Raw genomic sequence first — 54242 nt, 5'->3', positions numbered from 1 at the left:
CTCCGGGTGGATCGACGGGCAGAAGCGCGGGTTCGACGAGGACACGTTCCTCCAGCGGTTCACGCCGCGGCGGCGGGCATCGCTGTGGTCGCAGCGGAACGTCGGACTCGTCACCGCACTGATCGAGGCCGGGCGGATGCGCCCCAGGGGCCGTGCGGAGATCGACCGGGCGAAGGCCGACGGCCGGTGGGACCGTGCGTACGCGGGTGCGGCGACCGCCGAGGTCCCGGACGACCTGCGGGCAGCGCTCGACGCCACACCGGCCGCCGCCGGACTGTTCGCGGAGCTCGACGCGACGAACCGCTACGCCGTGGTGCACCGGGTGGTCACCGCGCCGAGCCCGGGAGCGCGGGCGAACCGCGTGACCAAACTCGTCGGGATGCTGGAGCGCGGGGAGACGCCGTACCCCCGTCCCCGGGTGGACCCTCAGGACGGCCGAGCAGCCGGGGCGTAGACCGGGAGACATGACCACTGGCACTGACACCACGAACCGTCCGGCCGCATCGTCCGGCACCTTCCGCATCGGCGGGGACCTCGAGGTCAACCGCCTCGGCTACGGCACCATGCAGCTCACCGGCCCCGGCGTGTGGGGACCGCCGAAGGACCACGACGAGGCGATCCGCGTCCTCAAGCGCGCCGTCGAGCTGGGCGTGAACTTCTTCGACACCGCCGACTCGTACGGCCCCTACGTCGCCGAGGAGCTCCTCAAGGAGGCGCTGCACCCCTACGGGGACGACGTCGTCATCGCGACCAAGGCCGGCCTGACCCGCACCGGCCCGAACGAGTGGCCGCCGGTCGGCCGCCCCGAGTACCTGCGCCAGGAGGCCGAGATGAGCCTCCGCCGCCTCGGCCTCGAGCGCATCGACCTGTTCCAGTTGCACCGCATCGACCCGAAGGTCCCGCTCGAGGACCAGATCGGCGAGCTGAAGAAGCTGCAGGACGAGGGCAAGATCCGCCACATCGGGCTGTCCGAGGTCTCCGTCGACGACGTGAAGGCCGCGCAGGAGATCGCCACGATCGTCTCCGTGCAGAACCTCTACAACCTGACCGACCGGTCCGCCGAGGAGCTCCTCGACTGGTCGGAGGAGCAGGGCATCGGGTTCATCCCGTGGTTCCCGCTCGCGACCGGTGGCCTGACCGGCGAGGACTCGCCGCTGACGGAGCTGGCGAAGTCGAAGGACGCCACCCCGGCGCAGGTCGCCCTGGCCTGGCTGCTCAAGCGCTCCCCCGTGATGCTGCCGATCCCGGGGACGTCGAGCGTGGACCACCTCGAGGACAACCTCCAGGGCGCGACGATCGAGTTGAGCGACGAGGAGTTCCAGGAGCTGTCGAAGCTGCACAGCTGACGCACCGACTGCATGACGGGAGGCCCGTGGCGGGATCGCCATGGGCCTCCCGTCCGTCTGGAGAGACTCCTCGACGCGTTCGCGCTAGTCGGTGAGCCGGATGAGCAGGGGCAGGAACAGCCCGGCCAGCCAGGACAGGACGAGGACCGACGCGCCGACCGCGAGGATCCGTCGGCGCCGGCGCTGCCTGGGGGTCTCGTCGACGCCCCACACACCGGCGCGGACGAGGACGCGGTTCGCCTCGCCGACGAGGCGCCGGACCTCCGGGTCCTCCATGTCGAGGCGGCCGGCCTCGGCGTGGTCGGCGATCGCGGTGGCTTCGTCCACCGTCAGCGCGGTGTCACCGGTCGGCCGGTCCCTGCGTCGCATGCGCACCACGGTAGCCCGCCGGTGGGGTCGTCGACACCCCGGAACGGACACGGCACCACGCAGGTGCGCGGCGCCGTGTCCCTCGCGCGGTGTCGTGCACCGCGACCAGCTACTCGGGGAGCGGCTCCGCGTACGTGCGGAACTCGCCGCGCTCGGTGTGGATCGCCCAGAGGCGCTCGGCGATCGCGGCACCCGAGTGGTCGTCCTGGCCGTCGTCGATGCCGAACGGGATGATGAGCTGGCCGACGTGGACCTGCTCGTCCCGCACGGCGTCGTGGAGCAGCTGCGCGTATGCGCTCTCCCCGGCGAACGCGACCGAGGTGCCGGTGACACGGGCGCCCGGACGGACCGCGCTGCCGCCGTTGACGAAGAGGATCGTGCCGTGGCCGAGCGCGCGCATGCCGGGCAGGACCTGGCGCACGGCGTTCACCGAGCCGTAGACGGAGAACTCGATCGGGCCGACGAGGTCCTCGGCGGTCGTCTCGAGCACCGGCCGCATGTACTCCTTCGCCGGCAGCGGGCTGTACTGCAGGACCTCGATCGGGCCGAGCTGCTCGGTGGCCTGCTCGAGCGCGTGGCGGAGGGAGTCTCCGTCACGCACGTTCGCGGCGAACCCGGCGGCCTGGTGGCCCTGCTCGCGGAGCGCGGCGGCGAGTTCGTCGAGGCGGGCCTGGTTGCGGGAGATCAGTGCGACGGCGAAGCCCTCGCGGGCGAAACGCTCGGCGACGGCGAGCCCGAGGCCCTTGCCGGCGCCGACGATGGCGATGGTGGTCATGTGGTCCTCCAGGGACTGGTGGTGGTCGGTCCACTGAACCAGGCGGCCGCGTGCGGCAGTCAGGTCCGGTCTGGTCCGCACGCGTCAGCGGACACGAGGGCGTCGATGCGGGCGGGTCGTCGTCGGCCGGACAGGTAGTCGTCGAGCGTCTCCCGGCGTGCCCGGAGCCGCTCTTCCTGTCGGAGCAGGTCGTCCCGGACCTGCTCGACCCGGGCGAGGAGGTCCGCCGGCGGCGATCCTGCCCCGTCACCCGCGACGCAGGGCATGACGTCACGGAGGAGCCCCGACGAGAGCCCGGCCGCGAAGAGGTCCTGGATGAGCGCGACCATCTCGACCGCGTCCGGGTCGTAGTCCCGGTACCCGTTCGGGCGCCGTCTGCTCGTGATCAGCCCCTCGTGCTCGTAGTACCGCAGCGCCCGGGTGCTCACACCCGTCGCCTCGCTCAACTCGCCGATCCGCACGACCCCGCCGCCCTCCGCTTGACCTTGACGCTGACGTCAATGTCTACCGTACCGACATGACCACAGCAGCACAGATGCACGACCGCACCGCCCTCGTCACCGGCGGCTCCACCGGGATCGGGGCCGCCGTCGCCGGCGCACTCGCGCACGCGGGGGCACACCTCGTCCTCGTCGCCCGGGACGCCACCCGGCTCGAGCAGAGCGCCGACGGCATCCGCGACCGCCACGGCGTCACCGTCACGACCATCGCGCTCGACCTGGCGGAGGACGGAGCCGTCGCCCGGCTGCTCGACCGCCTGACCGACGACGGGACCGAGGTCGAACTGCTCGTCGCCAGCGCCGGCGCGGCCTCGCGGGGCCTCGTCGTCGAGAGCGACCCCGCGGCCCTCCGCCGCATGGTCGACCTCAACGCCGGAGCACTCACGGAACTCACCACGGCGGTGGTGACCCGGATGGTCGAGCGCGGGCACGGCTCCGTCGTCACGATCGCGAGCACCGGCGGGTTCGCCCCGGCACCGGTCCTGGCGGCCTACGCGGCCTCGAAGGCGTACGTCCTGTCGTTCACACAGGCGCTCTGGGCGGAGACGCGACGCAGCGGCGTGCGGGTCGTCACCGTCAGCCCCGGGCCGACCCGGACCCCGATGAACGCAGCCACCGGACGATGGGGTCGACGACCCGAGCAGGTCGCCGCGACCGTCCTCGCCGCGCTCGACGGGTCCGGACCGTCCGTCGTCGACGGGCGGGCGAACGCGCTCTTCTCGACCGTGCTGCGGCTGCTGCCGACCCGCGCCGTCACCGCGCTCGCCCTGCGGGTGCTGGCGCGGTAGCGGGTGTCCGGGCGGCTGCCGGTCGCGCCTGCCGGGCGCGGTCGCGGCTGCCGGCTGCGGGTCGCGGTCGCGGGTGGCGGTCGCGGTCGCGGTCCACCCAGCGGTTGCGCACCTCCGCGGGGTGCAATCGACGGACACCGCACCGGGAGGCACACCATGGCCAGGACACGTCGTACCGTCACGGCGACGAGCGTCACGCTCGTCGCCCTGGCCCTCACCGCCTGCACGGGTGCGGACCGACCCGACGCGGACCGGTCCGACCCGGACCGCGCGCCCCGGGCCTCCGCCCCGGCCGACCTGGCTGCCGGACAGTTGGCGCCGGACGGCGGGACGACGGACGTCGTCACCGGATTGGAGGCCCCCTGGTCCGTCGCGCGCACCGGCGATGGTCCCGACGCGCTCATCAGTCTGCGCGACTCCGCCCAGGTGCTCGAACTGACGGCCGACGGCGAGCGCCGCACGGTCGGCACGGTCCCCGGCGTCCGGCACGGCGGCGAGGGCGGCCTGCTCGGACTCGCCCTGCACGAGGACGACCTGTTCGTGTACTCCACCGGCGAAGACGGCAACCGCATCGAGCGCTACGACCTCGCCGGATCGGCCGGTTCGTACACGCTCGGGGACGCCACGACGCTCATCGACGACCTGCCCGCGAACACGTTCCACGACGGCGGGCGGATCGCCTTCGGCCCGGACGGCATGCTCTACGCCAGCGTCGGGGACGCCGGCGCGAGCGAGGACGCCCAGGACCGGGAATCGCTCGCGGGCAAGATCCTCCGCCTCACCCCGGACGGCGACGTGCCCGACGACAACCCCTTCCCCGGCTCCCCCGTGTGGAGCCTCGGCCACCGGAACGTGCAGGGCCTCGGGTGGAGCGCGGACGGGACGATGTTCGCGTCCGAGTTCGGGCAGGACGCCCGCGACGAGCTCAACGTCATCGAGCCGGGGAGCAACTACGGCTGGCCGGAGGTCGAGGGCACCGGCGGCGAGGACCAGGGGTTCGTCGACCCCGTCCAGCAGTGGTCGACCGACGACGCCAGTCCGAGCGGTCTCGCCGTGGTCGGGGACACCGTGTTCATCGCGAACCTGCAGGGCCGGGTGCTCCGCGGGGTCCCCGTCGACGACCCCGGGACGGCGCAGGAGTACTTCGCCGGTGAGTACGGCCGGATCCGCACGGTCTTGGCCGGGCCGGACGACACGCTGTGGTTCGTCACGAACAACACCGACGGGCGCGGCGACCCGGAGGAGGGCGACGACCGGATCGTGCAGGTGCCGCTGACCACGGGCTGACCGCCCGGCCGACCGATCGGCTGACGGTCGGCCCGTCGTCACGTCAGGGGACGAGCCGCTCCGCCCGGTACCGGTCGAACAGCCGGGTGAACGAGTCGATCGTCCGGTGGTGCTCGGTGAACCCGGCGAGCCGGCTCTTCGACATGTCGGTCATCACCTCGATGTCCCGCCCGAGGTCCGCGTCGGTGTGCCACCAGGACGCCAGGCGCTCCAGGTCCGGCTCGACCAGGCCGTGCTCGGCGACGATCTCGGCCCAGATCGGTGCGGCGTCGGCCATCTGCTCCTCGAAGGGGCGCGGCGCGGTGTTGAACTCCTCGGCCTCGACGCCGAGGTGCTCCGCGATCCGCGGCCACATCCAGCGCCAGCGGAAGACGTCGCCGTTCGCGGTGTTGAACGCCTCGTCCGCACCGGCGGGGTCGGTGGACGCCCACACCATCTGCGCGGCGAGCAGGTCGGCGTCGGTGACGTCGGTCAGGCCGTTCCACTGGGTCTCGCTGCCGGGGAAGACCAGCGGCCGGCCGGTGTGGCGGCTGATCGCGGCGGCCACGGCGATGGTGAGGCCCATGTTCATGGCGTTGCCGACCGCGTACCCGAGGACCGTGTGTGAGCGGTGCACCGACCAGGTGAAGCCGTGGCGTGCGGCGGCCGCGAAGAGCTCGTCCTCCTGCGCGTAGTAGAAGTTGTCGACGTTCAAGCGTGGCTCGTCCTCGTGGAACGGGGTGTCCGGCATCGCGCCCTGCCCGTACGCCTCGAACGGGCCGAGGTAGTGCTTCAGCCCGGTCATCAGCGCGACGTGCTGCACCGGAGCGTCGGCGAGCGCGGCGAGCAGGTCGCGGACCATGCCCCCGTTGACGGCGATGTTCTCGGCCTCGGTCGCCTGGCGCGACCACGCCGTGAAGAACACGTGGGTGGCCGGGACGTCCGCCAGGGTGGCGGCCAGCGACTCCGCGGAACGCAGGTCGGCGGAGCGCCAGGTGATGCCGGGCCGTTCAACTCCGGGGCGGCGGGACAGCGCGGTGACGGTCCACCCGTCGGCGACGAGGTGGTCGACGATCGCCGATCCGGCGATGCCGGTGGCGCCGACGACGAGGGCGTGCGGGGTCGCGGTCATGCGGGTCCTTCCGGTGGAGGGCGGTGGACCGGAGACAACACCTGTCGCCTGGACGTATTCCACCGCCCGGTCGGGAGGATCGACGGGACCGGCAGGACGGACGACCCGCGGCGTGAGACGCAGGCGCGACGTCGCGGTCCCCTGGTCGGTCCGGAGGCCAGCGGTGGACCGCTGGTCTGGAAGTGGCTATCGTGGTGGTGCGGACCCGCCCCACACTCGTGGACAGGCGGGTCTTGCTGTTCCGCCGAGCGGGATCAGATCAGACGCGCGCCTCCGTTCACGTCCTTCCGGTCCAAGTACTTCTCCCTCCAGTCCCAGGCGAAGGCGTTCCCCGGGTGACGGTTCAAGCTGACGAACGTCGTGTAGGCGACCAGATCGGCCATCTGGACGAGTTGTGACCGCTTCGAGTCGTGGAACATCGGGTCCTCGATGATGTGTCGGTCGTCGAGCGGGAGGGCTCGGTGGGCGTTGACGTAGTTCGGATCGGTACCGTTGCCGTCCATGCTGACGAACGCGTGACTGCCTGCTGCCCGGTGCCCGTCGTTCCAGAGCATGACGAGGTCGAGGTACACCCGACCCCGCTCTTCGTAGTAACCGCGCCCTCTGAGCGTCGTGGGGCGGTAGACGGCTCCGACCCTGATGTCCGGGCATCCGGCGATCGTCTCCAAACACCGGACGGCCACGGACCGGCCGAGGGTCTTCCATCCCTCGCAGTCACTGTCGCTAGCAGCCGTTGCGATCCGCGAGCGACCGTTGACGAACTTCGTGGCGTGCAATTCCTCGGCAGGTGGCACCTGGTGCTCGCGGTAGAGGCGCTTCCGGAGTTCGAGCAGTGCACGGAGCGCGTACCGCCATCGGACGGGATCACACTCGATCCATCCGTAGACGATCAGACCCGACGCCTCAGAGCCGGAGTCGTCGACGTAGACCATCCGGGAGATGGTCACAGGACTTCGGCTTCCTGCGTCAGAGCTGGCTTCATGATCTCCCTCGTCGCTGCTCGTGCCCGATCACGGAACGGCAAGGAGCAGTATTCCGCATTCCACTGGACGCACTGGAGTCCACACACGTGCGTGCCGTGCGCGGTGCAGCTGAGGCGGCGCCGCCGACGCAGGTCCTCAGCCCGGGGTCGACGTCCGGTAGCGCAGTTCGATCGCGCCGACCTCGAACACGGTCGTGCCGACGAGGTCGAGCGCACCCGTGTCGGACTCGACGGGCAGGAGCGACGTGCCGGCGCCGAGCGCGATCGGCATCACCGTGACGTGGAGCTCGTCGAGCAGCCCGGCCTGCTGGTACTGGGCGGCGAGCACACCACCACCGACGATCCAGAGGTCGCGGCCCGCGGCGGACGCCAGCACCTGTCCGTGGTGGCTTCGCACGTCACCGCTGACCACACGGACGTCCCCGTCCGCCGGGACCTCGAGGCTGCGCGACGAGAAGACCCAGGTCACCTTGTCCTGGTACGGCCACGTGTCGTCGTGCCCGCGGAGCCACTCGTACGTCGTGGCCCCCATCGCCAGGGCGCCGACACCGGCGGTGAAGCGGTCGTGGTGTTCCTGGAACGCGTCGAAGCCGAACTGCAGGAGCCAGTCGAGGTCGTCGTCGGGCCCGGCGACGAACCCGTCGAGGGACGCCGCGACGGAGTAGATCGTGCTCATGCCGGGACGGTACCGAACAGCACCGACAGCGCGTCCGACGGCCCGGCTCAGACGACCAGGGGCCGCGCGACCGCCACCTCGTCGTTGTCGACGAGCCACCGCACCGCGTCGAGCACCGTCTCCTCCGCGGTGTACCGCGGGGCGTAGCCGAGCAGCCGCCGCGCCTTGTCGATGCTGAACACGTGGCTCCGCGACAGGTGTTCCCAGCTCGCATCGGCGTGCTCGGCCGGTACCGCCTCGCGGAACCGGTCCCAGGTCACGGACTCGAGCCGGGCCTCCCGGCCGAACCAGGACGAGGCGAGCGCGGCGTACCCGCGTGCCGTGAGCGCGGTCGGGGCAACGACCGTGACGTCCTCGCCGGCGACCGCGTCCCGGTGCTCGACGGCACGTTCGAACGCCTGGGCGACGTCGTCGGCGTGCACGTGGTGCATCGACTCGGCCCCGAGTCCGGGCACGAGCAGGGGCTCGCCGGCGGACAGCGTATGCCAGACGGTGGGGTCGAGGTTGCCGACGGGACCGATCGGCGCCCAACCCGGACCGCTGATGTGGCCGGGGTGGAGCGACGTCGTCACGACACCCCCAGCGGCGGTTTCCTCCCTGAGCAGTCGGGCGATGGCGTCCTTCTGAATGCCGTATTCGCCGACCGGTGAGGTCGCGTTCTCCTCGGTCACGGGCAGCACCGCGGTCGGCCCCGCCCGCCAGATCGACCCGCAGTGGATCAGGTGGACGTCGGTGCCGCGGAGCACCGTGACCAGTGCCGCAGCGGACGCGACCGTGAAGCAGACGAGGTCGATGACGACGTCCGGCCGCAGCACCACGATCCGGTCGCCGAACGTGCCGTCGCGGTCCTCCTGCTCGCGGTCCGCCGTCACCTGCTCGACGTGCTGCCACTCGGGGGCGTCGACGTAGGCCGAGCGGGTGCCGCGGCTGATGGTCACGATGTCGTGTCCGGCACTCACCAGCCGCGGGACGAGGAAGGTGCCGATGTGGCCGGTCGCGCCGATGACGACGATGCGCTTGCTGCTCATGCCGTCACCGTACGCGCGGGCACCCCGCCGTCACGCCGCCCCCGGGGCACCACGCGGAGCGGATGAGGGCGCGGGGCCCTCGGCGGGCAGGGGCTACCGTCGGGGTCATGCAGCGACGCACCCTCGGCCGTACCGGCCGCGACGTATCCGTGATCGGTCTCGGCACCTGGCAGTTCGGCGGTGACTGGGGTCCGGTGGCGGCGGAGGACGCCTTCGCCGTTATGGACGCCTCCGCCGAGGCCGGCATCACCCTGTTCGACACCGCCGACGTGTACGGCGACGGCCGGAGCGAGCAGCTCATCGGCCGCTGGATCGCAGCGCACGGCGACGCCGGTGTCACGGTCGCGACGAAGATGGGCCGCCGGGTCGAGCAGGTCCCCTCGAACTACGTGGCCGAGAACTTCCGCCAGTGGGTGGACCGGTCGCGGGAGAACCTCGGTCAGGACACCCTGGACCTCGTCCAGCTGCACTGCCCGCCGACCGCGGTCTTCGAGGACGACGCCGTGTACGACGCCCTCGACGCACTGGTCGCCGACGGGTCGATCGCCGCGTACGGCGTCTCGGTCGAGACCGCCGACCAGGCCCTCACCGCGATCGCCCGACCGGGCGTCGCGAGCGTCCAGATCATCCTCAACGCGTTCCGCCTCAAGCCGCTCGACCGTGTGCTCCCCGCCGCGCAGGAGGCCGGGGTCGCGATCCTCGCCCGTGTCCCGCTGGCCTCGGGGCTGCTGTCCGGCAAGTACACGACGGACACCACCTTCGCGCCGGAGGACCACCGCACGTACAACCGCAACGGCGAGGCGTTCGACCAGGGCGAGACGTTCAGCGGGGTGCCGTTCGAGGACGGCGTCCGTGCCGCGCAGGAGTTCGCCGCTTCCCTGCCCGAGGGCGTCTCGGTCCCGCAGGCCGCGCTCGCGTGGGTGGTCGCGCAGGACGGCGTGACCGCCGCGATCCCGGGTGCGCGGAACGCCGAGCAGGCCCGGTCGAACGCGGCCGCCGGCTCGCTCGAGCTGCCCGCCGACCTCGACGCGACGGTTCACGACCTCTACGACCGCTGGTTCCGCGCCACGGTGCACGAGCGCTGGTAGCCGCCAACACGACGACGGACGGGAGGCCCGGCTCAGCAGGTGAGTCGGGCCTCCCGTCCGTCCGTTCGCGGGTCAGGCGCCGCGGACCACCGCACGCGAGCCGGCGATGACGGCGGCGTCCTCAGCGACGGCGACCACCGGGTCCGGCAGGACCGTGCCGACGGCCTTGCGGGCCGCCCAGGCGACGTAGGAGCCGACGAGCGCCCCGATCGCGCCGACGATGGCGCCCTCGATCCGCAGGTCCGACTTCCCGGACTTCGTGGTGGTCCCGAACGCCGCACCGACGAAGGCGCCGGCGCCGATGCGACCGAGCAGTGCGGGGAGGGCGATGCGGTTCGGGGTCTTCGGCATCTTGTCGCCGATGATCTCGCCCGCGGCACCCGCGACGAGTCCGGCGCGGCCGAGCGACGAGTCGAAGGTCTTCCACTTCTGCCAGTCGCCGGACAGGCGCTTGTCGCCCTGGTGCAGGCCGAGGACGGCGAGCGGGGTGGCCGAGCGGCCTCCGCTGAGGACCCCGAGCAGCAGGGCGCGCGTGAGGGTGCTGGTGGTCCGGCTCTTCTTGGACATGCGGGTGGTCTCCTTCGTTTCCCTGCCGGCGTCGTCGCGGTCCGGACGCCGCCGTGGTGCGGACGTCGGCACGGTGCGGACGTCGGCACGTGCCCGACGCTACTCAGCGCGGCTGGTGGCGGTCAGTGGTGGGCGGGCACGGCGACGGCCACGGCACCGCGAGCGTCGTCCGGGACCACCGCGGCGGCGTCGTCCATCGCGGCCGTCATCTCGGCGAAGAAGGCGCTCATCTCGGCGATCGTCGTCGGGGAGAGCCGGTCGGCGGCGGCGATCATCCGCGCGTGCACCGCGGTGAGGTTCGACCGCACCGTCTCGTCGCCCGAGTCGGTCGCGACGAGCAGGAACCCGCGGCCGTCGTCGGGGTCGGTCTGCCGGTCGACGTGTCCGGCTGCGACGAGTCGCTTCACGAGGGCCGTGGTCGAGGCGGTCGTGATGCCGAGGTGTGCGGCCAGTCCGGTCGGCTTCACCGCGGTGCCGCGCTGTCGGGCCTGCAGGAGGAACCGGACGGCGGCCATGTCGGTGGCGCCCAACTGCATGGTGTCGCGCGTGCGCTGGCGCATGGCGACCTCGGCGGACCGGTAGCGGCGCATGGCGTTGAGCAGCTCCACGCCGCTCTTCGCCGCACGGTCGGGGTACCAGTACCCGGACTCGTCGTAGGTCCTCGCGTCGACCATGGCGTCACCTCGTCCTCGGTTGCGGGCGCAGCCGATCCCCAAGGAGTACCAGGACCGGGCGGGCCGGACTCAGCCGGGTCGCAGCGGTGTCCCCCGGTACGGCCGGGCGGGGACGGCTGACGCATCGAGACACCCCCGTCAGCGAGCGACACCTCCATCGCCTCGAGACGCCGCCGGAAGTGACGGCGTCCCGGCCAGGCCGAGGCGTCTCGCAGGCACACCGGCGTTCCGCAGGGACGGGAATGTCCGCGGCGGCCCGCGTGTAGAGATGAACACCCCCGAACGAGAAGGAGTCCGCCGTGATCGACGACGACCGCACCCCTGGCCAGCGCGACGACCTCGCCCGCCACCCGCACCTCCACCTGCAGGACGACGACCACGCGGGCTTCGGCCGCTGGCTCGGCCTCATCAACGCCGGGGACTGATCCCGGGCCGGCACGCCGATGCCGGTACCGCAGTACCGGCGGACCCCTTCCAGGAGGCCCGTCACCCGTCCGTCGGACCGGTGACGGGCCTCCTGTGCGTTGCCCCCGGCGGGCAGCGGGAGGTCGGCCACCACGGGTACGGTCGGAGCGTGCACGAGGTCGGAGTGGTCGACGAAGCCGGGCGGCTCCGGCTGCTCGGTACCGCGGTGGCGGGTGCTGCGTTCGCGCTCGTCCTCACCATGCTCGTCCTGTCGTCGTTCCGGACCGCGACCCCGCAGGTGCTCGTGTCCGTCGGCCTCCCCGCCGGAGTGGTCGGGGCCGCGGTCGCCGGCTGGCTGCGGCTCCGGTCCTGGCGTGCCGAGGGCGGGTACGAGCGCGTGGTGATGGTCGAGCGGTGGGTGACCGACCGGCACGTCCCCGCCGAGGTGCCCGCGGACGTCTGGGTCCCGCGGCTACAGGCCCAGGCGGACCAGCAGGTCGGCGGCTGGGGCAAGATCGTGCTCTGCGTCTTCTGGAGCGCCATGACCTGGTCCATGCGCGACCAGCACGGCACGGTGATCACCCTGCTGCTCCTCGGCCTCTGGGCCGGACTGGCGCTGTGGAGCGTGCTGTGGGTGATCCCGCGGGCCCGGGTCGCGCGGGACATGCTGCGGCAGGGCGTCGTCGCGCGGGACTGACGCGGGTACCGCGGTCCCGTGCAGCGACCCTGCGCGGATCAGCCGAGTGCTGCCGTCGCGCTCCGGAGCTCCTGCAGGACGTCGAGTGCGTGGCGTGCGAGACCGTCGTCGTCGCTCCGTTCACCCTCGGACCAGCGGGCGTAACCCTGCTTGAACGCGAGGACGCCCATCTCGCTCGCCAGGTGCGCGGTCGTCTCGGGCACTCCGCGGTCGAGCAGGGCCGTCGTCATCGCCGCGGCCATGCCGACGCTCTTCAGCGCGTCCCGCTCCTGGAGCTCGGTGCTCGCGGCGACCGCGGCCTTGAGGCGGGGACCGAGTTCCCGGTTCCGCGGCCCCATCTCGCCGGACGCCCGCTCGAGTCCGGCGGCGACGGCCTCGAGCGGGCTCGCCTCGGTCGGGGCATCGGCGATGCCCTCGGCGAGCAGGCGGCTCAGCGTCTCCTGCCCGGCGACGAGGAGTTCGCGCTTGTCGGGGAAGTGCCGGAAGAAGGTGCTCTTGGTGACGCCGGCGCGCTCCGCGATCTCGGTGACGGTCGTCGCGTCGTACCCCTGCTCCGTGAACAGGTCGACGGCGGCGATGACGAGCCGTTCTCGTGCTCCCGGTTCCCATCGCGCCATGTCGACCATCCTACTGACGGCACTCTTGTCCGGTCAGCGCACTCTGACGGGACAAGAGTGCCATCAGTGATCTACGGTGACGGTACAAACGTCCCATCACTCGAGGAGTTCCCATGCACGTCTTCGTCACGGGCGGAACCGGCACGATCGGTACCGCCGTCGTCGCCGAGTTGCTCGCCACCGGTCACACCGTCCTCGGCCTCGCCCGGTCGGACGCCTCCGCCGCCACGCTCGAGGCCGCCGGCGCCGAGTCCCTGCGCGGCTCGCTCACCGACCTCGACGTCCTGCGCGAGGGAGCCACCCGCGCCGACGGCGTCGTCAGCCTGGCGTTCAGTCGCGACTACGGCAGCGCCGAGGCGCTCGAGCAGGGCCTCGCCGAGGAGCGCGACGCCATGGCCACGCTCGGTGCAGCACTCATCGGCAGCGGCAAGCCGATCGTCACCGTTTCCGGCACGCCCTGGGTGGCCGGACGTGCTGCGACCGAGGACGACCCGCTGCCGGTCGAGGGGCCGGTCGCGAGCCGCGCGGTCGCCGTCACCGACCTGCTCGCCCTCGCGGACCAGGGCGTGCGCACCTCCGCCGTCCGCATGCCCCGCACGGTGCACGAGCACGGCCAGGGTGGGTTCGCCGGGCTGCTCACCGAGGCCGCACGCCGCTCCGGGGTCGCCGGGTACCCGGGCGACGGCCAGCAGCGCTGGCCCGCCGTGCACGCGCGGGACGCCGCCTCGCTGTTCCGCATCGCCCTCGAGTCCGCGCCGGCCGGCACCGCATGGCACGCCGTCGGTGACGAGGGCGACCGCGTCGTCGACATCGCCACCGTGGTCGGCCGCCGCCTCGGACTCCCGGTGCAGTCCGTGCCGGACGAGACGTTCGGTCCCTTCGGGCCGATCTTCGCCATGGACCAGCCGGCATCGAGCGCACACACCCGGCAAGCGCTCGGCTGGGAGCCGACGCACCCGAGCCTCCTCGAGGACCTGGAGGCACTGCAGCCCTGACCGGGCAGACGACGGACGGGAGGCCCGGTACCAGCTGGCACCGGGCCTCCCGTTCGTCAGGTGGTCGCGTCGCGACCGCCTGTCAGTTGTAGTTCGCCACGCGGTTCGGCGAGGTGTTGCCGGCGGGCGTCGGAACGGCACCGCCGACCCCGTTGATGACGCTCGAGATGGTGCCGACGTCACCGAGGGACACCGTGACGAGACCGTGCGCCTTCACGCCCGGCGTCTGCGGCACCTCGAACGCCCGGTCCGCGTGCACGGACGGGTTCGTGTTGAAGAAGCAGTAGACACCCCCGCCCCAGATCTCGTGCGTGGTGACGTTCGCCGCGACCTTGTACGCCGCGTACCCCGCTCCGGTCGGACTCTGCCACGAGGCGTTGTCCGGCACGTCGTACGGCATCTCGTTCTGGAAGAAGATCGTCCGGCCGTTGTCGCCGTTCCACTGCACTTCGTACTGCTGGTAGTGCTCGACGAAGAGCCCGGTGGCGAGGACGTCGTTGCCGTTCACCTCGACACCCGTGGCACCGGTGTTGACCGTCCAGCCCGTCGGCGCGCCACCGTGGTCGGCGCGCCAGGCCCAGATGTGGTCGACGAGGGTGTCGTCGGCGTTGACCTGCAGGGTCGTCGTCGCCTTGCCCTGGATGCTCGAGCCGATCCGGAAGAAGACGTCCTGGATGCTCTGCGGGTCGGCAGCGTGGTCGACGTGCGAGCCGCTCGTGCCGAGTCGGACGAGCTGTGCGCTGTTCTGCGAGCCCGCGTCGACGACGAGGTTCGACACGTTCACGCCGGCGACGTCGGACGAGGTCAGCACGGCATTGCCGCGCGTCGGGACGAGTGTCGGGAAGCCGATGCCCGTGACGACGGTCCCGGGCCGCGTGACGTTGATCGCGGCGTCGAGCTGGTACGTGCCGGGCGTGAAGAACAGGTTGAGCCCCTGCGCGAGCGCGCTGTTGATCGTCGCCGCCGAGTCACCGGGGCGCGCCACGTAGAAGTTCCGCATCGGGATGTCCGTACCGGTGGTGTTCGGCCAGGTCACCCCGCTCGAGTTCTGCTTCAGGGACGGCACGAACACGTGGTACTTGTTCGACGAGTCGACGTACAGGTACGGCTTCTCGCGGGTCGTCGGCGTGGTGGCCAGCGTCGTGTAGCTCTTCGAGAAGTCGTTCGCCGGAGCGCCCTGCACACCGGAGAACGTCATGTTCCAGTTGCCGCCCTGCCACGAACCGAGCGTGGAGTTGCGGGTGTACCACTGCTGCTGCGACCCCGAGGTGACGGTGCCGTCGACCTTGCTGTCCGCGATGTACCCGCCGGACGAGTAGCCCTGGCCGCCGTCCTGGTTCGAGGGGCCCATCGTCAGGTTGCCCTTGATGTGCACCCGGCGCATCGGGGCCGCCTGCGACACCGCCCAGCGGTCGGTGCCGCCCTCCGGGACGACCGCGACGTTCTCGACCGACCGCCAGAAGTTCTGCGTCGCGTTCGACTCGTCGCCCGCGTTCCAGCCGGAGTCGACGTTCACGGCTCCCGTGATCGTGACGTCGTCGGGGTTCTTCCCGAGGCCGGCGACCGTCGTGTAGAAGCCGAGGTTCGCCCAGACACGGTTGTAGCTGCCCGGCTTGAACAGGAAGACGTGCCGCTGCGACCCGAACTGCGCCGTGGTGCTGCGCAGCTGCGCGTTGAACGCGGCGTCGACGTCCGCCTGGATCGTCGAGGTCGGGGTCGATGGGCTGTAGACCTTGACGTTGCTCCCGAAGTCCGGGGTGTCGCTCGTCGTGACCGCCTGGGCCGAGATCGCCGGGACCAGTGCCCCCACGACGCCGGCACTCACGGCGAGGGCGACGAGACTTCTCATCCGTCGTTGCATGATGCTCGATTCATGACCGGTGCGGCGTCGTTGCCGCACGGACGCGACGGTAGACCCGATCGTGCGCGCTCCGCAGTCGGACGAACGGCGGACAAGCGCAGCGTCCGGGAACGTGTTCGGCCGCCTGATCACCACCCGAAGGCGACCAGACGGCCGGGCTCACCACCCTGGGTGAGCGAGCAGAGCGCGGATACCCGGTCCACGCCCTCCCGCCATCCTGCCCGATCGCGGAGCGCTCCACCGCCCCCACTCCACGGGGGAGACCGGTTGTTCCCGCATCCGGCGCCCTGCTCAGGGCGCCGAGGCGACCGGGATGTCCCAGTACGTCGGCTGCTCGTACTGCTCCGACCAACCACGCCGCATCCGGGCGGCTGCACGGTCGAACGCGTCCACCGGGTCCGTGTCACCCGTCAGCAGGGCCTGCAGCCGGAGGCCGTCGTACAGGGCGAGCAACTGCTGCGCGCCCCGCTCCGGGTCCATCGTCGCCGGTTCCCGGCCGTCGCGGACGTCCGCGGCGAGCGCGGTGCGGATCGTCTGCCGGAAGTTCCGGTAGGCGGACCGGTAGTAGTCCGCACCGTCGACCTTCGGGTCCGTGGCCGCGGCGAGCGAGGAGGCGAGCAGGCGCATCAGGCCCGGCTCCTCGACGTGCGCGGCCAACAGGGCGTGCATGAACGCCACCGTGCCGCGTTCGGTGATCATCGGGAGCAGGGGTGCCGACACCGCGCGGGACCAGCGCTCGACGGTCGCCGCGAGCAGGGCGTGCCGGTTCGGGAAGAGCCCCTCGATCTCGGACACACTCATCCCGCTGCGCTCGGCCACCGCCTCGATGGAGAAGCTCGTCGTGCCGCCGTCGTGCAGGACCGCGATCGCGCCGTTCAGGGCGCGGGTGCGCGGGACCTCGTCGTCAGCCGCGTTCTGGTTCGTCAGCGGTGCGAGCGGGTGCTTGCGGAACCATTCGAGCAGGGCGCGGGCCCGCGAAGCACCGAACTCGGCATCGCTCGGCCGCTGCGCGGCGAACAGGTCGCTGAACCCCGGGACCTCGCGCATCAGCGGATCGAGGGGCTGGAACGCCATGGACCAGTCCGGGAAGGACCGCTGCTGCACCGGGTCGTCGCAGAGCACCCGGACGTTGGTGTGCCGCGGGTCGAGCCGGATCTGCTCGAAGCGCTCGTGGACGACGTCGTCCTCGCCCTCGATGATGCCGATGCAGTTGCTGTCGCGGTGCGCGAGCATGCCGGTGATGCCGAGGCGGGTGTTCTTCTCGCGGCCGACCGCCAGGATCTGGGCGAGTTCGGAGTCCGAGATCGGTCGGGTCTGCGTGCTGGTGTAGACGAGTGTGCGCACGGTCGGCCTTCCTGGTCGTGGGCAGGGCGGTGTGCCCTGGGACGAGTCAAGCGCGGGACGGGCGACCGCACCAGTCCCGTGTTCGGGTCGCGTGGCAGGACGGCGCGGCGGCGCCGGGCCGGAGGCACGAGCCGGACGGGAGGCGCGGGCCGGGCCGGCGCCGCGCCTCCCGTCCGGCTCGTGCCTGGCCTGATCGCTTCAACCCACGGACGGTGTGGTGCAGCGACATCCCGAGGTCGGTGAGCTCGTCCGTGACGGTCACCGGGACCGCATCCGGCACCTCGGGGTGAGCAACGCCACCGTCGAGCAGGTCGAGGAGGCGCAGGCGATCGCGCCGATCGTGTCGGTGTAGAACGCGTACGACCTCACGAACCGGCACGACGACGAACTCGTCGACCGACTCGCCGCGGAGGGGATCGCCTACGTCCCGTTCTTTCCGCTCGGCGGGTTCAGCCCCGTGCAGGCGGACGCCCTGACGGGGCGGTGCCACGCGGATGGCCGTCGCTCTGGCGTGGCTCCTGCAGCGCTCACCGAACGTGCTGCTCATCCCGGGGACGTCCTCCGTGGCGCACCTGCGGGAGAACATCGTCGGTGCGGGGGTCCTGTTGTCCGAGCGGGACGTGACGGAACTCGACGGCATCGCGGGGTGACGGCTTCACCACGAAGGGCCGGCCAGCTCATCCACCGTCGCGCTGGATGTCCGCGGCATCACCATCGCCGCACACCGACACCGCATCGATGCTGTAGCCCCGCACGTCGGCGAGGAAGTCGATCGATCCGGTCGGGCCGCCCACTCCGCGGACACCCAACGTCGGATCTGCCCCACCACTCTCGTAGCGCTCGGTACTGATGCCTCGCTTCTTCCACAACTCCTCGACCGTTGCGACGTCCTTCGCCGGGTCACCCTCGGTCTGGCCGCGTGTCTTCGTGTACGCGTACGCAGCCCCGCTCCCGCCACTGTCTCGGTCACAAGCCTCCACTGCAGGGCCGCTGTACACCTCCCAGCTCCCGCCGACAGCAGTCGCTGAATCATCGACGATGCCGGTCACCGCGTCCTTCGGCGGCTTCGTCGTGTCCGTCGTTCCCATCTGTGTCCCTCCGTTGCAGCCGACGAGCACCAGGGTCGTCGCACTGATGATCGTCGTGGCGAGAGCGAATCGCGCCACACTTCGTGGTCCTGCTCGCACCCTCAGCGCCTCGATTCCATGTAGTCGATGACGTCCTCCTGAAGCGCGGCAATGCCCTTCGGGTGGTACGCCGTCATCTCGTCCGACTGCCCCGTCGTGGCGTGAGCGACATTCCTGAGCGACTCAGTGTCCTTGTCCAGGTAGCCGGTTCCACCGGAGGTGTGCACTCCGTGGTCAGTTACGCCATTGAAACCTGAGGCTCCGTCGGCACCGAAGGTGTGCGATCCGAAGACGGACCAGGTCGGGTCGATGTGGTGGTCGGTGCTGAGATTCCGACCCGTAGCAGCCCATTGATCGCCTTCCCCCTCGCGCAGGAACGGAATGGTTCCGTCGGTGAGACGATTGACGTTCTCCGCCTGACCGGAGAAGACGCTGTCAGCGTTGAGATGATCTGCGGTCGGAATGGAGTCTGGTATCCCCGCCGAAGCGACCGTGACGAAGGAGTTGACGTGCACGCCCGACTCCGTCAAGCCGTACGCCGCGGTGGTCGTTCCGTATGAGTGTGCAATCACATTCGTAGTGACCGCATCACCACTCCGTACGGCGTTCAGCCCTCGGATCGAGTCCGCGAGTTTTGCACGGCCCGTCTTGGCGTAGTCGCTGTTCCACACGCCAGGGTCTACGCCTGACAGGAGAGGACGTGCCGAAAGGATCATCGTGCCTCTGGGGAACCACTTTCACGCTGCCGCTCCTCGACCGCACTGCCGTCCGCACACTCGGAAACGCCGACGATGCTGAATCGCCGCTTGTCAGCAAGGAAGTCCATGGTCGTCGCAGGCCCACCCCGGCCGCGGATCCCGACAATCGGATCCGCTGCACCCGATCGGTAGCGCTCTGTTGTGATTCCCTTGTCCTTCCACAACTCCTCGACGGCTCCGACCGCCTGCGTCGGGTCCGCGCTCGGCGCGTCGTGCATGAGGATGTAGGTGTAGGTGAGGCCGTCTTCGGCGGCATCCCCGCAAGACTCGGCCGTCGGCTCGCTGTAGACCGACCACTTGCCACCTACCGTCGACGCCGTTTCGTCCACGACTCCCAAGATTGACTTCTTCGCGTCTTCAGGTTCCACGTGCGCACTTCCGTTACAGGCGGTCAAGAGCAGCACCATCGCCGCTGCCGGTGCGATGGTGAGACCGCGGAGGCCGGTCTTCGATCTGTTTCCTTGGTTCATCAGTCTCCATTTGCGAAACGTCCGAGAAGGGCGTCTTCGAAGTCCAGGTCATGCCGATGGTAAGCAGTGAGTTGTTCCGGCTGACCGGTTGTCGCGAAGGCCACGTTCTGCAATGACTCCGTACCGCGGTCCAGGTAGCCGGTGTCCCCTGCGACGTGCACGCCGTGATCGGTCACTCCTGACAGACCGTCACTCCCGTCAGCCCCGAACGGTGTGGCTCCGAAGCCCGTCGAGGTCGGGTCGATGTGGTGGTCCTCACTGAGGTTGCGTCCGACGACTGCGTACTGGTCGCCCTGACCGAATCCGATGAAAGGGATCGTGCCCTGACTCGGAGCCCAGACGTTGCGCGCCTGGCCAGCGTAGAAATGGTCAGTGTGAACGTCGTCGGCGGTCGGGAGCGAATCAGGGATGCCGGCTGACGCGATGGTCGTGAACGTGTCCACATGGACGCCTTCTTCTGCCAATGCGTAGGCCGCTGTGGTCGACCCGTACGAGTGAGCCAGGACATTGACGGTGGGCATGTCTCCTGAGCGAGTCGCATCGAGTCCTCTGATCATCGACGCGAGCTTCGGCCCACCGGCCTTCGCGCGGTCGCTGTGCAGTACGTCGAGGTTCCCGACGGGCAGGGCGGGTGACTTGTAACCCATCCATGCCACGACTGCCCTGTCGGTCGGTCCCCCGACTCGCGCCTGCTCGTCATAGACGTGTTGAGACGCATCCACCCAGTCGAACATCTTCTCCGAGGATGAATTCATGCCCGGCACCGAGACGGTGACATTGCTCGCCGTGTCGAGGTCGCCGATCGACACGCCCGCGAGGGGCGGCTCGTCTTCGGACAGGAGGATGAGCGAACGCGGCGCCCGGCCGGTCCCAGCAAGGAGGGAGTCCTTGATGCTCTCGAGTGCCGTCAGGTTCTCCGCATCGCGCCGCGCCTCCGGACTGTAGACCCGACCCGGTCGGTCCAGGTCGTCGAGGAACGCTCTCGCTGACGCGATGCGCCGATCAAGCAGTGACACGTTCGCGCAGCTCCGCGCCCAGTACGGAACACCTTCGAGGTTACCAAGAACACGAAGCACAGACGTCGGGAGCGCCGACAGCCCCGCGGCATCATCACGTGTGAACCCCAACTCATCCCACCGCGCGGCCACCTGCGTGGGTGTCAGGTCGTCGGCCAGGAGAGCTCTGAGCTCTGTCGAGATGTCGTCGGCGATGATCGAGTCCATCGACGTGTTGGCAAGGGCACCGCCACCACCTGCGCGCTCGAAGGCCTCCGCGATACGAGTGACCCATGCGGAATCGGCACGGTTCTCCTCGAGCAGTTGTTCGAAGCCCTGCACCAATGACACGTTCCCGACCGGCGTCCATGTGCATGAACTCCGGAAGCGTGACAGGGCGGTCGCGACTGCTTCAGCGGTCGATTGAGCAGCGTCGTCCGCGATCCTGCTCGAAGCGGCGAACGCTCGGAGGTGCACCGGATCGGCAGAACTCCGACCATGACCGGTGCCACCACCCGTGCGAGTGCGCTTGTGCGCTGTGAACGCGGCTTCCAGCGTGGACGGAATCGTGGCCTTCTCGGACGGCTTCGGGTCGTAGGCGACGGGGAGTGCTGATGCTGGGATCAGCGCATCCGCCGCCGTGCGCCGCCGCTGCTCGTCTCGTTCCGCCCAAGCAGCGAGGTCCCGCTGGCGTTCCCGTTCTCCCGCCGCCTTGGTCTTCGCCCTCTCGACCTGGTCGGCGAGGTCGTCCAGAACTCCGGCGAGCTTCGGCCGGTCTGTCGCCTCGATCTTCACCGACTCGAGGAACCGATCGGCGTACGCACCCGCGAAATCCGTAGAAGCATCCTCGGCTGCAGCTCTTCGACCAGCACCCTGACCGCGGAGTTCCGCGCTGGCGTCGCGTGCGCTCCGGATCAAGCCGTCGGCCGCCCCGTCATCGAAATCGATCGAACTCATGGTCTTCTCCCCCCCGGGCGCACCCCGTGCCCGATTCGACGGTACCGCTCTCGAATGACTCACGTCCACCATGAGCACCCACCCGCCGGGATCCCGAATTCGACGGACACGAAGATGCGGCAAGGCGGAGCACAGGACCCCGATCGCCTCCCGAGATTCCTGGTCGGAGAGCTGAGAGTGCCCGCTCCCAGCGCGCACCAGCGGATTCATGGCGTCGCCCGTGTCAGCTCAGTAGTCTCGGAGAGTTCCTCCCGGGACGAGAAGGAGATGCGGCAGGCGAAGCCATGCACGGACGGATGCGGTGAACACTGTGACTGATGGGGAACGAATGCGTAGCGTCGCCCGAGCGAGTGTCGGCCTTGCACTCGTCCTGATGGCGGTGCTGACCGTGAGCGGCTGCGATGGCAACGCCACCGGCCCGTTGGCGGCGAAGAGGTCGGTCGTCGAGATGGTGACGAAATCGACTGAGGCGGTCGGTGGCGACTGGACGCTGTACCGCGGTCCCGATGCCGAGGTGTGCGAGCAGTCCGACGGCGAGGAAGGCGCTCGCTTCGTCTACATCCTCGAGCGGGCCGGGGCGGACGGTTCGGCTCCTGAGACCGACATCGCCACCGTCGAAGAGCTCTGGAAGAGCAAGGGGATCACGACCGAGCGCTTCGCCAGCGGCGGAGCCGATCCGCTCACCGGCATACGTGGCGTCGGTGGTCCCGTGACCTCGGTGGGCTTCAACGCCTACCCACAGCGCTACAGCGTCACCGGCGTGTCGAAGTGCTCCTCCGGGAACGTGAAGGACCTCCGGCAGCCAGAGTGATGCACACACGAACGTGTGCCGGCCTTGCGCTCCTCGTGACGACGGCACTGACCATGAGCGGCTGCAGCGGCAACGCCACCGATCCGTCGGAGGCAAAGGAGACGATCGTCGACCTCGTGGAGGAGTCGGCCCGTGCGGTGGGCGGTGCGTGGACGCTGTACAGAGGTCCCGCTGCTGAGGTCTGCGAGCAGCCCGGCGGCGGAGAGGGCGCACACTTCGTGTTCATCCTCGAGCGGGAAGGCGCCGATGGTCCTGCGCCGGCTGCGGACATCCGCACCGTGGAGAGCCTGTGGAGGAGCAAGGGGATCACGACCGAGCGCTTCCAGAGCGGCAGCTCGGAACCGTTGACCGGCGTGAACGGAGTGGGGGGTCCCGTCACGACGGTGGGCTTCGACGCGTACCCGCAGGGCTACGCCATCACCGGCGTGTCGAAGTGCTCGGACGGGGATGTCCAGGAACTGCGGCGTCGAGGATGACCCGACTCCGCGCGACAGCTGTGGTCGCCGTCTGCGCCGTGCTCGGCATGACCGGCTGCACCACCAGCACCGGTTCGGACCGCCACGACGTCGACCTCGCCACCGTGGAGGAAGAGGCCGTCAGCATCGTCGACCGGACCGCTTCCGCCGTCGGCGGTACCTGGAAGGTGTACAGCGGGCCATCCGTCGAGACGTGCGGTGACGGAGCCGAGGACAGCGCCCGGTACGTCTACATCGTGGAACGGTTCGACACCGAGGACACCGACCCGGCCGCGGACATCCAACTCGTCCAGGACCTGTGGGATGCTCAAGGCATCACGACCGCCGCGTACCGGAGCGGAGGCACCGATCCCCTGCTCGGCATGCGGGGCAGGGGTGGCCCGGTGACCTCGATCGCCTTCAACGCCTACCCGCAGCGGTACAGCATCACGGCCCTCTCCGGTTGTGCCGACGGCGACGTTGCCGAGCTCCGCGAGGGCCAGTGATCAGGCGGCTGGGTCGCAGCAGGAGGACCACCGCAGTGGTGCTGGTCCTCGCGTACGCAACCCTCGCGAGCACGAGTTGCAGCGATGACCGCGGAGCGCCCCCGCTGCGACCTGCGGAAGCCGAGGAGGACCTCATCGAACTCGTGCAGCAGTCCACCGCGGCGATCGGCGGTGAGTGGCAGGTGTTCAGCGGGCCAGCGGTGCGGAACTGTGGGCAACCGAACGGAGCAGACGGAGCGGCCTACGTCTACATCGTCGAGCGACTGAACACGGAGGGCGCCGACCCCGAGGCAGACGTGGCGTCGATGGCTGCATCGTGGGAACGTCTCCACATCGATGCGGAGCCGTTCCAGAGCGGCGGGGCCGATCCGATCAGGGGTGTCCGCGGTACCGGTGGTCCGGTGACGTCGATCGGTTTCGACGCCGACCCCGAGCGGTACAGCGTCACCGGGGTCTCGCAGTGTTCCGACGGTGACCCGACCCGGTTGCGACTCGAAGACTGAGCGATCACGGTCCCGCGCGCCGACACGCAGCTCGGACCGACAGCGCCGACCTGCCCGCAGCGAGCAGGGCCGCACCCTCCCGGGTACGACCCTGCTCGGGGTCAGCTCGCCGACCTCACTCGGTCCGGCGACGACGACGTGCCACGGTGATCCCCACGCCCGCCGTCAGCAGCAGGAGTGCCGCGAGCGCAGCCGAACCGATCTCGGCGCCGGTCCAGGCGAGGGACCCGGGACGGTCGGCGATCGAGCCGCCGGTCGAGCCGGAGCCGGAGCCACCACCGACGGTGTCGATCGGGCCGTTGCCCGTCCCGCCGCCCGGCGTACCGGCACCCGGGGTACCGGCGCCGGGAGCACCGGCACCGGGCGCACCCGGGCCGGGAGTCGGGCTCGGCGCCACGGGAGCAGCCGCGACCGTGATGACCACCGGGGCGGACGTGGAGGCGTCCGCGGTCTCGGTGGCCCCGAACACCGCCACCAGCGTGTGGTCGCCGACGCTCAGGCCGTCGGCCAGGGTCAGCGTCGCGACGCCGTCCGTCACCTCGGCGGTGCCGAGGATGGCGGCAGCGGCACGGGCACGTGCAGCCGGGTCGCCGTCACGGAACGTGACCGTGCCGTCGGTGTCCCGGCCGGTGACCGTGGCGGTCAGGACGACCTCGTCGCCCTCGACCGGCTCGGTCGGCGTGACGGACAGGACCGTCTCGGTGGGTGCGAGGACCGCGATGGTGACCTGGGCCTCCCGGCCGGAACCGGCACCCTCGGCGGAGAGGGCGAGTGCACCGAGGTCGGCGTCCTCCGCGACCCGCAGGGTCGAGGTGACCACGCCCGCTGCGTCGGCGACCACCGTGTCGGTGATCGTCGTACCGGAGCGGAACGTCACGGTCTCGCCGGCGCGGAAGCCCTCGCCGGTGAGCTCGACCGAGCCGCCCGGTGCGACGGTGTCGGCGGACGTTCCGAGCGTCACCGGGGTGACCGCGGCGGCGCGTTCGGCGCAGACGTCGCCCTGCGCGCCCACGGTCGGCAGCTCGGTCGCCGGTGCCGTGACACCGTCGTCCTCGCGGACGGTCAGGTTCGTGAACGCCGTGGCGCCCATGACCGCGTTGCGGGTGTTCGTGACGCTCACCTTGAACGCCGAACTCGGCGTTGCGGAGACCGCGGTGTTGCCCGCGGTCGGGACGGTGACGGCCTTGCAGGTCTCGCCGGGCGCGAAGGTCACGCGCTCCATGCCGACACCGACCGAACCGGTGGCGGAGCCGAGCACGCTGACGTAGCCGGTGACCGGCCGGTCGGAGGCGCGGGACAGGTACACGGCGACGTCGGCGGTGCCGGGGCCGTCACCCTCCTCGACCGTGGTCGGGGCGACGTTCACGGTGGTGCGGGTCGCCGCGACGGCGGTGCCGACGCTCGGGGTGTCGAAGGCGAGGTCGGACAGGTACACGCCACCGGTCCCGGTGCCGTCCGCGCCGACGCCCGCGGTGAAGCGGACCTCGCGGACGTTCGTCAGGTCGACGCCCGTCATCGAAGCCGTGGGGATCGTGAGCTGCTGCAGCACGATCTTGTTGAGCGTGGTGTTCGTGCCGCCCGGCATCCGGTTGACGGCGAGAGGGTTGATCGCCGATGCGGCGGTCGACCAGCTGCCTCCGGAGCCGTCGAGGACCGTGATCCGGAAGTCGGTGCCGGTGGGCACGGCTTCGTCGGGAGCGGTCTTCAGCGTCATCTGCGTGCTGCCGGTGACGTTGCGCGCGGACGCGGGGACGGAGACGCGGAGTTCCCCGGTGCTCGGCACCGCGGGGTCCGTCGTCGAGGCACCCGTCCAGAGGAACCGTGTGGTGGGGAACGTCGGGACGTTCGGGGCGAACGAGCCCGGCGTCCAGTGCGGGACCTGGGCCGAGGCCTTCGTCGTGGCGCAGAACGGGTTCGACTGCGGCAGCGTCCGACCGGTCAGGTTGGTGCAGACCGCGGCCGTGGCACCGCCGACCGTGCGGATGAGCGAACTCGAGGTCGTGAAGTCGGTGACGAGCTTCGTCGTGGACGAGGGCTGCGCGGCCATGGTGCGGACGTCGGCGTACGGCGTCGCGGTGGTCGACGGCTTGACCGAACCGTCGAACATCGACCGGAACTGGGTCTCGCCGCCCATCGTCAGGCGGAAGAAGCCGGTCATGTAGCTGACGCCGACCTGGTACTGCTGCGCCGCGGTGAGGCGGGTGGGGTTGGTCGTCGAGCAGGTGGACGTGGTGTCGCTCGTCCGCCAGTCGTCGCCCGTGGCGGCCGGGTACAGGCCCGGGGTCCACACGGTGTTGAAGAAGTTGTGGTTGGCGCCCATCACCCAGACGGCGGACCGGAGCACGTCGTCGTCGAAGGCGTGCCGGGAGTCGTCGATGAAGTGCTGCCCCTGCTGGTTCGACACGTCGCCGTCGCAGTACGGCAGGAAGACGGACGTCGGGACGTCCGGCAGCGTCATGCGGCCGAAGTCGACGGGGGCGAGCGGCAGGACCGCCTCGATGCCGTACGGCTTCGGGAGCGCCTGGTTGAGGGTCGCGGCCGAGACGACGCCCTCACCGCCGCGGGAGTGACCCATGACACCGACGTGGGTCAGGTCGAACCGGCCCTTCAGCGATGCTGCCGTGACGCCGGAGGCGGCGGCCGGCTGGTCGGCACGGGTGGTCGCGCGGACGAGTGCGTCGTCGAGCGTGCGGGTCGTGGTCGTGCTCGGGGCGGCGTCGGTCGCGGTGGTGACGTCGTCGTACGAGACGGCTGCACCGGCGTCGGCCTTGCCGAGCATCTCGAGCGTGTCGAGGACGAGCTGGCCCCGGGCCTCGGCGCCGTAGTCGAGCGCGAGCTGGTTGTCGTTCGAGTTCACGGCATTGGCGGCGATCGACACGACGTTGTAGCCGCGGGTCGCGAGTGCGCGCGCGGTGCCCTCGTAGCCGAGGTACGAGCGGACGTTCATCTGCGTGGGACCGCAGGGCCAGCGCAGCGGGTTCGCGCCGGTGCCCGAGCAGGAGGTGTGCCGACCGTGCAGCAGCACGACCGTCGGTCGCTGCCCGGCCGCGCTGGTCAGGTACATCTTGCCCGTGAGCTCGCCGCGGATGCCGCCGATCGCCGCGAGCGGGACCGCCTGGTCACCGAAGTCGTACTCGGCCTCGGTCACCGTGAAGGCGCCGGGGGTCGAGGGGTCCTCCACCGCGGCGGTGGTCGCGAGCGACTTCATCTGCCGCTTGAGCGTCCGGTTCTCCGGGACGGGCGGGGTGACGGGCGCGGTCGTCGTCTCGGTCGCCTTGTCCTCGTCCCCGCTCGACCATGCCTTGGTGACGTCGCTCGCGTCGGCGACGGACCGGTCCGCGGTGAGGACCTGGAGCGTCTTCCCGTCGGCCGACTCGGTCGCGAAGCCGATGGGTTCGCCGTCGACGACGAGCGTGGGTGCGTCGTCGACCATCGGCAGCGGCTCGTCCAGGTCGAGGGACACCAGGTAGCCGCCGGGGGTGGTGGTCACGTCCCAGTCGCTGCCGGAGGCGACGACCGGGTCAGGGGTGGGCGCCGCGAACGCAGGGACTGCGGTCAGGGCGAGGGCGGGAGTCAGCGTGGCGGTGATCGCCAGGGCGGCGAGCCGACTCCGGGACAGGGATCTGGACAAGGGTCTCCTCGAGTGAAGGGGTTCTCAGAGGAAGCTTCGAGGCACCTCGGGATCCGCTGGGCTCGGGAAACGGGGTCGTAACGAACAGTTGACGGCCGGGAAACACTGCACGTGTCGCTCAGCCGGAGAACGCAGGCGACCGTCCGGACGGGCTGGCGGTCAGGGCGCCACGAGGAGCGCGTCGGTCTCCTCCGCCGTCGGCGCCGTCGCCGGGCCCGGCCTGGTCACCGCGAGCGCCGCCGCCGCGTTCGCACGCCGGACCGCGTCCTGGAGGCCCGCCCCACGTCCCAGCGCCGCCACCAGCACGCCGGCGTGCGCGTCACCCGCACCGTTGGTGTCGACCGCCACGACGGGGAACCCGGGGACCAGGACCGGCGCGCTGCCGTCCTCGACCACCCAACAGCCGTCGGCTCCGTCCCGCACCAGCGCGGTGCCCCGCGCTGCCGCTGCTACGGCGGTGGCCGCGTCGGCGAGGGTGGCCGACGTCGGGGACATGAGGCGGGCCTCCCGGCTGTTGGCACTGACCACGTCGGACCGGGCGGACACGGCCGACAGGGTCGACGCCGGCAGGGTGTCGACCAGCGGTGACGGGTCGAACACGACCCGGACCGACGGCGGGACGGTCTCGAGCCAGTCCGCGATCGCCGCTCCGTTGACCGGGTGGGCGAGGCCGTAGCCGGAGACGAACACGACGTCGTCGTCGCGCAGCTCAACGCGGTCGAGGTCGGTGCGGGTGAGCTGCCCCTCCGCGCCGACGCTCGTGACGAAGGTGCGCTCGGTGGTGGCGTCGACGAGGGCCACGCAGTACCCGCTGTCGACGTCGGCGAGGCCGGGCTGCACGACGGTGACGCCCGAGTCGGCGAGGGCCCGGCGGACGACGTCCCCGAACGGGCCGGTGCCGTACTGACCGGCGAAGACGACCTCCATGCCGTCGCGACGGGCGGCGACCATGGTGTTGAGGCCGCCGCCGGCGGTGATCTCCGACGCGTCCGCGATGACGTCCCCGCCCGGCTCGGGCAGGGCGCCGATGCGCATCACGATGTCGACGATGACGTTGCCGACCGAGACGAGGCGGCTCATCGGACGGTGTGCTCGGTGTGCGGGAGCGGCGCGGACTGGTCGGGCTGCTCGTGCAGCGTGCCACGGGGGCCGCCGGTGAGCAGGTAGACCGCGGCCGCGACGATGAACGTGACGACCCAGCCGAGGCCGTTCGCGCCGGTCCAGGTGTCCGAGAACGCCCCGACGAACACCGGGTCGGCGTCGCCCACCTGGACGTTGGTGAACAGGAAGCCGACGACGATCGCGACGACCCAGGCGATGACCGCGCGCCAGGCGACCCCACCGGCGTACCAGTAGCGGCCTCCGCGGCGGAGGTCGAGGAGCGCTGCCGGGTCGTACCAGGTGCGGCGGACCATGTCGGCGATGAAGACGCCGAGCCACGCGGTGATCGGCACGGCGAGGACCGAGATGAAGGTGATGAACGGGGCGTAGAAGCCGTCGGCGACGAGCATGAAGTACATGGCGCCGAGCGTGGTGATGACGACGTCGACCGCGACCGCCCAGACGCGCGGGACCGTGATGCCGAGGGTCAGCGTGGTGAGGCTCGCCGAGTACACCGACAGGTGGTTCGACAACAGCAGTCCGCCGAACGCGGCGATGAGGTACGGGACGGCCATCCAGCTCGGCAGCATGTCGCGGATCGCGGCGACCGGGTCGCCGGCCTGGGCGAGGGTCGGGTCGCCGGCCGAGACGAGGGACCCGAGTCCGACCAGGACGACGAGCGGGATGCCGGCACCCGCGGCACTGGCGGCGATGAGCTTGCCGGCGCGGACGCTGGTGCGCGTGTACCGGGCGATGTCGGCACCGGCGGTGGCCCAGCCGATGCCGGTCCCGGCCGCGATGGTCCCGATGCCGATCACCATCGCGGCGACGGGGCCGGCGGCCTGCGCACCGACGACGTCCCAGTCGATGCGGGCGACCAGGAACACGGCGACGAAGACGTTCAGTGCGCCGAAGACCCACGTCGCCCACTTCTGCACGGCGACGATGAACGCGTGACCGAGGCCCGAGATGAGCACGGTCGCGGCGACGAACAGCAGGATCGCCACGATCGTGACGACCGGGTGCGCCTTCGAGCCCCCGTCGGTGCCGAACAGGATCGTGAACAGCGACAGCAGCACGAACGCGGCGGTCGTGGTGTTCACGGTCTCCCAGCCCAGGCGGCTCAGGAGCGAGATGAACGTCGGGCCGATGTTGCCGCGGACGCCGAACACCGCTCGGCTCAGGGTCAGACCCGGTGCTCCGCCGCGGCGACCGGCGATCGAGATGACCCCGACGACGGCGAACGACCCGGCGGCGCCGATCACGGCGACGAGCAGCGCCTGCCACACGGTCAGCCCCTGGAACGCGACGAGTGTGGCGCCCAGGGGCAGGCCGAGGATCGAGATGTTCGCGGCGAACCAGACCCAGAACAGCGCGCCCGGTGTCCCGGTGCGTTCGGCGACGGGCACCGGCTCGATGCCGCGCTGCTCGATGGTGGTCAGGGTCCCGGCGCGGGTGGTGGCGTCGGTCGGGGTGCTGGTCATCAGGTCCTCTTACGTCATCGGAAGGGTGCGAGGGGGGGGCCGGGCGGCGGCAAGGGGGGAACCGCCGCCCGGCGGTCAGGGGGCCGCTACCGGCGGGTGCCGGCGCGGAGGCCGAGGAGCTGCTCGGTGAGCTCCTCGAGGTGCAGGTCGTTGACGGTCTCGACCTGACGGACGGTGTCGTCGGACCAGGCGTTCGTGCCGTGCACGGCGCCGAGGACGGCGCCCGCCATCGCCGCGACCGTGTCGGTGTCGCCACCGATGCTCGCCGCGGTGCAGACGGTCTGCCAGGGGTCCAGGTCGAGCGCCACGAGCGCGAGTGCGGCGACGACGGACTCCTGCGAGGCGACGCTCGTGCCGATCAGGCCGGACACGACGTCGATCCGTTCGACGTCGGGGACCGTCGACAGGTGACCGCGTGCCCACTCGAGGCGGTCGGCGATCGAGCCGCCGGCAACCCAGTGGCCCCGGGTCTCCCCGATCCGGGCTGCCGCAACCGCGACGTCGAGCGCTTCCGACCGGGTTGCGCCCTCGACACCGGCCGACACGGCCGCCGCGACGGCACTCGCCCCGGCGATGCCGAGTCCGGTGTCGTGCGTGACCCGGCAGGCGTCCTGGACGGCGTCGACCAGCGACGACAACCCGGTGGCGCCGGAACCCAGCGGTGTCGCGATGCCGACCGGGGTGATCCGCATCGCGGCGCCGTTCGTCGTGCCGGTCGACCCAGCCTCGGACGCCGGGACCCCGTCGAGGATCCGCTGCACGGCGGTCTTCGTGCTCGGCCCGAGCAGGTCGAGAGAGCCCTTCGCCGCCATCGTGCGTTCCCAGTCGATCAGCGCCCGGGCGAAGTCGACCGGGTCCAGCCGGCCCTGCCCCTGCACGAGCAGCTCTGCGACGAGGACGGCCTGCTCGGTGTCGTCGGTGATGCTCGCGGCGGGCATGCCGTGGGCGATTCGCTGGTTCGGCCCGGCGTCGACGAACCCGTCGATCACGCCGTGGTCGGTGCGGATCTGCTCGAGCGACATCGACTGCGTCGGCATGCCCAGGGCGTCCCCGATCGCCAGGCCCCGGAAGGCCGCGAGTGCGTGCTCGGTCAGGCTGCTGGTCGTCATCGTGCGCTCCCGAACGTCATGTGGATGCGGAACCGGCTCGGGTCGAGGAGGCTGTCGACGGCCTCCACGAACGTGCCGTCGGCCGTGCGCGAGACGCGGCGGCTGTGGAGGAACGGCTCCCCGGCGGCCCGGTGGAGGAGCGCCGCGTCCTCCTCGGTGAGCGGGAGCACGTCGACCCACTGCTCGGCGAGCGCCGGCACCAGGCCCGTCTCCGCGATCGTGGCGGTGAGCGACCCGTCGACGAGACCCTCGTCGACGGCGCGGGCGAGCCTCCCGTACGGCGGCACCAGGCTGCGTTCCAGGGAGATGTCCGGTCCCCCGGCCACGTGGCGGACGCGGTCGACGGCGACGAAGTCGGCGTCGTCGAGCCCGAGTTCGGCGGCGAGCGCCGGTGCGCTCACCACGGCGATCCGGAGGACGCGGACGGCGACCTCGGTGCCCGTCGCCTCGAGGGACCGGGCCCAGCCGCTCCGGGGGTCGAGCGCGGCACCGTCGAACGTGACCACCGAACCGATGCCGCCGCGGATCGCGATGTACTCCTCGTCGGCCAGGTCGGCCAGGGCGGCCCGCACGGTCCCACGGCTGACGGCGAATCGCTCGGCCAGGTCGTGCTCACCGGGCAGGCGCTGGCCCGGCACGTACCGGCCCGTCGCGATCGCGTCGCGGAGGGCGTCGGCGACGAGGCGTCGCTTCGGTGGGACGGGCATGCAGGCAAGGTTACATGTACAAGACCTGTTCAGTCGAGGCGTCCGCGAAGAGCCCGTCATCCCGGAGCGCTCACGTCGGAGTCGCCGACTTACACCCCGTTCGACGGGCTCAGGTTCTGCTCCGCCCACCGGGTGAGTTCCGTGATGGCCGGCCGCATGGCAGCACCACGCTCCGTCAGTTCGTACCGCACCCGGACCGGCCCGCCGTCCGACACCGTGCGCGAGACCAACCCGAGGTCGACGAACTCACCGAGCCGCTCGGTGAGGACCCGGTCACTCACCCCGGGGACGGCGCGCTTGACCTCGTTGAAGTGCAGCGGGCCCTGCATCAACGCGCTGAGGACCATGCCGGCCCAACGCCTCCCGAGCAGGGTCATCACCTGCGACAGCGGTTCACTCAGGGTGTCGCAGAGGTCCCCCGGAGTGCTCGAGGACAGGGTCGGGTCTGGAGTTGACATGGCGCTCCTCACTCACTTACTTTTTGCAGGTTGCTTGCAAACCGCAGGTGACTAGTTTGCCAGAGGAGCGCACCCATGACCACCACCACTCTCGAACAGCGGATCCGCCGCCTCGAAGACCGGGTCGACATCGCCGCCGTCGCGGTCCGGTACGCATCCGCCGTCGATCGGGCCGACTGGGACCGCCTCCGCGACCTCTTCACCGACGTGGTCCACGTCGACTTCAGCGAAGCCGGGATGCCGGCGGCCGACTTCGCCCGCGACGACTTCGTCGCCTTCGCCCGTCAGGGGCTCGAGGGGTGGGACGCCCGCCAGCACCTGAGCACCAACCACGAGGTGGACTTCGACGATGCGGACCCGGACACCGCCGTCCTGCGCTCGTACATGTTCGCCCAGCACCACATGCAGGGCGCACCGACCTTCGTGATGCACGGCTCGTACGAGCACGTGGTCGTCCGGTCCGACCAGGGCTGGCGGATCACGCGACTCGTCCAGCACCTGTCATGGACGGACGCACCGCCAGCGGGCATGCTCGCCGGCTAGTCGTCAGGAGCGCGCGACGTGCCGGGTCGGGGTCCTCCGCGATGAGGCATGCTCCGCCGTCCGCCGGCGCGGCGGCCGTTCGTGTCCTCGTCACACCGGGGAATGCTCGATCCGGTGGCCCTGGCGACGTCGCCGGACATCACGGGATCGGCACCGCATCCCAGACGCCGGCGAGCCGGAGGGCGAACAACGGCGGCTCGTCGTTCGGCCGGAACGTGGAGCTCATGCCGAAGTCGAGGCCGCCCGACTTCGGCACGTCGACGCCGGCACCGATCGGCTCGGACGCATCCACCGGGTTGATCGAGTCAGCCGACGCGAGCTTGTCCTCGAGTTCGCCGACCGAGGTCTCCGGCAGGTCGAGCTGTCGGAGCACGTCACGGTACCCGGCCACGCCTGCCGTGGCGCCCTCCACCGGCACGGTGTGGACGTCGAGGTGGAACAGCCGCCCCTCGGGCAGGGTCACCTCGCCCGACCGATCCGTCATCTCCTCGTCGTTGTCCAGCGCGTCGAAGATCACCTCGGTCGCGGTGACGCGGACCTCCCTGCCACCGGGCAGCAGGAACCGCACGGGCCGTCCTCCCGGTGCCGTGGCCGAGTAGGCGCCGACGAACGGACTGGCCCCGTCGGTCTCGATGCCGAACGCCTCGACGGAGGGCGGCACGGTCAGGTCCCACGTCTCGACGCCGTCTCGACGGCTCATCGCCGTGGGTGCCGGACCGGTGTGGCGCACGCCGTTCGCGACCGAGACGTCGCTGCGGGACGGTGCCGGCGTGGGCCCGCTGATGACGGGGACACATCCGGTGAGCAGCGCGACGGTCACGGTCGCGATCGCCAGGACGGACGCACGACGGCCCACCCGCGCCGTGCTCTCGTCGCCGACCGTGTCCGGCCGCCGGTCGTCGTCCATCGTCACTCCCCCGGTCTGCTGACGCTGGTCCCCCTCCGGGACCGACGTCTGCTCCAGCTTGCCGCGCGCCGACGGTCCGTGTCCGGCCTCCGGCCTCCGGCCTACCGTCACGCAGGCGGTCGCCTGCGCCGGACGGGAGGCCGGGCCCGGCCTGGCCACGCGCCTCCCGTCACGCAGGCGGTCGCCTCCACGGACGGGAGGCCCGGCCTGGCCGCGCGCCTCCCGTCCGCGACGCGCTCGCGACTACAGGACGACGACCGTCGTGCCCGCCGCCGTCGCGGGCCGGTCCATCGCGGCGAGCGCCGCCGGCGCCTCCTCGAGCCCGATCGTCCGTCCGACCAGCGGTGCTGGGTCCAGGCGGCCCGCGGCGATCTCGGCGAGCATGGCCGGGTACTCGTGCGCGGACATACCGTGGCTGCCGAGCAGCTCGAGCTCGAGGCCGATGACGCGGCCGAGGTCGACCTGCGGGCTGGCGTCCGCGCCGGCGAGGAGCCCGACCTGCACGTGCCGACCGCCGGGGCGCAGTGCGGCGATGCCCTGCCGCACCAGGGCGGCCCGTCCGAGCGCCTCGACCACGACGTGCGCGCCGCCGTCCGTCGCCGCTCGGACCTGCTCGTCGACGTCGTCCGTCCGCGCGTCGACCGTGGTGGTGGCGCCGAGGGCGCGGGCGAGCGCGAGCGCCTCGGCGGCGACGTCCACTGCGGTCACCCGTGCACCGCGGGACACGGCGACGACGATCGCCGAGAGCCCGACTCCCCCGCAGCCGAACACGACGACGTGCTCGCCGGGCGCGGTACGGGCGCGGTTCACGACCGCGCGGTAGGCGGTGGCGAACCGGCAGCCGAGGCCGGCGGCGGTGGCGTCGTCGATGGCGTCGGGCACGGCGACGAGGTTCGTGTCGGCGTGGTGCACGACGACCCGCTCGGCGAAGGACCCGGGGCGGTCGAATCCGGGCTGTGTCTGGTTCGGGCAGATGCTCTGGCGGCCGGCGGTACACGTCGGGCAGGTGCCGCACGCGTTCACGAACGGGGCGGTGACGCGGGTGCCGGGCTGCCACTGCCGGACCTCGTCCCCGACCTGCTCGACGACGCCGACGAACTCGTGTCCGGGGACGTGCGGCAGCGACACCGTGTCGTCGTGCCCGTGCCAGGCGTGCCAGTCACTCCGGCAGACGCCGGTCGCGACCACGCGGACCACGGCGGCGTGCGGCGGGCACTCCGGGTCGGGGACCTCGGTGACGACGGGCGTCGCGGAGAAGGCAGTGAAGGTGACGGCGCGCATGGGCACGATCCTTCCACCCGGTCGCGCGGCCTCGGCCTCAGGGCAGCGCGGCGAACACCTCGTCGACGGTGTCCTCCATCGGCCGCTCCCCGGTCCCCGCCGCCCACTGCTCGAGGGCGACCTGGAACACGAGCACGCCGAGTTCCGCGACGACGGTCGCCTGCAGCGGGGTCTGTCCACGCTCGATGAAGGCGGCCCGGGCGGCGCGGACGAGGTCGGACCGCTTGCGGGCGTCACGGTCGCGGAGTTCGTCGTTCCCCTCGATGATCCGGCGCCATGCGGCGGTCTGCTCGTGGTTCCCGTCGAAGCGCGCGGCCGCGACCTGGTGCAGGACGCGGCGGACGACCCGCATCGGTTCGAGGTCGGCCGGCGCCTCGGCGATGAGCCGCGCGGCGGTCTCCGGGATCTCGGCACCCGAGAAGACCACCTCGCGCTTGTCGGCGAAGTGCCGGAAGAACGTCCTGGTCGTCAGGCCCGCACGAGCGGTGATCTGCGGCACCGTCGTGGCGGCGAACCCCTGCTCGGCGAAGAGTTCGAACGCGGCGCGCTCGAGTCGTCCTCGCGCATCCGGAGCCCATCGCATCGTCCGATGGTAGCCGATGACACGACGTGTCATCCGGCGTACGATGGCATCACGTGTCATCACGTTGATGGACACCGGAGAGCGAGGAGCTCACATGACCGCCGACGACCCCAGCACCACGAACGCCGCACTCTTCCTGCTCAGCCCCCGCGGCCCCTTCGAGGTCCGACCCACCCCGGTGCCGAGCCCCGCCGCAGGTCAGGTCACCGTCCGCGTCTGTGCCGTGGCCGTCAACCCGGTCGACGCGATCACCGGCCCGCTCCGGCGCCTCGTGACCCCCTGGGTGCGCTTCCCGACGGTCCTCGGCAGCGACGTCGCCGGCGAGGTCCTCGCGGTCGGGCCGGACGTCACGGCCCTCGCGGTCGGCGACCGGGTGACCGCGTTCGCCGCCGGCCAGGAGAAACCGCGGAACAGCGCGGCCGAGGGCGGGTTCCAGCGGATCGTGACCGTCCTCGAGCGCGTCACCACGCGCCTCCCGGACGACCTGTCCTTCGAGCAGGCCGCGGTCCTGCCGCTCGCGCTGGCGACCGCGGCCGCGGGTCTGTACGAAGCCGACCAGTTGGCCCTCCCCCTGCCGGGCGACGGCGTGGACCGGAGCGACCAGGTGGTCCTCGTCTGGGGCGCGTCGACGAGTGTCGGGAGCAACGCCGTCCAGCTCGCCCGCGCGAGCGGTCACACGGTGGTGGCGACGGCCGGCCGCGCGAACCACGACCTCGTCCGCTCCCTCGGTGCCGAGACCGTCCTCGACTACCGGGACGACGACGTGGACGACGAGGTGGTCGCGGCACTGCGGGGCCGTCGGCTCGCGGGCACGATCGCCATCGGCAGCGGGTCGCTGGGGCACGCCCTGCGGATCACCCGTCGCGCGTCCGGGGCGAAGCGGATCGCGTCCGCCTACCCCGATCCGGTGACCGCTGTGCGGTCGCGGATCGCCCGCTTCCGGGGCATCCGCGTCTCCGCCATCTGGGGCGGTACCCCGGTGATCTCCCCCGTCGGTCCGGCCGTCTTCCGTGACTTCCTGCCCGGAGCGCTGGCCGACGGGCGCTTCCGCGCAGCCCCGGAGGCGATGGTCGTCGGACACGGACTGGAGGCCCTCCCCGGCGCCCTGCAGACGCTGCGGAACGGCGTCTCCGCCCGCAAGGTCGTGGTGGCGATGGACGACTGAGTGTCCCCGCGGCGCTGGCCACGGAACGCGGATCCCGTGCCGCGGTCCGCGCCGGAGCCGGGCGGAGGGAGCGCGCCAACGCTGGATCTGAGCGGATGTGCAGGTTCTCGGGGTGACGTCCATCCCCCGAACGTGGGTGGAACCCCCTGCTGATCCCCGGCTCAGCGTCCGTCCTGAGAGTCACTCAACCGGAAGGACCACCATGCAACGACGCGTGGGAATGCGATTCGCCGCGATGTCCATCGCCGCCGGGACCGCCCTCGGAGGTGCGCTCGTCGTCGCGAGCCCCGCCGCGGCAGCACCCGGGGACGCTGCAGCCGTCGGGATCAGTGCCGACGTCGCCGTACCGGATCTCGCGGGCATCGTCGGGCTCACCGCCGACGCGTCCGCCGGTGCCGTCTCGGTCGCCGGCACCGGTACCGACGAGTTCGACGGCGACGCCGCAGCGCTCGTCACGGCAGCGGTCGCCGACATCGGCGCGGGGGTCGTCACGACCTCGGCCAGCAGCGACGCCACACGCTCGACGGCGGCCGCGGAGATCGCCGGCGCCTCGGTCGAGCTGTTCGGACTCGACGTCCTGACCGCCGACGCCGCGACGGCCACCGCGACCTGCCCGGTCGGCGGTATCCCGACGAGCGACGCGCTCCTCACCGGCCTGACCGTGTTCGGCCAGGGGGTCACCCTCGACGTCGACACCCCGACCTTCTCGAACGCGACGGCGCTGACGGGCGCCCTCGCCGGTGTCACCCTGACGGTCGACCTCGCCCGCACGACGACCACGACCGGCACGACCGCCACCGCCACCGCGGTCGTCGCCACCGTCACCCTCGACGGAACGGCCGCCGGCGTCACCCTCACCGACGACGCCGTCGCCACGGTCGTCCTCGCGCAGGCGAACTGCGAGACCCCGACCGCTGCGGCCGCGCCCGTCACGGTCGCCGACATCACCCCCGGCACCGGCCCCACCACCGGCGGCCAGACCGTCACGATCACGGGCTCCGGCTTCGGCGACGACACGACGGTCACGTTCGCCGGCGTCCCCGCCACCGACGTCACCGTTGCGGCCGACGGCGCCTCCCTGACCGCGGTGACGCCCGCCGGACCCGCCGGCACGACGACCGCGGTCGTCACGAGCGGCGGCACCTCGGACAGCCTCCCCTACGTCTACGTCGCCCCGACGGTCACCGCGCTCGCACCGGCCGAGGGTCCGGCTGCGGGCGGGACGACGGTGACGATCACCGGCACCGGCCTCCAGGCAGCTGACGAGGTCCGCTTCGGCGACACCCTCGCCGACGTGCAGTCCGTGTCCGACGACGGCACCACCATCGTCGTCACGGCACCGGCCGGCACGGGTCTGGTCGACGTCACCGTCGGCTTCCCCGGTGACACCCTGCTCACCGCTCCGGTGCAGTTCCGGTACGCGGCAGCCGCCGCCACACCGACCGTGACCGGCATCAGCCCCGCCGCCGGCCCGACCGCCGGTGGCCAGACCGTCGTCGTCTCGGGCACCGGCCTCGCCGGCACCACCGAGGTCACGTTCGACGGCGTCCCCGCCACGATCGTCGGCACGCCGACCGACACGAGCGTCACCGTCACGACGCCGGCCGGCACGACCGGCACCGCCGACGTGGCCGTCACCGGACCGGACGGCACCGCCGTCGCCGCTGACGCCTACGCCTACCTGCCCGTCCCCGCCGTCACCGGTGCCACCCCCGGCTCCGGACCGACCACGGGCGGCACGACCGTCACCCTGACCGGTGACGGCTTCGTCCCCGGCGCCACGACCGTGACGATCTGCGGGGTCACCATCGACCCGGCCGACGTCACCGTCTCGGAGGACGGCACCGAGCTGACCTTCACCACCCCGGCCTGTGCCGCGGGCAGAGCGGCCATCACCGTCAGCACCGCGGGCGGTACGAGCGACGACGGGACGGCGTTCGCCTACCTCGCGGCCGGTGGCGCCACCGGAGGCACGGCTGGTGACGGCACCACGGGCACCGTCGGCGACGGCAGCGGCACGACCGGCAGCCTCGCGTTCACCGGGTCGGACCCGCGTGCGGGCATCGCGGCGGCGCTCACGCTGCTCCTGCTGGGCGCGGCGACGGCGGTGTTCGGGTCCCGCCGACGCCGGTCGGTCTGACCGGGCACACCCGGCCGACCGACACGAGGGCCGGCTCGCATCCCAGCGGATGCGGGCCGGCCCTCGTGGCGTTCGTGCGGTCGGTCCTGCTCCGGCAGCGCGCCGGACGGGAGGCGCGGTGCCGGGCGGGTGACGGGCCTCCCGTCGGGTGGACGGGGACCACCCGCGGAGCGCTGCCGGGACCGACGGCGGCGTCGTCAGCCGCTGACGGAAGCTCCCGTGCGGTCGGACAGCGCGTGCTCGACGCGGTACCCGTACCCGTCCGCGGCGAGCGGCCGGTGCAGTCGCGCGTGGGTCGCCGACCACACCTGCCCCATGTAGCGGAGTCGCTCCGGGGCCATGCCGCGGACGGTCAGGTCGACGTCCTCGACGCCGGGGTGCTGCAGGACGAGGGTGCGGACGGTGCCGGTCGGGTCGAGGGTGACGTGCTTGGGCGTGGTGGTTGCCATGGTGGAACTCCTTCGTCGCGTTCCGCCCGGGACCCGGAGGGTCGGGGACGCGCTGGTCCCCACGGTCCTCGGTCGGACGTGCGCACGGCCACAGGCGCAGTGGACGCACGGCCACGGCACGTCCCGCCGCGGAGCGCTGCCGTGGACGGCGTGCTCGACATCTGAGCCGGAAGCGCCCTGGCTACTCGGCCGTGACGTCGACCTCCTCGTGGCCGAGCGTCTCCGTCACCACGTGGTCGTCGCTGACCCGGTGCGTGCTGAGGGTGACGCGCTCCACCGGGACGACGGTCTTCGTCACGGTGACCTGTTCCTCGTGCAGGACCACCACGATCGGCTCGCGGACGGGGACCTCGGCGCCGGGCAGGCGGGTCCCTCCGGTGATCGGCTCGCGTGTGAGCCGGACCTCCTCGTGACTGACGTCGACGCTGATGGTCCGCTGCTCGGTCACGACGACCCGCTCGAGCCGGACCCGCTCCGTCGCATGGAGCTCGGTCCTGACGGCGAGGCGCTCCTCGTGCCGGACCACCTCGATTTCGTCGTCGGCGGCGGACGGGCGTCGCGGGGTGTGGGGCGAGGTCATGGTCTCCTCCGATGTGGACACGGGTCGCAGGGTCAGCCGGACGCGGCGGCGGCCACCCGACGTGGGCCGAGGGCCGCCGCGGGCGGTGCCTAGGAGCGGGTGTCGCGGTCGGCGGCGGTGCCGTCGGTCGTGGTGGTGCGGACGTCGGTGTCGTCGAGCTCGATCTCCTCGTGGGAGACGTCCTCGTTGACGGTCTGCTGCTCGGTGACGGTCTCGGTGCCCAGACGGACACGCTCGACGGGGACGGTCTCCTTCGAGGTGACGATGCGCTCCTCGGTGAGGACGACCTCGTGCTCCTCCTCACTGAGGTCCGGACCGGCGAGGGCGTCGGCGGCGTTCGCGTCGGTGATCGGCTCACGGCTGAGGGTGACCTCCTCGTGGCTGACCGGGACGGTCTTCGTGACCTGCTCGGTGACGACGTGCTTGCGCAGACGGGCACGGCCGGCTCCAACCCGCTCGGTGCCCACGTGCAGACGCTCCTCGGAGCGGGTCATCGCGTCGTCGGTCGTCGGGCCGGACGTGTCGTGGCCCTCGGTGCCGTGGGTGTTCACGCCGCGGTCGGCGTCCTGGTCGTACAGCGGCGACTCGTCCACGGAGGCGTCGGTCATGCCGTAGTAGGAGTAGAGCGCCTGCTCCTCTTCGTCGCTGAGGGCGCCGTCGGCCTCGACCCGCGGTGCGTCCTTGACGAAGGCCTTGTCGTAGGCGATGCGGACGATGCCGGCGTCGAAGTTCGCCTCGGTCAACGGCGCGAAGGTCTCCGAGGTCCCGAACAGACCGGTCCGGATGGTCACCCACGTCGGGGCCTGCGTGTCGTTGTCGACGTAGACCTGGCCGACGGTGCCGATCTTGGCTTCGCCGCTGCCGTAGACGTCGGCGCCGATGAGGTCGTTGACGCTGCTGCTGTCGATCATGTCGTGCTCCTTTTCCCCGGGGTACCCGGGGGTCGATGAACAGTGGGTCCTCGATGGCCGGGGAGCCGGACACGAGCGTCCGCTCGGCCCTGCCTCAAGGTGGCTTACACCGTAAGCGAGTCCGAACTTACGACGTAAGCCCCGGTAGGCTCACAGGTTTGGCGACGCCGTACTTCCGGGCGCCGACCCACGACCGGGAACCGTCCCGGCGACGACCCCGGCGGACCTGGAGGCAGTCGTGACCGCGAACCGACCGAGCACGACCGGACCCAGACTCAGTCGCGAGTTGATCGTGGACACCGCGCTCGCCCAGATCGACCGCTCCGGCCCACAGGGGTTGTCCATGCGGTCCCTCGCACAGGACCTCGGCGTGGAGGCGATGTCCCTCTACCGGTACGTGCACGGGAAGGAAGACCTGCTCGAAGGCGTCGTCGCGTCGCTGATGAGTGACCTCACCGCACGCCTCGACGACGCGCAGCCCGAGGCCGAGCACTGGCAGGGGTTCCTGCAGACCGTCGCCCACGAGGTCCGCCGGATCGCGACGGACCACCCGAAGGCGTTCCCCCTCGTCGCGACCCGCCATCCTGCCGCGCCCTGGCTCCGTCCGCCCCTCCGCAGCATCGAGGTCGTCGACACGTTCCTCCACGCGCTGACCGAGCACGGGTTCAGCGACGCACAGGCGGTCAACGCCTACCGGGCCTTCAGCAGCTTCCTGCTCGGGCAGCTCCTGTTGCAGTCCGTCGTGGCGGGAGCCGAGGCGGGGCCCGCGGAGGAACCCCTGGACGAAGGCGACGCCGACATCCCGGAGGGCGACGGGAACCTGTCCCTCGACGTCGCTCCGGAGGTCCGACGCCTCCGCCCCCTGCTCAGCGAGGACCGCAGCGACGAGGAGTTCGAGGTCTCGCTCGAGGCGCTCCTCGACCGGTTGGACCGCGAACTGTCGCAGTGACGCGCGCGACCGTCAGCGACCGCCCTTGCCGAGCAGCGCGACGAGCGCCGTCGCAAGCCAGTGGTCGACGTCGGCAGGGACCGGCCCTGCCCCGGTCCACGGCACGTCGCCCCGCGCGATCGCCGCGAGGCTCCGGGCCTGCAGCGACAGCCCGAGGTCCATCGCCTGGATCGGGTTGCCGCCCGCGGCCGTGAGGTTGATCATCCGCGTCCCGTGCAGTGTCACGACCTCGCGCCCGTCGACCAGGCGGTGCAGGACCCGCGCGTCCGGGTCGGAACCCGGCCCCGACAGGGAGGTGGTCTCCGCGGTCACGGCGTGCAGGGCCTCCAGGTCGAGCTCGAGCCCTTCGTGACCGACGCCCGCGATGACGACGCCGTCGTCGAGCAGCGCGATCTCGGCGGAGCCGACGACGCCCCGTGCGCCCGTCGCCAGGAAGAGCAGCTCGGTGTCGGGCAGGACCGCAGCCATCGGCCCGACGCGGTGGCCGCGCATGATCGCCTCGAGCGCGCGGAACGGGTCCGTGTCGACGACGCTCACGACGGCGCCGAGGTTCCGGAGCGTGTCCGCGACGCCCTTGCCACACGGGCCGTACCCGACCACGGTGGCGCGGGCGCCGGGCACCATCGCGTTCGTTGCGTTCATGAACCCCTGCACGATGCTCTGCCCGACGCCGTGCTCGTTCTCGACGATGAGCTTCAGCCGGCTGTCGTTGATGACCACGACCGGGAAGTCCGGCGCCTGCGGCAGGGCGCGGATGGCGATGCCGCCGGTGGTCGTCTCCTCCGTCGCGCCGAGGAACGTGCTCGACCGTGGTGCTCCCCTGGTCAGCTTCGCGATGAGCTCACCGCCATTGTCCATCACCAGGTCCGGCAGGGCGGCGAGCAGCTCGTCGAGGTTCCGGTCGTGCTGCTCGGCGTCGTCACTGCGGCCGCCGATCACGGTGACGCCGAGGGTCCGGAGGGCCTCCGCCGTCTCGGGCACGGTCGTGCCGACGTTGCCGGTGATCGTGACGCGGGCGCCCTGATCGAGCAGCCACCGGCACAGGACGGCGGTCTTCGGCTCGATGTGGATGCAGATGCCGACGTGCAGGCCGGCGAACACCGGAGCGTCCTGCTCGATGCTGGCCGCGAGGAGCGGCATGGAGCGGGTCGCCCAGTCGATCGCCGGGGAGCCGGAGGGGGTGAGGGTGCGTGCGGGCATGACGGTGCTTCCTGTTTCCGAGCGGTGGGTTGTGCGGGTCGGGCCGGCTGCTCCCCCGCCTGCTGCGCAGGAACGGGAGCCGTCGGCCTGGAGGCGCGGGGCGCGCCCGTCACGCATCTACGGATGGAGCTCGCGGCGGCTGTCGTCGCTGCCGTACAGGTCGGCCTTCTCGGCGGAGACGATCGGCGTCCAGGCCGGGCCGGAGGCCGTCGCGCGGCACAGCAGCGTCGTGCTGGTGGTGCGATCGCGCGTGGTCATCGGGGCTCCGGAGGCTCGTGGGGACGGGTCGATCCTGTCACGTCCGGTGGGTGGCATGGCCGTCGCTCGCATCTGGTCGCTCACTAGGGTCACTGCTGTGAACGCACCCTCACCGACCGTGGCCGCCTTCTGGGAGGCGCGTCGCCGCGACTCCCCCGATCTGCCCGAGACCGTTCCCCTCGCATGGGCGTTCGGTGCGACACCGGAACACGCGGACGCCCTGCTCGACCTCGTGCTCGCCGGCGTGAAGGACGGAACAGCATCCTCGCTCTGGGACTACGAGGCCACCGGTGAGCCCCTGCCGGAGGTCGGCGAGTACAGCATCATCCTCGACGGCACTGACGAGCCGCGAGCCGTGCTCGTGACGACCGCCGTCCGGATCGTGCCGTTCGACCAGGTGGACGCCGAGCACGCCCGCGCGGAGGGTGAGGGCGACCGGACCCTGGCCTACTGGCGTGCGGCGCACGAGCGGTACTGGCGGGAGCACTCGGAGAGCCCGCGGGGGTGGGCGTCTGACATGCCGGTGGTGTGTGAGCGCTTCCGGCTGCTGTGGCCGGATCACGCCGAGGGGCCCAGCTCGTCAGTGTCCTGACGGAGCGGATGTAGACCGCTCCTCAACGCCCACCCTCAGGCTGCTCGGCGCTCCGGTGCGGGGCGTCGACGCAGTCCGGCCTGCAGGACCGCCGGCGGGGCGTACTGCTGGTCGAGACGACCGACGTCCGTGCCCGGCGGGACGATCGCGTCGATCCGGTCGAGGACCTCGTCCGACAGCGCCACGTCGGCGCCCGCGAGCAGGTCGTCGAGCTGCTCCATCGACCGCGGACCGATCAGCGCGCTCGTGACGCCGGGGTGTGCGATCGCGAACGCCATCGCGAGGTGGGTCATCGGGATGCCGACCTCCTCGGACAGCGCGACGACCTGCTCGACGGCGTCGATGCGTCGCTCGTCCTGGTTGTGCCGGAACATGCCGACGCGGGCGAGGTCGCTCTGCTGGCCCTTGCGGAACCGCCCGGTCAGCATGCCGCCGGCAAGCGGGCTCCAGACGAGGGTGCCCATGCCGTAGCGCTCGACGACGGGCAGGACCTCGCGCTCGATGCCGCGGTTCAGGATCGAGTAGGTCGGCTGCTCCGTGCGGAAGCGCTCGAGACTCCGGCGTTCCGAGGTCCACTGCGCCTCCACCTGCATCGACGCCGGGAAGTCGCTCGTGCCGATGGCGCGCACCTTGCCGCTGCGCACCAGGTCGGTCAGCGCCGACAGGGTCTCCTCGAGGTCGACCGTGCCGTCCGGTCGGTGTGCCTGGTACAGGTCGATGTGGTCGGTCTGCAGACGGCGGAGCGAGTCCTCCACCGCACGCATGATCCACCGGCGGGAGTTCCCCCGGCGGTTCGGATCGTCCCCCATCGGGCCGTTGAACTTCGTGGCGAGCACGACGTCGTCACGGCGACCCGCGAGCGCCTTGCCGAGCAGGGTCTCCGAGCCACCCTGCGAGTAGCGGTCGGCGGTGTCGATGAGGTTGATGCCGGCGTCCAGTGCCCGGTGGACGATCCGGATCGAGTCCTGTTCGTCTCCGTTGCCGATCCGGCCGTCGGTGCCGAGCATCATGGCGCCCAGCGCGAAGGGGCTGACCTGGATACCGGTCTTGCCGAGGGTGCGGTACTGCATGGGTTCCTCCTGTCGATGGCGTCCCGGGTGCAGATGTCGTAGTCTGACTAGAAGTGGAACGCTCTTCCGGAACTATACGGAACGCCTTTCCGTTTCCGCAACCCCAGACCGAGGAGGACCTGTGCGCGCCGACGCCCGCCGCAACCTGGACGCGCTGATCGACGCCGCCAAATCCGTGTTCGCCTCCGACGGCGTCGACGCCCCCGCGAAGGCCATCGCCGACCGCGCAGGCGTCGGTGTCGGCACCCTGTACCGCCACTTCCCACAGCGCTCCGACCTGGTCGTGGCGGTGTTCCAGCAGGCCGTCGAAGCCTGCGCTGACGCCGCCGACGACCTGCGCGCCGCACACGCTCCGGACGAGGCGCTCGCTCGGTGGTTGCAGCGGTTCACCGAGTTCGTCGCCACCAAGCGGGGGCTCGCCGCCGCACTGCAGTCCGGTGACGCCGCCTTCGAGGCCCTCCCCGCCTACTTCATCGGACGGCTCGGCGGCACCCTGACGGAGTTGCTCGACGCAGCGTCAGCAGCCGGAACGGTCCGCGCCGACATCGACGCACCCCAGCTCCTCAGGGCCGTCGCCGACCTGTCCCACGGTGCGGCGACCCCCGAGCAGAGCCAGCAGCTCGTCGGACTCCTGGTCGACGGGCTCCGCTACCGCGCCACCGTCTGAGCAGCACCGGGCGTGGAGCGGAGGACGCCGAGGTCGCGTGTCCACGCAGTCCCCCGCTCGAGCTGGCCGCTCTCGTCGCACTCCCCCTCGTCTCGAGCGGGCTCGTCTACGAGGCGGCTCCTGGTTTCGCGGTCGCGGGACTCGGCTACATGGTCACCCTCCAGCTGCAGTTCGCATGGGGCTGGTCGCCGGTCCTGGCGTCGATCGGCACCCTGCCGCAGGTCGCCGTGCTGCTCTTCGGCGGCCGCCTGGTCGGACCCTTCGTCCGGAGGGTGGGCATGCATCACGCAGCCTGGATGAGCGCCGCGGCGGTCGTGCTCGGCCTTGCCGTGTTCGCCGCGGGGAGCCGCTTCGGGTACGTCTGGGTCGCGCTCGCCCTGGTCCTCGTCGCCGCCGGGATGCGCATCGTCGGTGTCGTCGCGGGCACCAACGTGATGACCGGTCTTCCGGAGAACCGCACCACAGTCGGTGCAGCGCTCGTGGACACGTCCAGCCAGGTTGCAACCGGCATCGGGCTCGCCGTGACCGGCACGATCCTCGCACCCCTGCTCACCGGCGACATCTCCGCCTCCAGACGGGCGTCACCGTCGCGGGCTTCGCCATGACCGTTGCCGCAGCGCTCCTCGTGGCGGTCGGCATGACCCGGGCGCGATCCGCACGGGAGGCCCGGTGAGCCCTGATCGACGTCGACCAGCGAGTGACCTACGGCTGGCGACGGGTGGTCGCGCTCTCGCTCGTCGCTCGGTAGCGCGCGGCGATCGTCCCGAACGCGGCTGCGAGTTCTGGCGGGCCGACGACCTCCATCGGCACCTCGAACCTGCCGAACGACGCTGCGAGTGCACCCCATGACCACGAACCGACCTCGAGAGCGCATCGGTGACCGTCGATCGCGGTCACGGTTCCGTCCCCGGCGAACGGCAGGACCTCGTGCGCGGGGAGATCGAGGATCACCGTGCCACGGCAGGGCCACTCGTTGACGTCAGAGCCCTTGAACCGCCCTGACACGAACTCGTCCACATCTCCACAGGGCACCGCGCGCGGGGCGAACGACGGACCGTTCGGGGTCCGCGGTCGAACTCGATCGACGCTGTAGAGACGCCAGTCCTCACGGTCGAGGTCCCACCCGAGCAGGTACCAGCGTCCGTGCGAGGTGACCAGGTGTGACGGTTCAGCACGGCGCGGCGGGAGAAGCGGCCGGTCATCCGCTGTCGCATCACGAGGGACGTAGTCGAAGCGCAGTGTCTCTCGGTCGCGGATCGCGGTGGCGAGGGTGACGAGCACGTCGAACGAGAGGTTCATGGGGGCGGCATCGCCGGCGCGGCCGACCGCTGTCACCTCGAGCGCGTCGAGCCGGTGGCGCAGTCGGGACGGCATGACCTGCCGTATCGTCCCGAGCGCACGGATCGCTGCCTCTTCGATGCCTGCACCGATCGCTGGCGCGGTCTGCAGGGCGATGGCGACCGCGACCGTCTGGTCGTCGTCGAACAGCAGTGGCGGCAGTTCGCTTCCCGCGTCGAGTCGGTAGCCACCGTCCGGGCCCATCGTGGCCCGGATGCTGTAGCCCATCTCACGCAGCCGATCGATGTCCCGACGAACGGTCCGGTCGCTGGTCTCGAGGCGACGTGCCAAGAGCGACCCCGGCCAGTCGCGACGCGTCTGGAGCAGCGACAGCAGGCGGAGCAGTCGCGTGGTCGTCGTCATGACGGCAACACTAATCACGGTCTAGGACAGGAACAGACCTACACGGCTGTGACAGTTGCGGCAGCGGGTCAACAGGACCCGGACCTCGAGAAGGAGCAACGATGACCATCCAGACGACCACCCACCTCAACTTCCGTGGCGATGCTCGCGCGGCGCTGGAGTTCTACCAGTCCGTGTTCGGCGGCCACACCGTCATCAACACGTACGCGGACTTCGGGATGCCGGCGGAGGTGCCCGGGTCCGACAAGGTCGTCTTCGGGCTCGTCGCTGCCGACAACGGCTTCCGCGTCATGGGCTACGACATCCCCGGCCAGACCGGAGGACGGATCGCCGGCGACGGTTCCACCCGCCGCGAGAACGGGACGACCGTCACCGACCAGGCGCTGTTCGTCTCGATCGGCGCGGAGACCCTCGAGGAACTCCAGGGACACTGGGACGCCCTCGCTGTCGATGCCGTCATCGTCGAGCCACTGGCGGCGTCGGCATGGAGCGCCGGTTTCGGCATGCTCACCGACCAGTTCGGCGTCACCTGGAGCATCAGCGTCACCGCGTAGATCTCCTCGCGGCGCGAGCCCGTCTGGCTCGCGCCGCACTCCGCACCCACGCTGACCGACGCAAGACCGCGACGCGCGCGACGGGTGCTCAGGGGGAGCGCGAGGAGCGCGGCCGGTAGTCGCACGGAGCGCCACTGGAATGACGAACGCCGCCCTGGTGAGGCGGCGTTCGCCTCGCAGTGATCGGGCTCGTGGTGCTCTTCATCAACCGGTGGCAGGCGAGGAGGGGACACTAACGTCGTCTCGTTCACCGATCGACTTCCGCAACGCTGTTGCGGAAGCGGGACACGCTAGGAGCACGACCGCTGCGTACCCTCCAGTCATGCGCACTCCAAGAGAGACCTTCGGCCTGGAAGGAAGGGGACGATCGTGGACTCAAGTCCTGCTCGATCTGGTGAGCGGCACCCTCGTCCTGACCGGGATCGCGGTGATCATCAGCAGTACGCGATCCGGTGATGCACTCGCAGCCTGGATCGGAAGCGGGACGATCCTGACCGGTGCCATCTGCTGGGGGGCGAACATCTTGTTGGCCGTCCGGGCAGCCAGACGCGAACCGCGAAAGCCGTCTCGATAGCCGGTTCCCCAGTGACCCACGACATGCCTGCAGGGGCTTCGGACTCCTACGGCCCTACTCCGGAGTGAGCCCTGTCTCAGATAGGTGGTCCGCGGGCTATCTCAGTTCACGCACGCCCTACGGTCGCCTCCCGGCGCACGAGGGCTGAGTCCTGCACTAGTCGACGTGGCTGTCCGCGCTGCCAAACAACCTGTCCAACTCCGTATTTCAGGACAGGTTAAGTGGCAGTCGGACAACTCCCCCTACTGCGGCATGTCCACGAACCGCGAGAACATCCCGTGGAACGCAACGGTGATCGTGTCCGTCGGCCCGTTGCGGTGCTTCGCCACGATGAGGTCGGCTTCACCCTGCCGCGGGTTGTCCTTCTCGTACGCCGACTCACGGTGCAGCAGGATGACCATGTCGGCGTCCTGCTCGATCGACCCGGATTCACGCAGGTCGGAGATCATCGGTTTCTTGTCCGCACGCTGCTCGGGCCCACGGTTCAGCTGCGACAGCGCGATGACGGGCACCTGCAGCTCCTTCGCCATGAGCTTGAGCGCGCGGGAGAACTCCGAGACCTCTTGCTGGCGGCTCTCGACGCGCTTGCCCGAGGTCATCAGCTGCAGGTAGTCGATGACGACGAGCTTCAGGTTGTGCTGCTGCTTGAGGCGCCGGCACTTGGCACGGATCTCGACGAGGGTCATGTTGGGGGAGTCGTCAATGAAGAACGGGGCGTCGTTGATGCGCCCGCGGGTCTGCGCGATGGTGGTCCAATCGCGGGTGTCGACGGTTCCCTTGCGCATGTTCTGGAGCGGCACGCTCGACTCGGCGGAGAGCAGACGCATGGCGATCTCGGCGCGACCCATCTCGAGCGAGAAGAACGCGGCCGTCTGGTTGTGCTTCAGTGCGGCGGCACGGCACAGGTCGAGGGCGAGCGTCGACTTGCCGAGTGCGGGTCGGGCGGCGACGATGATGAGCTGCCCGGGGTGGAAGCCGTTGGTCAGGCCGTCGAGCTGCGCGAACCCTGTGGGGACGCCGGTCATCTGCCCGTCACGGCCCTTCGCGGCCTCGATCTCGTCGATCGCGGTGCCGATGGCCTCGGTCAGGGGGACGTAGTCCTCGGTCTGCACGCCGCCGGCGACGTTGTAGACCTCGGCCTGCGCGCTGTTGACGAGGTCGGTGACCTCGCCCTCGCTGGCGTAGCCCATCTGCACGATGCGGGTACCAGCCTCGACCAGACGGCGGAGAACGGCCTTCTCGGCCACGATGGCCGCGTAGTACCCGGCGTTCGCCGCGGTCGGCACCATGCTCGTCAGGCTGTGCAGGTACTCGGCGCCACCACCGCGGGACAACAGGCCCGTCTTCGTCAGCTCGTCGGTGACCGCGATGACGTCGGTCGGCTCGCCGTGCGAGTACAGCGACAGGATCGCGTCGAAGATCACTTCGTGCTTCGGGATGTAGAAGTCGACACCACGAGCGGTCTCGATCACGTCGGCCACGGCGTCCTTCGAGAGCATCATGCCGCCGATGGTCGACTGCTCCGCGAGCATGTCGTGCGGGGGAGTCCGGTCGGTGTTCCGCTCGGCGTACTCCTGCGGGGCCGGCTCCAGATGCGCGATCGACACACGTGCTCCTCAGTGTTCGTGACGGTGCTGGTGGACGGCCCGTTCACCGTTCCTCACCGAGCAGTTCTACCCCGGGCGACCGACATCACCGAGTCGCTGGGCCAAGCTACGGGTACACAGTTATCCCCAGCAACAGGCCCTGTGGACAACTCTGTGGAGAGGTTGCGGAACACGCCGGACTCCTGTGTGGAGGGCTGTGCACTCCGCTGGGGATAAGTCGGTTGGAGAACACACTTTCGACAGTTGACCGGGGGTTTTGCGTTCCACACCGTGTGTGGAGAACTCGGCTTCAAGTGGGAGTCGAAGGTTCCCCTCGAAGGCTGCCACTGTGCACAACCGACTTGACAAACGCCCTCGGCGTCCCGAGTTACTCGGCTGGCTCCCAGGCAGGCAGATCGGGGCAGGGCGTAACCGGCCAGTCGTGTTTCGGGTGCCGAACCTGCTCATCCGACTCGGGCCTCCAGGACGCCCTCGGCACCCGCCGACACGCCGTCGCCGTCGTCAGAGACCGCTTCCACCGGCGCGTCGCTCGGTTCCGGTCCCGGTCCCCAGATGCACGAACACCATCCCCCGCCCACGATCGGCGTCCCGCCTGCCAGGAGCGAGCGGGCCATCGTGGCGACCATCGTCGATCGCCCAGCCTGCGAGGGTCCGGGGGAGCGCGAGTGCCTCCTCGTCGGCCCGGACCCGACGTGCGAGCGCCTGCACGGCGGCCGTCTCCCCCCGCCCCACAACACCCGCCCGACGCGCAGTCCGGGAACGACGGAGGGCGGGCCTCCCGTGCCCGGAGAGGACACAGCACCCGCCCGACGCGCAGTCCGGGAACGACGGAGGGCGGGCCTCCCGTCATGGGAGACCCGCCCTCCGGCGGTGCTGGTGCTGCCTACTTGGCGGCGACGACCTTCAGCGAGATGGTCGCGACGATGTCCTCGCGCAGACGCACGGTGGCCTCGTGGTCACCGACGGTCTTGATGGTCGCGGGGACCTCGACCTTGCGCTTGTCGAGCGAGCCGACGCCCTGCGCCTGGACGGCGTCAGCGACGTCGCCCGGGCGGACGGAGCCGAACAGACGACCGTCCTTGCCGGCCTTGACCGACAGCTGGATGGTGGCGTTCTCGAGCTTCATCTTGAGGTCCTGGGCCTCTTCGATGGTGGCGAGCTCGCGCGCGGCACGAGCAGCACGGATCGACTCGATCTGCTTCTCGCCGCCCTTCGACCACGACACGGCGAAGCCCTGCGGGATCAGGTAGTTGCGGGCGTAGCCGTTCTTGACGTCGACGACGTCACCGGCGGAACCGAGGCCGGAGACCTCGTGGGTGAGGATGAGCTTCGACATGTGTCGACCTCCGATCAGCGGCCGGAGCCGGCGTAGGGGAGGAGCGCCATCTCACGGGCGTTCTTCACGGCACGGGCGATGAGGCGCTGCTCCTGGACGGAGACGCCGGTGATGCGACGGGCGCGGATCTTGCCACGCTCCGAGATGAACTTGCGAAGGGTCGCAACGTCCTTGTAGTCGATGACGCCGACCTTGATCGCCTTCGCGGGAGCGGCGTTCTTGCCGCCCTTGCCGCGAGGCTTCCGGCGGTCGCCGGTGCTCTTTCCAGCCATTGTGTGTCCTTAGAGAAGAAGAAGTTGTGTCGTCAGACCGCTGAGGATCAGAACGGGGTCTCGTCGTCGTAGGTGCCGCCGGGGGTGGACCACACGTCGTTCGACTGTGCGTTGCCGCCCTGCTGACCACCCTGCGGGGACCACGGGGCGTCGGACTGCCCGCCGCCGCCGTTGTTCCAGCCACCGCCGTTGCCGCCACCGGAGTTGCCCCCGGCGCCGCCACCGACCTGGCCGCGTCCACCGCCACCGCCGCTGCCACCCGGCGCGCGGGTGATCTGGGCGGTCGCGTACCGCAGCGAGGGGCCGATCTCGTCGACCTCGAGCTCGATGCTCGTCCGCTGCTGACCCTCACGGTCCTGGTAGGAACGCTGACGCAGACGACCCTGCGCGATGACGCGCGAGCCCTTCGTCAGCGACCCCGCCACGTGCTCGGCGAACTCGCGCCACACACTCGCACGGAGGAACAGCGCGTCGCCGTCCTTCCACTCGTTCGCCTGACGGTCGAACGTGCGAGGAGTCGACGCGATGGTGAAGTTCGCCACGGCGAGCCCGTTCTGCGTGTAGCGCAGCTCCGGGTCCGCGGTGAGGTTGCCCACCACCGTGATGACGGTTTCGCCGGCCACGGGCTACTCGGCGCTCGCGGTCGCGGTGGCCGACGCGTTGGCGGCCTTGCGGGCGGCACGGGCCTCGTCGCGCTCCTTCTGAGCGGCGACCTGGGCCATGCCCTCTTCGGCGCGGAGGACCTTGGTGCGCAGGACGGCCTCGGAGAGACCGAGCTGGCGGTCCAGCTCCTTGGCGGAGTCGGCGGACGACGTGAAGTTCACGACGGCGTAGATGCCCTCGGTCTTCTTCGCGATCTCGTAAGCGAGCCGGCGACGGCCCCAGACGTCCACGTTGTCGACGGTGCCACCGTCGTTGCGGATGACCGCGAGGAACTTGTCCAGGCTGGGAGCGACGGTGCGCTCATCGATCTCGGGGTCGAGGATCGCCATCAGTTCGTACTGGTGCATGCGGAACCCACCTCCTCTGGTCTCAGCGGCCCCGGGCAGTTCCCGGGGCAGGAGGGTTGATGCATGTGCCTCGGCACGCTGAATGCGCGCGAGACAACCTGCCCATCGTAGCGGACGGCCTGGAGGCGCGCCACCGGTCCGCCGCGTCCCCCCGGCTCTGCCCGCGGGCTACGCGTCGCGGGACGCCCACCAGGTGCGCAGACGCGCCTCGGCCTCGTCGGGGCCGAGCGGCCCCTCGTCCATCCGCGCCTCGAGCAGGAAGCGGTACGCCTCGCCGACGGCGCGCCCCGGCGGGATGTCGAGGATGCGCATGATGTCGTCCCCGGACAGGTCGGGACGCATGGAGTCGAGTTCCTCCTGCTCCGCGAGGACGGCGATCCGGGCCTCCAGGTCGTCGTAGGCGAAGCCGAGCCGGTCCGCCTTCCGGCGGTTCCGGGTGGTGACGTCGGAGCGGGTGAGCTCGTGCAGCCGCTCGAGCTGGTCGCCTGCGTCGCGGACGTAGCGGCGGACGGCCGCGTCGGTCCAGGCGCCCTCGGTGTAGCCGAAGAACCGAAGGTGCAGTTCGATCAGGCGGGCGACCGACGCGATGGTGTCGTTGTCGAAGCGCAGCGCGCGCAGGCGCTTCTTCGCGAGCTTGGAGCCGACCAGGTCGTGGTGGTGGAAGCTCACGGCCCCACCGGGCTCGAGCTTCCGGGTCGCCGGCTTGCCGATGTCGTGCAGGAGCGCCGCGAGCCGGAGCACGGTGTCGGGGGCGTCGCCCGGGTGGCGCTCGGCCTCGTACCCGATGGCCTGGGTGAGGACGGTGAGCGAGTGCTCGTACACGTCCTTGTGGTGGTGGTGCTCGTCGATCTCGAGCTTCATCGCGGGCAGCTCGGGCAGGATCCGCTCGGCGATGCCGGTGTCCACCAGGAGCCGGAGCCCCTCCACGGGGTCCGACGTGTCGAGCAACTTGACCAGTTCGTCCCGCACGCGCTCGGCGGAGACGATGTCGATGGAGTCGGCGAGGTCCGCCATGGCGGAACGGACGTCGTCGGACACCGTGAAGCCGAGCTGTGCGGTGAACCGTGCCGCGCGCATCATCCGGAGCGGGTCGTCGCGGAACGAGATCCGCGCCTCCTGCGGGGTCGTGAGCCGTTCGGCGAGCAGGTCCTCGACGCCGCCGTGCACGTCGACGAGTTCCCGCTGGGGGAGTCGGAGCGCCATCGCGTTGACGGTGAAGTCACGGCGGAGCAGATCGTCCTCGATCGTGTCGCCGAACGTGACCTCGGGCTTGCGGGTCTCGCCGTCGTAGACGTCGCTGCGGTACGTGGTGATCTCGACCTGTTCGCCGCGCACCCGGGCGGCGATGGTGCCGAACTGACGGCCGACGTCCCAGGTCGCACTCGCGAGGGGTTCGACGATCCGCAGGATGGTGTCGGGTCGGGCGTCCGAGGTGAAGTCGAGGTCGGTCACCGGGCGGCCGAGGAAGGCGTCGCGGACGGGCCCGCCGACGAGCGCGAGTTCGTGACCCGCGGCGGCGAACGCCCGTGCGAGGACGTCGACGGTGTCGGTGGCGGCGAGTGCGTCGAGTCGTTCGACGGCCTGGGCTACGGACTGCATGACGCCGTCGATCATCCCAGATGATGGCGGCGAGCACCTGCGCGCCCGCCTGCTGTCATGGTCGTGCCTCATACACTCGTCGTGGCCCGCTCACGACCAGGGCCCTCTCACA

At 71.0% G+C, this 54242-nt stretch carries 61 protein-coding genes (2 of these 61 cut by a window edge); 23 read left to right on the top strand and 38 right to left on the bottom strand.

What is annotated here, in order from left to right:
* Positions 1 to 454: the 3' portion of a YdeI family protein gene (locus DEI83_RS11870; RefSeq protein WP_111082159.1), read on the top strand. It extends 161 nt beyond the left edge of the window; the window shows 454 of its 615 coding nt (coding positions 162–615); the start codon falls outside the window, past its left edge; the stop codon is at positions 452 to 454.
* A gap of 10 nt (positions 455 to 464) precedes the next feature.
* Positions 465 to 1346: an aldo/keto reductase gene (locus DEI83_RS11865; RefSeq protein ID WP_111082158.1), complete on the top strand. Its 882-nt coding sequence runs from the start codon at positions 465 to 467 to the stop codon at positions 1344 to 1346.
* A gap of 84 nt (positions 1347 to 1430) precedes the next feature.
* Here the strand turns inward: DEI83_RS11865 and DEI83_RS11860 are convergent, their stop codons facing one another.
* From DEI83_RS11860 to DEI83_RS11850, 3 genes are all read right to left on the bottom strand, one after another.
* Entirely contained in the window at positions 1431 to 1715 is a 285-nt protein-coding gene (locus tag DEI83_RS11860) for a hypothetical protein (protein WP_111082157.1), read from the bottom strand.
* A 109-nt stretch (positions 1716 to 1824) separates the two neighbouring features.
* Positions 1825 to 2490 (bottom strand): SDR family oxidoreductase, encoded by a 666-nt coding sequence (locus DEI83_RS11855; protein WP_111082156.1) that lies wholly within the window; start codon positions 2488 to 2490, stop codon positions 1825 to 1827.
* A gap of 59 nt (positions 2491 to 2549) precedes the next feature.
* The gene (locus tag DEI83_RS11850) at positions 2550 to 2951 is read right to left on the bottom strand and encodes a MerR family transcriptional regulator (protein WP_111082155.1); all 402 of its coding nucleotides are present in this window, start codon (positions 2949 to 2951) and stop codon (positions 2550 to 2552) included.
* A 56-nt stretch (positions 2952 to 3007) separates the two neighbouring features.
* Between DEI83_RS11850 and DEI83_RS11845 the strand changes: the two genes are divergently transcribed.
* Together DEI83_RS11845 and DEI83_RS11840 are read left to right on the top strand one after the other, a co-directional pair.
* Positions 3008 to 3778: an SDR family oxidoreductase gene (locus DEI83_RS11845; protein WP_111082154.1), complete on the top strand. Its 771-nt coding sequence runs from the start codon at positions 3008 to 3010 to the stop codon at positions 3776 to 3778.
* 156 nt (positions 3779 to 3934) lie between these two features.
* A complete protein-coding gene (locus DEI83_RS11840) occupies positions 3935 to 5065 on the top strand; it encodes a sorbosone dehydrogenase family protein (RefSeq protein WP_111082153.1) in 1131 nt (376 codons plus the stop codon).
* Positions 5066 to 5108: 43 nt separating this feature from the next.
* Here DEI83_RS11840 and DEI83_RS11835 read toward each other — a convergent pair whose 3' ends face one another.
* The 4 genes from DEI83_RS11835 to DEI83_RS11820 all read right to left on the bottom strand — a co-directional run bounded on the left by DEI83_RS11835 (position 5109) and on the right by DEI83_RS11820 (position 8862).
* On the bottom strand, positions 5109 to 6176 hold the full coding sequence (locus DEI83_RS11835) for an SDR family oxidoreductase (RefSeq protein ID WP_111082152.1): 1068 nt from the start codon (positions 6174 to 6176) through the stop codon (positions 5109 to 5111).
* 254 nt (positions 6177 to 6430) lie between these two features.
* Positions 6431 to 7123 (bottom strand): DUF3800 domain-containing protein, encoded by a 693-nt coding sequence (locus DEI83_RS11830; protein WP_111082151.1) that lies wholly within the window; start codon positions 7121 to 7123, stop codon positions 6431 to 6433.
* 171 nt (positions 7124 to 7294) lie between these two features.
* Positions 7295 to 7834, bottom strand: coding sequence for a dihydrofolate reductase family protein (locus DEI83_RS11825; RefSeq protein ID WP_111082150.1), 540 nt, complete (start codon positions 7832 to 7834; stop codon positions 7295 to 7297).
* 47 nt (positions 7835 to 7881) lie between these two features.
* Positions 7882 to 8862, bottom strand: a complete 981-nt coding sequence (locus DEI83_RS11820; RefSeq protein ID WP_111082149.1) for an NAD(P)-dependent oxidoreductase — start codon at positions 8860 to 8862, stop codon at positions 7882 to 7884.
* A gap of 107 nt (positions 8863 to 8969) precedes the next feature.
* On the opposite strand from DEI83_RS11820, the gene DEI83_RS11815 reads away from it, so the two are divergent.
* Positions 8970 to 9950 carry an aldo/keto reductase gene (locus tag DEI83_RS11815; RefSeq protein WP_111082148.1) on the top strand — a complete coding sequence of 327 codons (981 nt, stop codon included), beginning with the start codon at positions 8970 to 8972 and terminating at the stop codon, positions 9948 to 9950.
* A 72-nt stretch (positions 9951 to 10022) separates the two neighbouring features.
* Here DEI83_RS11815 and DEI83_RS11810 read toward each other — a convergent pair whose 3' ends face one another.
* Entirely contained in the window at positions 10023 to 10517 is a 495-nt protein-coding gene (locus tag DEI83_RS11810) for a DUF4126 family protein (RefSeq protein ID WP_110824391.1), read from the bottom strand.
* Positions 10518 to 10639: 122 nt separating this feature from the next.
* Positions 10640 to 11191, bottom strand: a complete 552-nt coding sequence (locus DEI83_RS11805; RefSeq protein WP_111082147.1) for a MarR family winged helix-turn-helix transcriptional regulator — start codon at positions 11189 to 11191, stop codon at positions 10640 to 10642.
* Positions 11192 to 11490: 299 nt separating this feature from the next.
* On the opposite strand from DEI83_RS11805, the gene DEI83_RS16240 reads away from it, so the two are divergent.
* Both DEI83_RS16240 and DEI83_RS11800 read left to right on the top strand, forming a co-directional pair.
* A complete protein-coding gene (locus tag DEI83_RS16240) occupies positions 11491 to 11616 on the top strand; it encodes a hypothetical protein (RefSeq protein WP_258365834.1) in 126 nt (41 codons plus the stop codon).
* A 149-nt stretch (positions 11617 to 11765) separates the two neighbouring features.
* Positions 11766 to 12293: a hypothetical protein gene (locus DEI83_RS11800; protein WP_146243329.1), complete on the top strand. Its 528-nt coding sequence runs from the start codon at positions 11766 to 11768 to the stop codon at positions 12291 to 12293.
* Positions 12294 to 12331: 38 nt separating this feature from the next.
* Here the strand turns inward: DEI83_RS11800 and DEI83_RS11795 are convergent, their stop codons facing one another.
* Positions 12332 to 12910 carry a TetR/AcrR family transcriptional regulator gene (locus DEI83_RS11795; RefSeq protein WP_111082174.1) on the bottom strand — a complete coding sequence of 193 codons (579 nt, stop codon included), beginning with the start codon at positions 12908 to 12910 and terminating at the stop codon, positions 12332 to 12334.
* 113 nt (positions 12911 to 13023) lie between these two features.
* On the opposite strand from DEI83_RS11795, the gene DEI83_RS11790 reads away from it, so the two are divergent.
* Complete coding sequence (locus tag DEI83_RS11790) at positions 13024 to 13905, top strand: SDR family oxidoreductase (protein ID WP_111082145.1); 882 nt, start codon at positions 13024 to 13026, stop codon at positions 13903 to 13905.
* 82 nt (positions 13906 to 13987) lie between these two features.
* Here the strand turns inward: DEI83_RS11790 and DEI83_RS11785 are convergent, their stop codons facing one another.
* Both DEI83_RS11785 and DEI83_RS11780 read right to left on the bottom strand, forming a co-directional pair.
* The gene (locus tag DEI83_RS11785) at positions 13988 to 15754 is read right to left on the bottom strand and encodes a hypothetical protein (RefSeq protein WP_111082144.1); all 1767 of its coding nucleotides are present in this window, start codon (positions 15752 to 15754) and stop codon (positions 13988 to 13990) included.
* Positions 15755 to 16057: 303 nt separating this feature from the next.
* Positions 16058 to 17110, bottom strand: a complete 1053-nt coding sequence (locus DEI83_RS11780; protein WP_111082143.1) for a BLUF domain-containing protein — start codon at positions 17108 to 17110, stop codon at positions 16058 to 16060.
* 217 nt (positions 17111 to 17327) lie between these two features.
* Between DEI83_RS11780 and DEI83_RS16350 the strand changes: the two genes are divergently transcribed.
* Together DEI83_RS16350 and DEI83_RS16345 are read left to right on the top strand one after the other, a co-directional pair.
* Positions 17328 to 17462, top strand: a complete 135-nt coding sequence (locus DEI83_RS16350; RefSeq protein WP_309146593.1) for a hypothetical protein — start codon at positions 17328 to 17330, stop codon at positions 17460 to 17462.
* A 142-nt stretch (positions 17463 to 17604) separates the two neighbouring features.
* A complete protein-coding gene (locus DEI83_RS16345; RefSeq protein WP_309146592.1) occupies positions 17605 to 17760 on the top strand; it encodes an aldo/keto reductase in 156 nt (51 codons plus the stop codon).
* 27 nt (positions 17761 to 17787) lie between these two features.
* On the opposite strand, the gene DEI83_RS11770 is transcribed toward DEI83_RS16345, so the two are convergent.
* The 4 genes from DEI83_RS11770 to DEI83_RS11755 all read right to left on the bottom strand — a co-directional run bounded on the left by DEI83_RS11770 (position 17788) and on the right by DEI83_RS11755 (position 21417).
* Positions 17788 to 18198: a hypothetical protein gene (locus DEI83_RS11770; protein WP_146243328.1), complete on the bottom strand. Its 411-nt coding sequence runs from the start codon at positions 18196 to 18198 to the stop codon at positions 17788 to 17790.
* Between the two features lie 101 nt (positions 18199 to 18299).
* Positions 18300 to 18953 (bottom strand): alpha/beta hydrolase, encoded by a 654-nt coding sequence (locus tag DEI83_RS11765; RefSeq protein ID WP_111082141.1) that lies wholly within the window; start codon positions 18951 to 18953, stop codon positions 18300 to 18302.
* Positions 18950 to 19465 carry a hypothetical protein gene (locus DEI83_RS11760; RefSeq protein ID WP_146243327.1) on the bottom strand — a complete coding sequence of 172 codons (516 nt, stop codon included), beginning with the start codon at positions 19463 to 19465 and terminating at the stop codon, positions 18950 to 18952. Before DEI83_RS11760 ends, DEI83_RS11765 begins: the two co-directional genes overlap by 4 nt.
* Positions 19465 to 21417, bottom strand: a complete 1953-nt coding sequence (locus tag DEI83_RS11755) for an alpha/beta hydrolase (protein ID WP_181431195.1) — start codon at positions 21415 to 21417, stop codon at positions 19465 to 19467. The genes DEI83_RS11760 and DEI83_RS11755 overlap by 1 nt, the downstream gene beginning before the upstream one ends.
* Positions 21418 to 21790: 373 nt before the next feature.
* Here DEI83_RS11755 and DEI83_RS11750 point away from each other — a divergent pair, with 373 nt between their 5' ends.
* The 4 genes from DEI83_RS11750 to DEI83_RS11735 are packed head-to-tail and all read left to right on the top strand — an operon-like array spanning position 21791 to position 23692.
* Complete coding sequence (locus DEI83_RS11750; RefSeq protein ID WP_111082138.1) at positions 21791 to 22228, top strand: hypothetical protein; 438 nt, start codon at positions 21791 to 21793, stop codon at positions 22226 to 22228.
* Entirely contained in the window at positions 22186 to 22704 is a 519-nt protein-coding gene (locus DEI83_RS11745; protein WP_146243326.1) for a hypothetical protein, read from the top strand. The genes DEI83_RS11750 and DEI83_RS11745 overlap by 43 nt, the downstream gene beginning before the upstream one ends.
* Positions 22701 to 23189 carry a hypothetical protein gene (locus tag DEI83_RS11740; RefSeq protein ID WP_146243325.1) on the top strand — a complete coding sequence of 163 codons (489 nt, stop codon included), beginning with the start codon at positions 22701 to 22703 and terminating at the stop codon, positions 23187 to 23189. The genes DEI83_RS11745 and DEI83_RS11740 overlap by 4 nt, the downstream gene beginning before the upstream one ends.
* A gap of 35 nt (positions 23190 to 23224) precedes the next feature.
* Positions 23225 to 23692 (top strand): hypothetical protein, encoded by a 468-nt coding sequence (locus DEI83_RS11735; protein WP_111082135.1) that lies wholly within the window; start codon positions 23225 to 23227, stop codon positions 23690 to 23692.
* Positions 23693 to 23807: 115 nt separating this feature from the next.
* On the opposite strand, the gene DEI83_RS11730 is transcribed toward DEI83_RS11735, so the two are convergent.
* From DEI83_RS11730 to DEI83_RS11705, 6 genes are all read right to left on the bottom strand, one after another.
* The gene (locus DEI83_RS11730; RefSeq protein ID WP_146243324.1) at positions 23808 to 27323 is read right to left on the bottom strand and encodes an Ig-like domain-containing protein; all 3516 of its coding nucleotides are present in this window, start codon (positions 27321 to 27323) and stop codon (positions 23808 to 23810) included.
* Between the two features lie 159 nt (positions 27324 to 27482).
* On the bottom strand, positions 27483 to 28403 hold the full coding sequence (locus tag DEI83_RS11725) for a PfkB family carbohydrate kinase (RefSeq protein ID WP_111082133.1): 921 nt from the start codon (positions 28401 to 28403) through the stop codon (positions 27483 to 27485).
* Positions 28400 to 29908, bottom strand: a complete 1509-nt coding sequence (locus DEI83_RS11720; RefSeq protein ID WP_111082132.1) for a cytosine permease — start codon at positions 29906 to 29908, stop codon at positions 28400 to 28402. Before DEI83_RS11720 ends, DEI83_RS11725 begins: the two co-directional genes overlap by 4 nt.
* An 86-nt stretch (positions 29909 to 29994) precedes the next feature.
* Positions 29995 to 31017, bottom strand: a complete 1023-nt coding sequence (locus tag DEI83_RS11715) for an ADP-ribosylglycohydrolase family protein (protein WP_111082131.1) — start codon at positions 31015 to 31017, stop codon at positions 29995 to 29997.
* Positions 31014 to 31724 carry a GntR family transcriptional regulator gene (locus DEI83_RS11710; RefSeq protein ID WP_181431193.1) on the bottom strand — a complete coding sequence of 237 codons (711 nt, stop codon included), beginning with the start codon at positions 31722 to 31724 and terminating at the stop codon, positions 31014 to 31016. The genes DEI83_RS11715 and DEI83_RS11710 overlap by 4 nt, the downstream gene beginning before the upstream one ends.
* Before the next feature lie 89 nt (positions 31725 to 31813).
* Positions 31814 to 32182, bottom strand: coding sequence for a helix-turn-helix domain-containing protein (locus tag DEI83_RS11705; RefSeq protein ID WP_111082129.1), 369 nt, complete (start codon positions 32180 to 32182; stop codon positions 31814 to 31816).
* 75 nt (positions 32183 to 32257) lie between these two features.
* Between DEI83_RS11705 and DEI83_RS11700 the strand changes: the two genes are divergently transcribed.
* A complete protein-coding gene (locus tag DEI83_RS11700) occupies positions 32258 to 32725 on the top strand; it encodes a nuclear transport factor 2 family protein (protein ID WP_111082128.1) in 468 nt (155 codons plus the stop codon).
* A gap of 139 nt (positions 32726 to 32864) precedes the next feature.
* On the opposite strand, the gene DEI83_RS11695 is transcribed toward DEI83_RS11700, so the two are convergent.
* The 3 genes from DEI83_RS11695 to DEI83_RS11685 all read right to left on the bottom strand — a co-directional run bounded on the left by DEI83_RS11695 (position 32865) and on the right by DEI83_RS11685 (position 35496).
* Positions 32865 to 33632, bottom strand: a complete 768-nt coding sequence (locus DEI83_RS11695) for a hypothetical protein (protein ID WP_146241501.1) — start codon at positions 33630 to 33632, stop codon at positions 32865 to 32867.
* Between the two features lie 243 nt (positions 33633 to 33875).
* Positions 33876 to 34913, bottom strand: coding sequence for an alcohol dehydrogenase catalytic domain-containing protein (locus DEI83_RS11690; RefSeq protein WP_111082126.1), 1038 nt, complete (start codon positions 34911 to 34913; stop codon positions 33876 to 33878).
* A 37-nt stretch (positions 34914 to 34950) separates the two neighbouring features.
* Complete coding sequence (locus DEI83_RS11685) at positions 34951 to 35496, bottom strand: TetR/AcrR family transcriptional regulator (protein ID WP_181431192.1); 546 nt, start codon at positions 35494 to 35496, stop codon at positions 34951 to 34953.
* A 94-nt stretch (positions 35497 to 35590) separates the two neighbouring features.
* Here DEI83_RS11685 and DEI83_RS11680 point away from each other — a divergent pair, with 94 nt between their 5' ends.
* Complete coding sequence (locus tag DEI83_RS11680) at positions 35591 to 36661, top strand: zinc-binding alcohol dehydrogenase family protein (protein WP_111082124.1); 1071 nt, start codon at positions 35591 to 35593, stop codon at positions 36659 to 36661.
* Positions 36662 to 36881: 220 nt separating this feature from the next.
* Positions 36882 to 38801 (top strand): IPT/TIG domain-containing protein, encoded by a 1920-nt coding sequence (locus DEI83_RS11675; protein WP_258371184.1) that lies wholly within the window; start codon positions 36882 to 36884, stop codon positions 38799 to 38801.
* A 197-nt stretch (positions 38802 to 38998) separates the two neighbouring features.
* Here DEI83_RS11675 and DEI83_RS11670 read toward each other — a convergent pair whose 3' ends face one another.
* The 3 genes from DEI83_RS11670 to DEI83_RS11660 all read right to left on the bottom strand — a co-directional run bounded on the left by DEI83_RS11670 (position 38999) and on the right by DEI83_RS11660 (position 40741).
* Positions 38999 to 39250 carry a hypothetical protein gene (locus DEI83_RS11670; RefSeq protein ID WP_111082122.1) on the bottom strand — a complete coding sequence of 84 codons (252 nt, stop codon included), beginning with the start codon at positions 39248 to 39250 and terminating at the stop codon, positions 38999 to 39001.
* A 181-nt stretch (positions 39251 to 39431) separates the two neighbouring features.
* Positions 39432 to 39830: a YsnF/AvaK domain-containing protein gene (locus DEI83_RS11665; RefSeq protein ID WP_111082121.1), complete on the bottom strand. Its 399-nt coding sequence runs from the start codon at positions 39828 to 39830 to the stop codon at positions 39432 to 39434.
* Between the two features lie 89 nt (positions 39831 to 39919).
* Positions 39920 to 40741 carry a DUF2382 domain-containing protein gene (locus tag DEI83_RS11660; RefSeq protein WP_111082120.1) on the bottom strand — a complete coding sequence of 274 codons (822 nt, stop codon included), beginning with the start codon at positions 40739 to 40741 and terminating at the stop codon, positions 39920 to 39922.
* Between the two features lie 238 nt (positions 40742 to 40979).
* Here DEI83_RS11660 and DEI83_RS11655 point away from each other — a divergent pair, with 238 nt between their 5' ends.
* On the top strand, positions 40980 to 41690 hold the full coding sequence (locus DEI83_RS11655) for a TetR/AcrR family transcriptional regulator C-terminal domain-containing protein (protein ID WP_258371180.1): 711 nt from the start codon (positions 40980 to 40982) through the stop codon (positions 41688 to 41690).
* A 12-nt stretch (positions 41691 to 41702) separates the two neighbouring features.
* Here the strand turns inward: DEI83_RS11655 and DEI83_RS11650 are convergent, their stop codons facing one another.
* Positions 41703 to 42890, bottom strand: coding sequence for an adenosylhomocysteinase (locus DEI83_RS11650; RefSeq protein WP_111082118.1), 1188 nt, complete (start codon positions 42888 to 42890; stop codon positions 41703 to 41705).
* A gap of 117 nt (positions 42891 to 43007) precedes the next feature.
* A complete protein-coding gene (locus DEI83_RS15980; RefSeq protein ID WP_181431190.1) occupies positions 43008 to 43148 on the bottom strand; it encodes a hypothetical protein in 141 nt (46 codons plus the stop codon).
* Positions 43149 to 43203: 55 nt separating this feature from the next.
* On the opposite strand from DEI83_RS15980, the gene DEI83_RS11645 reads away from it, so the two are divergent.
* Positions 43204 to 43740: an ASCH domain-containing protein gene (locus DEI83_RS11645; protein ID WP_111082173.1), complete on the top strand. Its 537-nt coding sequence runs from the start codon at positions 43204 to 43206 to the stop codon at positions 43738 to 43740.
* Positions 43741 to 43775: 35 nt separating this feature from the next.
* Here the strand turns inward: DEI83_RS11645 and DEI83_RS11640 are convergent, their stop codons facing one another.
* Complete coding sequence (locus tag DEI83_RS11640) at positions 43776 to 44810, bottom strand: aldo/keto reductase (protein WP_111082117.1); 1035 nt, start codon at positions 44808 to 44810, stop codon at positions 43776 to 43778.
* A 121-nt stretch (positions 44811 to 44931) separates the two neighbouring features.
* On the opposite strand from DEI83_RS11640, the gene DEI83_RS11635 reads away from it, so the two are divergent.
* The gene (locus DEI83_RS11635; RefSeq protein WP_258371178.1) at positions 44932 to 45477 is read left to right on the top strand and encodes a TetR/AcrR family transcriptional regulator; all 546 of its coding nucleotides are present in this window, start codon (positions 44932 to 44934) and stop codon (positions 45475 to 45477) included.
* Entirely contained in the window at positions 45474 to 46082 is a 609-nt protein-coding gene (locus DEI83_RS11630; RefSeq protein WP_375334667.1) for a hypothetical protein, read from the top strand. Before DEI83_RS11635 ends, DEI83_RS11630 begins: the two co-directional genes overlap by 4 nt.
* A 97-nt stretch (positions 46083 to 46179) precedes the next feature.
* Here the strand turns inward: DEI83_RS11630 and DEI83_RS11625 are convergent, their stop codons facing one another.
* A complete protein-coding gene (locus tag DEI83_RS11625; protein ID WP_111082114.1) occupies positions 46180 to 47178 on the bottom strand; it encodes a YafY family protein in 999 nt (332 codons plus the stop codon).
* Between the two features lie 101 nt (positions 47179 to 47279).
* Between DEI83_RS11625 and DEI83_RS11620 the strand changes: the two genes are divergently transcribed.
* Positions 47280 to 47732: a VOC family protein gene (locus tag DEI83_RS11620; RefSeq protein WP_111082113.1), complete on the top strand. Its 453-nt coding sequence runs from the start codon at positions 47280 to 47282 to the stop codon at positions 47730 to 47732.
* Between the two features lie 816 nt (positions 47733 to 48548).
* Here DEI83_RS11620 and dnaB read toward each other — a convergent pair.
* The 6 genes from dnaB to DEI83_RS11585 all read right to left on the bottom strand — a co-directional run bounded on the left by dnaB (position 48549) and on the right by DEI83_RS11585 (position 54130).
* The gene (gene dnaB, locus DEI83_RS11615; protein WP_111082112.1) at positions 48549 to 49913 is read right to left on the bottom strand and encodes a replicative DNA helicase; all 1365 of its coding nucleotides are present in this window, start codon (positions 49911 to 49913) and stop codon (positions 48549 to 48551) included.
* 883 nt (positions 49914 to 50796) lie between these two features.
* Complete coding sequence (gene rplI, locus DEI83_RS11605; protein ID WP_111075301.1) at positions 50797 to 51249, bottom strand: 50S ribosomal protein L9; 453 nt, start codon at positions 51247 to 51249, stop codon at positions 50797 to 50799.
* Between the two features lie 14 nt (positions 51250 to 51263).
* Complete coding sequence (rpsR, locus tag DEI83_RS11600) at positions 51264 to 51521, bottom strand: 30S ribosomal protein S18 (RefSeq protein WP_056121021.1); 258 nt, start codon at positions 51519 to 51521, stop codon at positions 51264 to 51266.
* Between the two features lie 47 nt (positions 51522 to 51568).
* Positions 51569 to 52144: a single-stranded DNA-binding protein gene (locus tag DEI83_RS11595; RefSeq protein ID WP_111082110.1), complete on the bottom strand. Its 576-nt coding sequence runs from the start codon at positions 52142 to 52144 to the stop codon at positions 51569 to 51571.
* Between the two features lie 3 nt (positions 52145 to 52147).
* A complete protein-coding gene (rpsF, locus tag DEI83_RS11590; protein WP_111082109.1) occupies positions 52148 to 52531 on the bottom strand; it encodes a 30S ribosomal protein S6 in 384 nt (127 codons plus the stop codon).
* Between the two features lie 168 nt (positions 52532 to 52699).
* On the bottom strand, positions 52700 to 54130 hold the full coding sequence (locus DEI83_RS11585) for a CCA tRNA nucleotidyltransferase (RefSeq protein WP_111082172.1): 1431 nt from the start codon (positions 54128 to 54130) through the stop codon (positions 52700 to 52702).
* A 111-nt stretch (positions 54131 to 54241) separates the two neighbouring features.
* Between DEI83_RS11585 and DEI83_RS16130 the strand changes: the two genes are divergently transcribed.
* On the top strand, position 54242 holds a 1-nt sliver of the coding sequence (locus DEI83_RS16130) for a DUF6049 family protein (RefSeq protein ID WP_220036783.1). It continues 4238 nt past the right edge of the window; just 1 of its 4239 coding nucleotides falls inside the window; only part of the start codon is in view: it crosses the right edge, with 1 base visible at position 54242; its stop codon lies off the right edge, out of view.

The sequence above is a fragment of the Curtobacterium sp. MCBD17_021 genome, assembly GCF_003234525.1.
In the GTDB taxonomy this organism is placed as follows: Bacteria; Actinomycetota; Actinomycetes; order Actinomycetales; family Microbacteriaceae; genus Curtobacterium.
Note: the sequence above shows the minus strand (reverse complement) of the source record. Positions and strands in the feature narration are given on the sequence as shown.

Bases quoted from the DNA above. Each gene is read 5' to 3' on its own strand.
- DEI83_RS11660 (WP_111082120.1), bottom strand. From the start codon at position 40,741: ATGATCGACAGCAGCAGCGTCAACGACCTCATCGGCGCCGACGTCTAC.
- DEI83_RS11795 (WP_111082174.1), bottom strand. From the start codon at position 12,910: ATGGCGCGATGGGAACCGGGAGCACGAGAACGGCTCGTCATCGCCGCC.
- DEI83_RS11845 (WP_111082154.1), top strand. From the start codon at position 3,008: ATGACCACAGCAGCACAGATGCACGACCGCACCGCCCTCGTCACCGGC.
- DEI83_RS11815 (WP_111082148.1), top strand. From the start codon at position 8,970: ATGCAGCGACGCACCCTCGGCCGTACCGGCCGCGACGTATCCGTGATC.
- DEI83_RS11705 (WP_111082129.1), bottom strand. From the start codon at position 32,182: ATGTCAACTCCAGACCCGACCCTGTCCTCGAGCACTCCGGGGGACCTC.
- DEI83_RS11760 (WP_146243327.1), bottom strand. From the start codon at position 19,465: ATGAACCAAGGAAACAGATCGAAGACCGGCCTCCGCGGTCTCACCATC.
- DEI83_RS11620 (WP_111082113.1), top strand. From the start codon at position 47,280: ATGACCATCCAGACGACCACCCACCTCAACTTCCGTGGCGATGCTCGC.
- DEI83_RS11810 (WP_110824391.1), bottom strand. From the start codon at position 10,517: ATGTCCAAGAAGAGCCGGACCACCAGCACCCTCACGCGCGCCCTGCTG.
- DEI83_RS11740 (WP_146243325.1), top strand. From the start codon at position 22,701: ATGACCCGACTCCGCGCGACAGCTGTGGTCGCCGTCTGCGCCGTGCTC.
- DEI83_RS11645 (WP_111082173.1), top strand. From the start codon at position 43,204: ATGGCCGTCGCTCGCATCTGGTCGCTCACTAGGGTCACTGCTGTGAAC.
- DEI83_RS11855 (WP_111082156.1), bottom strand. From the start codon at position 2,490: ATGACCACCATCGCCATCGTCGGCGCCGGCAAGGGCCTCGGGCTCGCC.
- rplI (WP_111075301.1), bottom strand. From the start codon at position 51,249: ATGTCGAAGCTCATCCTCACCCACGAGGTCTCCGGCCTCGGTTCCGCC.
- DEI83_RS11585 (WP_111082172.1), bottom strand. From the start codon at position 54,130: ATGCAGTCCGTAGCCCAGGCCGTCGAACGACTCGACGCACTCGCCGCC.
- rpsF (WP_111082109.1), bottom strand. From the start codon at position 52,531: ATGCACCAGTACGAACTGATGGCGATCCTCGACCCCGAGATCGATGAG.
- DEI83_RS11820 (WP_111082149.1), bottom strand. From the start codon at position 8,862: ATGAGCAGCAAGCGCATCGTCGTCATCGGCGCGACCGGCCACATCGGC.
- DEI83_RS11785 (WP_111082144.1), bottom strand. From the start codon at position 15,754: ATGAGAAGTCTCGTCGCCCTCGCCGTGAGTGCCGGCGTCGTGGGGGCA.
- rpsR (WP_056121021.1), bottom strand. From the start codon at position 51,521: ATGGCTGGAAAGAGCACCGGCGACCGCCGGAAGCCTCGCGGCAAGGGC.
- DEI83_RS11670 (WP_111082122.1), bottom strand. From the start codon at position 39,250: ATGGCAACCACCACGCCCAAGCACGTCACCCTCGACCCGACCGGCACC.
- DEI83_RS11650 (WP_111082118.1), bottom strand. From the start codon at position 42,890: ATGCCCGCACGCACCCTCACCCCCTCCGGCTCCCCGGCGATCGACTGG.
- DEI83_RS11640 (WP_111082117.1), bottom strand. From the start codon at position 44,810: ATGCAGTACCGCACCCTCGGCAAGACCGGTATCCAGGTCAGCCCCTTC.
- DEI83_RS11700 (WP_111082128.1), top strand. From the start codon at position 32,258: ATGACCACCACCACTCTCGAACAGCGGATCCGCCGCCTCGAAGACCGG.
- DEI83_RS11755 (WP_181431195.1), bottom strand. From the start codon at position 21,417: ATGAGTTCGATCGATTTCGATGACGGGGCGGCCGACGGCTTGATCCGG.
- DEI83_RS11710 (WP_181431193.1), bottom strand. From the start codon at position 31,724: ATGCCCGTCCCACCGAAGCGACGCCTCGTCGCCGACGCCCTCCGCGAC.
- DEI83_RS11690 (WP_111082126.1), bottom strand. From the start codon at position 34,913: ATGCGCGCCGTCACCTTCACTGCCTTCTCCGCGACGCCCGTCGTCACC.
- DEI83_RS11840 (WP_111082153.1), top strand. From the start codon at position 3,935: ATGGCCAGGACACGTCGTACCGTCACGGCGACGAGCGTCACGCTCGTC.
- DEI83_RS11675 (WP_258371184.1), top strand. From the start codon at position 36,882: ATGCGATTCGCCGCGATGTCCATCGCCGCCGGGACCGCCCTCGGAGGT.
- DEI83_RS11685 (WP_181431192.1), bottom strand. From the start codon at position 35,496: ATGCGATGGGCTCCGGATGCGCGAGGACGACTCGAGCGCGCCGCGTTC.
- DEI83_RS11770 (WP_146243328.1), bottom strand. From the start codon at position 18,198: ATGGGAACGACGGACACGACGAAGCCGCCGAAGGACGCGGTGACCGGC.
- DEI83_RS11805 (WP_111082147.1), bottom strand. From the start codon at position 11,191: ATGGTCGACGCGAGGACCTACGACGAGTCCGGGTACTGGTACCCCGAC.
- DEI83_RS11750 (WP_111082138.1), top strand. From the start codon at position 21,791: ATGGCGGTGCTGACCGTGAGCGGCTGCGATGGCAACGCCACCGGCCCG.
- DEI83_RS11765 (WP_111082141.1), bottom strand. From the start codon at position 18,953: ATGATCCTTTCGGCACGTCCTCTCCTGTCAGGCGTAGACCCTGGCGTG.
- DEI83_RS11860 (WP_111082157.1), bottom strand. From the start codon at position 1,715: ATGCGACGCAGGGACCGGCCGACCGGTGACACCGCGCTGACGGTGGAC.
- DEI83_RS11865 (WP_111082158.1), top strand. From the start codon at position 465: ATGACCACTGGCACTGACACCACGAACCGTCCGGCCGCATCGTCCGGC.
- DEI83_RS11835 (WP_111082152.1), bottom strand. From the start codon at position 6,176: ATGACCGCGACCCCGCACGCCCTCGTCGTCGGCGCCACCGGCATCGCC.
- DEI83_RS11625 (WP_111082114.1), bottom strand. From the start codon at position 47,178: ATGACGACGACCACGCGACTGCTCCGCCTGCTGTCGCTGCTCCAGACG.
- DEI83_RS16345 (WP_309146592.1), top strand. From the start codon at position 17,605: ATGGCCGTCGCTCTGGCGTGGCTCCTGCAGCGCTCACCGAACGTGCTG.
- DEI83_RS11680 (WP_111082124.1), top strand. From the start codon at position 35,591: ATGACCGCCGACGACCCCAGCACCACGAACGCCGCACTCTTCCTGCTC.
- DEI83_RS11825 (WP_111082150.1), bottom strand. From the start codon at position 7,834: ATGAGCACGATCTACTCCGTCGCGGCGTCCCTCGACGGGTTCGTCGCC.
- DEI83_RS11790 (WP_111082145.1), top strand. From the start codon at position 13,024: ATGCACGTCTTCGTCACGGGCGGAACCGGCACGATCGGTACCGCCGTC.
- DEI83_RS11695 (WP_146241501.1), bottom strand. From the start codon at position 33,632: ATGGACGACGACCGGCGGCCGGACACGGTCGGCGACGAGAGCACGGCG.
- DEI83_RS15980 (WP_181431190.1), bottom strand. From the start codon at position 43,148: ATGACCACGCGCGATCGCACCACCAGCACGACGCTGCTGTGCCGCGCG.
- DEI83_RS11720 (WP_111082132.1), bottom strand. From the start codon at position 29,908: ATGACCAGCACCCCGACCGACGCCACCACCCGCGCCGGGACCCTGACC.
- DEI83_RS11725 (WP_111082133.1), bottom strand. From the start codon at position 28,403: ATGAGCCGCCTCGTCTCGGTCGGCAACGTCATCGTCGACATCGTGATG.
- DEI83_RS11665 (WP_111082121.1), bottom strand. From the start codon at position 39,830: ATGACCTCGCCCCACACCCCGCGACGCCCGTCCGCCGCCGACGACGAA.
- DEI83_RS11715 (WP_111082131.1), bottom strand. From the start codon at position 31,017: ATGACGACCAGCAGCCTGACCGAGCACGCACTCGCGGCCTTCCGGGGC.